Here is a 50424-nt window from a genome sequence, read left to right as displayed (position 1 = left end):
GGCTAAGGGAAACTAGTAGTAGAGCAAACTTCGATCCTACAAACTCTAGGCTTGAGTTTTGAATCGATGTTGCCTCCCATTGTCCTGGCTTCGCAATCTCCTGCCCGGCGCCAACTGCTGGAAGCTGCCCGGATTCCTTTTCGCGTTCAACCCAGCTACTTTGACGAAAGCCAAATCAAGAGCTCAGATCCGGTGGAGCTCGTCCAGAAGCTGGCTTTGGCAAAAGCGGAAGTGGTGGCAGCCCAGCAGCGGGAGCCTGTCTTGGTTATCGGAGCGGACTCTGTCCTCTACCTCAATGGGGAGATCCTGGGTAAGCCGGCCAATGCCCTGGAGGCAGAGCGGCGCCTGCGCCAAATGCGGGGCGAGGTGGGAGAACTTTACACCGGCCATGCCTTGATTGACCTGAAGCAAAACCGCCGCCTCGTCCACTACGCCGTAACGCGGGTGTTTTTTGCCAAGCCCAGCGACGAGGAGATCCGCACCTACGTAGCCACCGGCGAGCCCCTGAACTGTGCCGGCTGTTTTGCCATCGATGGCCGTGGCAGCCTGTTCGTAGAGCGGATTGAAGGGTGCCCAGGCAACGTAATTGGGCTAAGCCTTCCTCTCTTGCGGCGCATGCTGCAGGAGTTGGGCTATTCCCTTACCGAAGCCTGGAACTAGCCATCTAGATGCCGCTTGAGCAGCTCGTTGGCCAGCTTAGGATCGGCCCGTCCTTGGGTTTTTTTCATCAACTGCCCAACAAAGTAGCCAAAGAGCTTGGTTTTGCCCCCCCGATACTGCTGCAGTTGCTCGGGGTTTTCCGCCAGCACCTCGGCAACGAGCTGCTCCAGTAGGCGGCTGTCGGAGATTTGGGTTAGGCCCTTAGCCTCCACTAGGGCCCGGGCTGAGCCGCCTTTTTCCAGTAGCTCTGGCAGGATTTCCTTAGCAATTTTGCTGGAAATGACCCCCTGCTCAATGAGGCCAATGAGCTCAGCTAGGGTTTCCGGCTTGAGGGCAATGTCGGGGTAGTCCAGCTTGTGGGTGTTGAGGTAGCTGGCGATATCGCTCATCATCCAGTTGGCGGCCGCCTTCGGGCTAGCGCCAGCCGCAACCACGGCCTCAAAGTACTCGGCAGTGGTGCGCTCATCGGTGAGGTAGCGGGAGTCGTATACCGAGAGGCCGTAGACTTCTTGGTAGCGGCGCCGCTTCAGGGCGGGGAGTTCCGGCAGCTCCGCCTGCCAGCGGGCTTTTTGCGCTTCGGTAATGCGAATGGGCGGCAGATCCGGCTCGGGGAAGTAGCGGTAGTCGCTGGATCCCTCCTTCCTGCGCATGCTGATGGTGCGCTGGCTGTTTTCCTCCCAGAGGCGGGTCTCCTGGACGATAGGCTCGCCCGCTTCCAAAGCCTTAACTTGGCGGTTGAACTCGTACTCAATGGCCCGCTGGATGGCGTTGAAGGAGTTCATGTTTTTAATTTCCACCTTCGTGCCAAAGGTTTGACTTCCCAGGGGGCGCACCGAGATGTTGACGTCGCAGCGCAGGGATCCCTCCTGTAGGTTGCCATCGCACAGCCCGGCATAGCGCAGGATGCGGCGCAGCTCCTGTACGTATTCCGCTGCTTCCTCGCCACTGCGGATGTCTGGCTCGCTGACGATCTCGATGAGGGGAACCCCCGCCCGGTTGAAATCCACTAGGGAATAGCTGGATCCCGCCAGGCGATCGCTGCCGGCATGCACCAATTTGCCCGCATCTTCTTCGATGTGCAAGCGGGTGATGCCAATGCGCTTGGTGCGGCCGTCGCTGAGCTGGATCTCGACCCAGCCGTGGGTAGCAAGGGGTAGGTCGTACTGAGAGATTTGGTAGTTCTTGGGCAAGTCGGGGTAGAAGTACTGCTTGCGGTCAAACTTGCTGTAGGGGGCAATGGTGCAATTCAAAGCCAAAGCGGCTTTGACGGCGTACTCGAGTACCTTTTCGTTGAGCACTGGCAGGGTGCCGGGCAGGCCCATGCAGACAGGGTCGATTTGGGTGTTCGGGGGAGCGCCGAAGGCCGTTGCGCTGCTGGAGAAGATCTTGGAGCGGGTGCTGAGCTGGCAGTGCACCTCCAGCCCGATCACCGCCTCGTATTGCACTTTGGCAGGAGCGGCAACCGTCATGGCCAAACGAGAAAAGTGGGTTTCCCCATTCTAGTGGGATCTCGCCAGCTGCTGGGATTAGACAGTGGGGCGGATCTCGAAGGTAGATAGGCCTTCCGGCAGCTCGGGCCGTTGCTCGATGGCCTCTACAACTGAGCCAGGGCTGCCCTGCTGGCACCAGCGCAGCATTGCCTCCACCGCCGCCGGGGATCCCTCGAAAACCGCCTCCACCCGGCCATCCCGCAAATTGCGCACCCAGCCGCCAACACCGGCCTTGCGAGCCATGGCCTCCGTGTAAGCCCGAAACCCCACTCCCTGCACTTGCCCACTGATCCAGACGTGAACGCGAACGGTGTTACTCATGTCGACAGGGATCCCTCCTCCGAGGTGCTGCGGGGTTCTGGAGCTGCTGGCGGCTCGGCTGGCTGGGCTGTGGCTTCTTTGGCCTGCTGCTCTAGGCGCTGCCAGAGAAAGTTGACAAGGGCAACCAGTCCCAGGATCCCCACCGAGATCCCGCAGGCGTACCCAATGGCTTGCCACAGCACAGGAGACATGGGCCAACCTTGCCTGTGCAGAAAGCCGCTCTGAAAGACCTACGAAACGCTCACAAACACTCCTATTTGCGATAGGGCAGTGTTTGTCGCGTCTCTGCTTTCTTCCTGCTTCTGCGACCCATGACTAGTGGCAGAGTTCACCCCTACCACCCCGCCAGAGGGATCTCCACAGGCGTCACTTCCCCGCGAGCTGCAGGTAGCCAGATACCACTGGACCAGGTTGAGGGCAGCGTTGAGGTCGCGGTCTAGCTCCAGACCACACCTTTCACACCGAAACACTCGCTGGCGTAGTGGTATCTTCTGTCGGTGCCCACAGCGAGAACACAGTTGGCTTGACGGGTAAAACTTGTCCGCCACAACCAACTGACAGCCGTAGAGTTGGGCCTTGTACTCTAGCTGTCGCCGTTCGCGATAGCAGGACGGAGTCCTCTCCCCGCTGGAGCAGGTGGCCAGGCGGTTCACACCCAAGTCCACCCCCACCACGTCTCCAGTCTTCTCCACCTGCAGAAGTGGGGCCTCGTACTTGAAGGAAATGTACCACCGCCCAGCCCGCAGGCTGATTACAACGTTCTTGGGGGTGGCAGTGGGGAGAATTTCCGCACAGCGCAACCAACCAAGGATAGGTACCTTGATGCGGTTGCCGGAAATGCGGATGCTGCCCTCCAAGTAGAAGCTGTCTCGCACCCCCTTACGCTTAAAGCGGGGAAACCTACCCTGCCCGCTCCGCCAGCGTTTGAGAGCTTGCTCCAAGTTGCGGAGAGCCTGCTGTGGGGCACACTTAGAAACCTCGTAGTACCAAGGGTTGGCTTTCTTGACCTCTGCCACTAAGCGCTTATGTAGGTCGTTCGCGGCAGCGGTGCGGAGCACTTTAGCTGTAGGCAGTTTTTGCTTGGCCTCAACAGCTTGCTTGCAGATAGCCAAGCCCCAGTTGTAGGCGTGGCGAGCCACCCCAGCATGCCGGGCTGCCAGGGTTCGCTGCTTGTTGTTGAGGGCCAACTGGGTTTTAAAGCCCAGCAGCATGGGACTAGAAGTGTTGGGTAGTTTGTTTGAGCTATTGTGAGTCTTTCGGCCTGCTGTTGTCTACCCCCTTCTGGCCTTATCAGAGGAGATAGCAGAGAGGGAGGCAACGCCTCCCAAGCTGGGCAAGATTGGGCACAATGGGAAAAAGTGTTTCTAGCAAGCAGTTGAGAAGCGGCCATGGCCCATAAACTCTGGATCAATGGCCAATGGGTCGACAGCCAAGGGGGAGACCTAATAGTCATCGAAAACCCGGCCACTGGCGAGAAATTGGCAGAAGTGGTGGACGCCAGCCCTGCTGATGTGGATCGGGCCGTGCAGGCTGCCCACACCGCTTTCTCCGATGGCCGTTGGTCCAAACTCACCCCTAGCGAGCGATCCCTGGCCCTCTGGAAACTGGCCGATCTCCTCGAAGCTCACGCCGCCGAACTGGCGCGTCTGGAGTCGGAAAACACTGGCAAGCCCTACGAGGCCGTCAGTTTGGGGGCGGATCTGCCCTTTGCGGTAGATAACTTGCGTTTCTTTGCCACTGCCGCCCGCGACGCCCATGGCCTCAGCGCCGGGGACTATGCCAAGGGCTACACCTCGCTCTTTCGCAAAGAGCCGGTGGGCGTGTGCGCGCAAATTACCCCCTGGAACTACCCCCTGCTGATGGCCATCTGGAAACTTGGCCCTGCGCTGGCAGCTGGCTGTACGGTGGTGCTCAAGCCCGCCCCTGTTACTCCCTTGACCACCCTGAAGCTGGCGGAACTGATTGCCGAGGCCGGGATCCCGCCGGGCGTGGTTAACATCGTTACTGGGGGCAATGCCACGGGTCAGGCCTTGGTGGAGCATCCCCTGGTGCGCATGGTCAGCTTTACTGGCTCCACCGCCACCGGCAAGCAGGTGATGCGCACGGCTGCCCACACCCTCAAGCGGGTGCATCTGGAACTGGGGGGCAAGGCCCCGTTTTTGGTTTTCGAAGATGCCGACGTGGAAACGGTGGCCGCCAAGGCTGCTTTTGCCGCCACCTTCAACAGCGGCCAGGACTGCACAGCAGCCACCCGCGTCTATGTGCACGAGAGCAAGCTGGCGCAGCTTCAAGAGGCCATTGTCGAGGCCATGCGCAACGTCAAGCTGGGATCCCCCTTTGAGCCGGGAGTGGAGATGGGACCCTTGATCTCGGCAGCCCAGCGGGAGCGGGTGATGGGATTCGTGGAGCGGGCCAAAGCCGAGGGAGCTAAGGTGCTGACTGGCGGGAGGATCCCTTCCCTACTGGATTGGGGATACTTCTACGAGCCCACGGTGATTACCCATGTCGATCAAAAAGCGGAGATTGTGCAGAGCGAGGTTTTTGGGCCAGTCCTCACCCTCAGCTCGTTCCGCGAGGACGAGGAAGCGCTACGCCTGGGCAATGACGTCCTATACGGGCTGGCGGCTTCTGTGTGGACTCAGGACATCGGACGAGCCCTGAAACTAGCCGCTGAGCTGGAAGCGGGCACCGTCTGGATTAACGACCACCTGCCCATGGCCTCAGAGGCTCCCCACGGCGGCTTCAAGCAGTCGGGCTTTGGCAAGGATCTCTCGGCAGAGGCCGTGCGAGAGTATCAAGCGACCAAGCATGTGATGATTGCTACTGGCTGAAATCTCGTTCGAGGAAGAGGCTAGCGGCAGCCGGTCGGCCATGCCTTGGGGAACTCCTCCAAGCGATAGACTTGGGTGTATCGCACCCCCTGTTCTCCGTTGTCGATGGCCACGTCCTACTTCTCAACCCCAGGATCCGCAACCCTAGCCCCTCCCCGCACTTTCCCTCTCACTGCCGTAGTCGGCCAGCAAACCGCCAAGCTGGCTCTGTTGTTAGCGGCGGTGGATCCCAGCTTGGGAGGGGTGGTGCTGGTGGGGCCGCGCGGCACAGCTAAGTCCGTCTTGGCCCGAGGCATTCACGCCCTCCTACCCCCCATTGAGGTCATTGCCGGCTCCTACTGCAACGACGATCCGGCACGGCCCGAGACGTGGTCGGACTGGGCCAAGACCCGCTACCCCCAGGGAACGACGCCCCCTACCCAGGTGATAGCTCCTCCCTTTGTCCAGGTGCCTTTGGGGGTGACGGAGGATCGGCTGCTGGGATCGGTAGATGTGGAGGCCTCGGTAAGGCAGGGGGAAACGGTTTTTCAGCCGGGGCTCTTGGCTGCCGCCCACCGGGGCGTGCTCTACGTAGACGACATCCACCTCTTGGATGAGGCCATCGTCAACCTGCTGCTGGCGGCGGTAGGGGAGGGGGTAAACCGCCTGGAGCGGGAAGGGCTGAGCCTGCAGCACCCCTGCCGGCCTCTTCTAGTGGCCACCTACAACCCCGAGGAGGGATCCCTGCGCCCCCACCTGCTGGATCGCCTGGCGCTGGTGGTGCCGGTGGGGCAGGAGCTGAGCCTGGAAGAACGCGGGGAAATTGTCCAGCGGGCAACGCAATTTGTCGATGCTCCCGAGCCCTTCTTAGCCAAGCACCAGCCAGAACTGGAAGAGATCCGCACCCGCATCCTCCTGGCGCGGGAGTGGCTGCCCCAGGTTAAGCCGCAGCGGGAACAGATCCACTACCTGGTGCAAGAGGCCCTCCGCGGCAACGTCCAAGGGCATCGAGGGGAGCAGTTTGCCCTGCGGGCTGCCTGCGCCCTGGCGGCTCTGGAGGGGCGGGATCGCCTGGTGGCTGAGGATTTGCAACAGGCCGTGCAACTGGTGCTGCTGCCCCGGGCCCGCTATAACCCCGATCCGCCACCTCCCCCTCCACCCCAATCCCAACAGCCGGATCCCCCGCCCAGCTCCTCCGACAACAGCGACCCAGAGGAGACGGATCCCCAGCCGCAAAGCCCCAGCCTGCCGCAGGAGTTTTTCTTCGATCCCGAGCAGGTGGCCCTCGACCCACGCCTCTTGGCCTTTGCCCAGTCCCTCACCCAACAGGGGAAAACGGGCTCCCGCAGCCTGGTGTTCAGCACCGACCGGGGCCGCTACGTCAAGCCCATCCTGCCCCGGGGAGCCAACCCCCGCATTGCCGTCGACGCCACCCTGCGAGCTGCTGCTCCCCACCAAAAAAGCCGCCGCCTGCGGCAGCCAGGGCGAACCGTTATTGTGGAACCTGGCGACATCCGCGCCAAGAAACTGGTGCGCAAGGCCGGGGCCCTTGTAATCTTCGTGGTGGACGCCTCTGGCTCCATGGCCCTCAACCGCATGCAAGCGGCCAAAGGCGCTGCCCTGCGCCTGCTGACTGAGGCCTACCAAAACCGGGACAAGGTCGCCCTCATCGCCTTCCGTGGGGAAACCGCCGAAGTGTTGCTGCCCCCCACCCGCTCCATTGAGCTGGCCCGCCGCCGCCTGGAATCCCTGCCCTGTGGCGGGGGATCCCCCCTGGCCCATGCCCTCACCCAAGCGGTGCGCCTGGGGGTGAACGCCCGCGCCAGCGGCGACGTGGGAGAGGTGCTGCTGGTGGCCCTTACCGATGGCCGGGCCAACATCCCCCTCAGCCGCTCGCTGGGACGGAGGGAGGGCGAGCCTGTTGACATCAAACAAGAGTTGCGGGAGATTGCCCTGCGCATCCGCGCCTTGGGGCTAAAGTTGCTCTTAATCGACTCGCAAAGCCGCTTCGCTGCAACTGGCTTTGGCGCTGAGCTGGCGGGCCTGGCGGGCGGACGCTACTTCCACCTCCCCCGGGCCAGTGACCAGAGGATTGCAGCCGTAGCCCGCTCGGCCCTTCGAGAGGAACGTAGCTCTCCCTAGGGAAGCCGCGCTTGTAACTTTTCTTAATGGCTTGGCTATGATCCCTGTAGGCGCTCCTCACCTTGCCCTATGGCCACAGGACTCCTGCCAGAGCTCTCTCTGCCCCATTCCATGCTCACTGACTGGGTCAGCCGAGGGGTGAGCGCTGCCATTCGTGCCCTTTTTAAGCAAGCCGGGCGGCTGGAGGCACGGGTGCGAGCAGAGCCGATGGCCAAATTGCTGCAAGGGCGCATCGACAGCTTCGAGCTGGTGGGCCAGAACTTGCAGATGTACAACGGCCTGCGGCTTTCGCTTCTGGAGCTATTTTGCAATGCCGTGGCCATCGATTTCAGCCAAATCTGGCAAGGGCGGATTAGACTGCGCCAGCCGGTGCAGGCTAGGATGCGGGTGGTGCTGAGCGAGGCGGATCTGGCGCAATCCTTCAACACCCCGTTTGTGCTGAACAAGCTGGCTCAGGCGGGGCAGGAAGGCCAGCCCCTGTCGTTTCATCAGGTAGAAGTGTGCATCACCCCCGAGCAGCGGTTGCAAGTGCGGGCCAAGGTGCAGCAAGGAGAAAGCAGGGTTTTTCGGGTGGGCTTCTCCGCCCGCGTTGAGGTGATAGAGCGCCGCCGCATCTGCTTGGCCGATCCGTTCTTTGAGGGCGATACAGAAGAGGGGCGCCTCCTAAGCCGCGCTTTGGTCGACCACCTGAATGCGCTCCTGGATTTGGACCGACTGGCCTTGCAAGGGAGCAAGCTGCAGGTAGATCGGGTGTGCCTCCAGCCTCAGCAGATGATCCTCTCCGGCAGCGCCATCCTGGTGCGGTTTCCCACTCGCCAACCCCAGCGGGAAAATGCTTGACAATCCTTCAGAGGGCGGGTACGCTCAAAGGCGGTGAGGAGTGAAGAGAAGAAGCCTCTGGGGTCGAAACACGGACAGACACCCAGGGGTTTTTTCATGACCTCTGAACCCACACCTCGACCCGCGAAGCTCTAGCCTTTAAACCCCGGGGGTGTTTTTGGTTCTCTTGCCCTGCTTGGTCAAAAAGCCTGCCTAGCCAGACAGCTCTTGGCGCAACTTGAGGAGACCTGGAAAGCTTTCCCGGAGTTTGGGGATGTCTTTTGCCAGCCCTCTTGACCGGTTTGCTCGTCTCTGGCCTAATTCAAGGCAAACCTCTCTCCCCTTCTCCCTTGAGATACTTCTGGCGACGTCGCTTTCCCCACAACCTGCGCACTCAGGTGGCGCTGGTCATTGCCAGCCTTTCCTTTGTCCCCAACCTGGTTTTCATCCTGTCGGTGCCGTGGATCCTGGCCGATAGGCAGCTCAGCAGTGAGGGATCCGCCCTGCTGCTGCTGTGGATCCCTTTGCTGGCGGTGCTATCGGCGCTGGCGGGCTATGCCTTGTCTTCCATGCTCTTGCGGCCCCTGACCTTGCTGGCCCGCGAGCTAGCTCACCTAGAAACCTTGATTAACCAGCCAGACCGCTGGACTTTGCTGCTCCGCCCAGGGGATCCTCAAGAGGTTTTGATCCTGCGGCAAGCCCTTGCCCACCTACTGCGCCAGATTCAAAGCAATCAAAGACAGCGAGAGGCCTTCACCGCCACTCTGGTGCACGATCTAAAGACTCCTCTCATCGCCTTTGGGCATCTGCTAGGCGCCCTCAAGCAGGAGCTGCCCTTGAGTCGTCAGGAGCGGCTAGCCCTGCTGGATCGCATGCTGGAGGAAAACCAACGCAACCTGGCGCTGGTGCAAAAAATGGTGGAGGTCTACCGCCTGGAGCGGGGGGAGATTGCCCTGCATCCCCGGCCCTGCGATCTCGGATCCCTGGCTCGGCGGGTAGCCAACCGCATGGGATCCCTGGCGCGAGAGCGGGGGATTGACCTGGGCGTGGAGGGAGAAGGCTGGGGCAACGCCGATGAGGCCGAGCTGGAGCGGGCGCTGGTGAATCTGGTGGACAATGCCCTGCGCTATGCCCGCCGCGCGGTGGTGCTGACCGTTGGCCCCCGCCAGATCCAGGTGCGGGATGATGGACCCGGCCTGCCAGCTCCCCTAGAAGATCTGGCCCAGCCCTACATTGCCCAGACCATTTCCATTGCCGGTCAGCACTATCCAACTGGCTTGGGAGGTCTGGGACTCTACATTGCCAAGCGCATCCTGGAGGCTCACGGAGGAGACCTGCGGCTGGTGGAGACGGGATCCCAAGGCACGACTCTGGCCCTGGTGCTGCCCTGATCTCCAACCCTGCCCGAGGTAGTCCCCCGCTTTGCGTTAGCAGGGCGGAGCGCTTGCAACTACTCGACAGGGCGGCCCCGATACATCAACCGGTACTTTGCTGGCTGGGTCTCAGCCTTTTGCTCTTGGCGTTCTTCTGCTGCCTCAGGCAGAGAAGAAACGGGCTTGCCACTCCCCAGACCTGCCTGCTCGAGAGCGGTATAGAGGGCTTGCACATCGATGGGAAGAGGCCAGCCGGCGGCTTTGTACACTTGCTCAAGGGAAGGGAGGATGTCGTCCGCCTCTGCCAAGCCTGGGATCATCTCTGCTGCTCCCTGGGAGATGGCCCAACGTCGCTCAGCAGGTTCGATGGGGCGCCGAGGATGGTGGGTGAGGATCACAGGGACAGCCGGGAGCCTGCTCCGGCACTCTCGGCAGAAGGCGTAGGGGTTAAAGAGTCCCGTTGTTATATCCACTACCATCAAGTCTAGGGGCTGGCATGGCGTTGCTGCCACTTCCGCCAGATCTGGCCGCGGCGAAATGAGCACCACCCTATGCTGCTGAGACTCCAGCGCCAACTTCCAGAGCTGCGCTTGGAAGGGCTGGCCCTGAGCTACCAGGACGGTCTTAGTCACGGCAAGGGGGAATACGTAAGCAAAATGGGAAGTCAAAACCTGTACCACTTAGCTTGCTTTCCTAGCCCTGCTTGCAGTGCAGAATAGCCTTGCCAAAGGGAGAAAGTAGTAGCTGGGTATACAGGCGCCGTGCCCCTCTTCTACCTTGCGAAAGCAGCTCTAGCGCCTGTCCGGCCCAGGCCAGCTAACTTCCCCTTCGGTTTCGGATTCCAGTTCGGCCTGTAGAGCCTGCCACTCCTCCGGCGAGAAAGAGCGGAGTTTCTCTTCAATTTGCTGCCTTTCGAAACTGGCCCACTGGGCCTTCAGAGTCATCTCGCCGCTTAGAACCCGCCTCAGGTAACTCACCGTCCAGCCCAGGCACCCCAGCATAAACGCCGCACTCGACACCTGCTGTGCCGTTCCCGTGTCTAGGCCGGCCCAAAGCAACAGACCGTAAAGAACGCCTCCCCCCAGCAGCAGGGCCAGGCCAATGCTGAGGATATCTCGTCTGCGCATAGCTCGAGGGCTCTAGAGGGAACGCGGCTTAGGCCGAAACGTCATGAAGGGGGCTACCAACACCATGCCGGGGAAGAAAAACAAGACCAGGAAAAACATCAACACCTTTTCCCAGGCGCCGCTGCAGTTCCAGCGCTTGTCCACGTACACCAAAGACAAAAACGGCAGCACCAGCAGGTAAAGAGCTGCTAGAGCACCATAAGTTGCCCAAACTAGCCAGGTGGTAGAAGCCATGGTGAGCTTGCCCCAGAACCTAGTACTGCCCATTCTACTCTTGGGAGAGGTCGCCAGCTCAAGGCTGCCTACAGGCTGGCGCTAATGGCCCCAACCGGGCAGGTGGGAATGCACTGTTCGCACATGACGCAGCGGTTGCGCCGGAACTCTAGCTTCCAGTCAGGAGCTGAAATCTTCAGGGCTTCGGTAGGGCAGACTCCCGTGCACAAGCCGCAGTCTACACACAAATCCGGGTCAATCTGAATTTCCTTGGTCTGGTCAGCCACCTCGATCCCCAGCGACTGCACCCACTCCAGCCCTGCTTCCACTTGGTCGATATCTCCGGAGAGCTCCACCACGAGGGTGCCCACTTCATTGGGACTGACCCTAGCGCGCAGGATGTTGGCCGCCACGTCGAAGTCTTTGGCCAGGCGGTAGGTAACAGGCACATTCACCAAGTGCCGCGGGAAGATCAACGTTACTCGTTTGCGCACGGAATCTCAGACTGTGGGTTGAGCATTGGCCAGGAAGCCTCGCTTTTCAGTATGGCAAGGCCTCTTCCTGCAGGGGTAGAACCTCTCCGGTTGGAAGCTCCAAGAGGTACCCCGGAGCCTGCCACAATAGGAGCAGAGCGTTCTTTGAACCCCATGGACTCAGCCCGGCCCTGCCTCAACTCCGAGCACTACCGACAGATGTTGGTGCGCGATGGCGAGCGGCGCTTCCGCGAGTGGCACACCGCTTTTCTCAACTACCAGCGGCAATTTTTACGCGAGATGGAGCGACTGCGTCTTCGGTATTCTTCAAATCGCTAGGTAATGCCTACGGCTATCCCTTCGGTCTCTTCTTGCCCCGACTCTTCCCTCCGCCAGGAAACCTTGGAACTGTTGGAGTGGCCCCGCCTCTGTCAGCAGCTAGCCACTTTTGCGGCTACACCTCTGGGCCGTCGCGCCTGTCTGGAGCTGGATCCCTGGCGTAGCCGCGAGGAGAGCGAGGCCTACCTTGACCAGACCGAGGAAGCTATACGGCTGGATCGCAGCCAGCCGGGAGGGGTTTCCCTGGAGGGGATCCACAACTTGCTGCCGGCCCTGGAACGGGTCGAACGAGGGGGTGTCCTGAGCGGGGAAGAGCTGATCCAGATTGCCACAACCCTGGGAACTGCTCGCCGCCTTCGTCGCCTCATCGATGAGCAGGAGCACCTACCCCGCCTGCAGGAGTGGGTGAGCAGCCTGCGCACCTACCCTGAGCTGGAGCAGGAGATCTTCCGCTGTCTGGACGAGCACGGCGAGGTGAGAGATAGCGCCAGCCCAGCCCTTGCCGACCTGCGCCGTCAGCACCGCCTTTTTCGCAGCCAGATCCAGGAACGCCTGCAAGAGGTGATGAGCCAGTGCCCACAGGCGCTGCAGGATACCCTGATTGGCCAGCGGCAGGGACGTTTTGTGGTGATGGTGAAGGCCACCCACCGGGATCTCATCCGCGGCCTTGTCCACGACAGCTCTGCCAGTGGGGCTACCCTCTATGTAGAGCCTTATGCGGTGGTGGAGCTGGGCAACCGCTTGCGAGAAACCGAGGCTCGCCTCCGGGCGGAGGAGGAGCGAATCTTGGCGGCGCTCTCGGCCCAGGTGGGAGCCGTGGCTGCCGACTTGGAGCACCTGCAAGCGGTGATGGTGAGGCTGGAGGTAGCCCTGGCTCGCGCCCGCTATAGCCTTTGGTTGGAGGGCAACCGTCCGCAGTTTGTTGCCGGTGGATTGCGCCTGCGCCGGGTTAGACACCCTTTGCTGTGGTGGCAGGCCCGTCAAGAGGGCAAGGGCCTAGAAGTGGTGCCCATCGATTTCACCCTCCCCGAGTCTATTCGTGCTGTGGTCATCACTGGCCCTAACACCGGTGGCAAAACCGTTGCCTTGAAGACGCTGGGCCTGTTGGTGCTGATGGCCAAAGCAGGGATCTTCCTGCCAGCTCAAGATCCGCCCCAACTGCCTTGGTTTGACGGGGTCTATGCCGACATCGGTGACGAGCAATCGTTGGAGCAAAACCTCTCCACTTTTTCCGGCCACATCCATCGGATTAGCCGCATTGTGCAAGCTCTGCAATCCAGTCCAGCGCCGGCCCTTGTTCTGCTGGACGAGGTGGGGGCGGGCACGGATCCCACCGAAGGCGCTGCCCTAGCGGCTGGGCTATTGGAGTATCTCTCGGAAAAGGCCCTGCTGACTCTGGCCACCACCCACTACGGCGAGCTGAAGGCCCTCAAGTACCAGCACCCCGGCTTTGAAAATGCCGCGGTGGAGTTTGACGAGGCCACCCTGGCCCCTACCTATCGCCTGTTGTGGGGGATCCCGGGCCGCTCCAACGCCTTGACCATTGCCCAGCGGCTGCAGTTGGATCCGGAGATCCTGCGGCGGGCCCAGCGGCGTCTGCAGGGAGAAAGCCAAGTGGATAAGGTCATCGCTGGGTTGGAAGCGCAGCGGGCTCAATTGGAAGAGCGGGCGGCCCAGGTGGGATCCCTGCACCAAGAGCTAGAGACCCTCTACCGCCAAATGCAAGAGCGCAGCCGGCGGCTGGCCGAGCGAGAGGCCCAACTGGAGTACCAGCAGCGCCAGGGGCTGGAAACTCTGCTGGCTGCTGCCCGCCAAGAAGTGGCTGCCGCCATTCGCAAGCTGCAACAGGGGGACGCTCCTCACCAAGTAACCGCCCATCTCGAGCAAATCCGCAAGCGCTACTTGCCGGCACCTCAACCTGTGGACACGGAGTTTGTGCCGGAGGTGGGGGATCGGGTGCGGCTGCGGGGGCTGGGACAAACGGGAGAGGTCATTGCCGTCGAAGGAGAGGTGTATGTGGTGCGCAGCGGCCTCCTCAAGTTCACCGTGCCAAGGGCCCAGTTGGATCCCCTCGATGAACACCAGGCTAAGCAGCGCCAACGCCCCAAGGCCCCACCTCCCCCGCCACCAGCCACCGCCCCCCTTAACCTGCGCACCAGCCACAACACCCTTGATCTAAGGGGGAAAACCGTGGCTGAGGCCGAGGCTATTCTCGAAGCGCACTTGGCCCAGGCACCTCCTGGTCCCGTTTGGATCATCCACGGCCACGGCACAGGTCGCCTCAGGGCGGGTATCCGGGCCTATCTCCAAAATCACCCGCGCGTTCAGAGTTTTGCCGCGGCGGCTCCCCAGGAGGGAGGAAGCGGCGTAACCGTGGCCCAGTTGCGCTAGCAAGGAGCAGGCGGATCTCTCAAGCCGCTAGCGGAGCTCGATACTCTCAGGCCTTTGCTTATCAACGGAATCTTCCCCTGCCCCCCAAAACGGCTACCCTCAGAGCAGCTAGGCGAACTCTCAGCTCCTGGAGCAACCTCAGAACAAAAGGTTACAAAGGGGATAAAGGTAAGCCCTGTTGCCCCAGAAGTAGCAGCTCTGGGGAAAGCTTAGGGCGAACCCAACGCCTCTGTCGGTATTTTGCAGCTTTCCTTGCCAGGCAGTCCACCCCAGCGAGGTTAATTAAATTGTCAAAAAGTCAAAAATTATCAATTCACCAATACGAAGCGTTAGGTAGACTAAAGGTTCATTTAGATTGGTATCTCAGTCCTCAACGGGAATCTACCGGTTGCTTGGCAGTCTGCTTTGAGATACGGGTTAACCAGATTCTTTTGAGCGGCCATGAAACTTGAACTGACTCCCCGCCAGCGGAAGATCCTCTGGGCGACAGTGCGCAGCTACATTGCAACGGCTGAACCTGTCGGCTCCAAGACTTTGGCTCAGTCGTATAACTTTGGGGTAAGCACAGCCACCATTCGCAACGACTTAGCCACCCTTGAGCAGGCGGGGTTGCTGTTCCAGCCCCACACCTCTGCCGGTCGGATCCCTTCTGACTTTGGCTATCGGGTTTATGTCAACGATTTGTTGACCTCCGTCGGCATGGAGGGGATCCCCGACGACGCTCCCCAGCCGGAGCCCCACCCTGCGCTGCAGCGGCTGTTGGATCAGGTTAGTCGCGAGCTGGGAGACGACCTCGACAGTTTCCTCCAGAGGGTGGCGCAGCTTCTGGCCCACGTGAGCGGCTGCATTGCCCTCATCACCCCCCCTCAGGGGCCCCTTGTAGCCATTCACCACGTGCAGCTGCTGTCGGTAGGGCCGGGACGGGTGATGGTGGTGGTGGTTACCGATTCCTACCAAGCCCATTCAGCCCTGGTCAGCCCACCGGCATGGCCCGACAGCCGCTATGAGGATTTGGAAGACGAGCTGCAGCTACTGAGCAACTTTCTCACCCTCAAGCTGCGGGGCAAGACTTTTGCCGAGCTGCAGGATCTGAGCTGGCTAAAGCTAGACGAAGAGTTTCGCGCCTACAGCCAGTGGCTGCAGCAACTGCTGCGCTCAGTGGTCCAGCGCTACCTGCGGCCCTCTTTGGGGCCTGTGTTTAGCGCAGGCATGACAGAGCTGATGCGGCAGCCAGAGTTTTCTCAGACCCAACGGGTGCAAGCGGTGGCCCAGTTGATTGAGGCGGGATCCGAGCAACTGCAAGGGATGATTGGGCTCTATACTGCCAGCCCCCCAGATTGCCAGATCTCTAGCGAGGCTACTCCTTCTGCCCCGCCCTCCTCTAGCGATCCCTTCCACACCATCCCCGTGGTCATCTACATTGGCAGCGAGAATCCGCTGGAGTCTCTGCGCCACTGCACGGTTATCACCTCAGTCTACCGCCGTCGCTCGGCGCCGCTGGGGACGGTTACCGTGCTGGGGCCAACGCGGATGGCCTACGAGCGGAGCATTGCAGCGGTGCAGACGGTGGCCTCCCATCTCACGCGGGCTCTGGCCTAGGAAGTCTAGGTGCAAGTTCCCAAGAGCAATCGCCCACCGTGGCCAGACTCTCCCCTCTTCACCTACGCGTTCAGTGTGCCATCCGCGAGCGGCAACTGCTGCGCCCCGGCCAGCGGCTGTTGGTGGCCCTTTCCGGCGGGCAAGATTCTTTCTGTCTGCTCCAGATCCTGCGCGATCTGCAGAGGCGCTGGAACTGGCAGATCTTTGTCCTGCACTGTAACCACCGCTGGTCGGAGGATGAAACGGCGTGTGCTTGCTTTTTGCAAGAGTGGCTGCAGCAGCAGGGCCTGCCTCATGCCATTGAAACTGCCGATCCCATCCGCTGGGATGAGGCGGGGGCCCGAGTTTGGCGCTACCAACAGCTGGACAAATGGGCGCGCACCTGGAATTGCGAGGCAGTGGTTACGGGACACACCGCCAGTGACCGCGCGGAGACGTTCTTGTGGAACCTGCTGCGGGGCACAGGGGCAGCTGGGCTAGCTAGCCTGGATTGGCGGCGGCGTTTGGACGAGCGGGATCCCTTCTCGGCCTGGCTGGTGCGGCCTCTCCTAGGCCTTTTCCGGTGGGAAACAGAGGAGTTTTGCCGGCAGTACCAGCTGCCGGTCTGGCCGGATCGCAGCAATCAAGATTTGGCGCACGGACGCAACCGGCTCCGCCTGGAGGTGATACCCTATCTCAAGCAGCACCTCAATCCCCAGGTGGAAAAAGCTCTGAACCGGGCCGCCATCTTGTTACAAGCAGAACATGAACTGGTGGTGGCCCAAGCCGCCCAGCTATGGCCGCAGGTGTATGAGCCGGCCCTGCCGGGGTTGCGGCGGGATCCCTTGCGAGCTGCTCCCCTTGCGCTGCAGCGGCAAGTCCTGTTTCAGTTCTTGTCCTTGCTGCTCCCCCATCACCCCACCTTTGAGCAGGTGGAAGCCGGGGTCCGGCTCCTCAAAGCAGGTCGCCGCAGCCGCAGCCCCGACTACCCCGGCGGTGGCTGGCTGGAGGTGAAGGAAGAGTACTTGGCTTGGGTTTCTCGCCCTTGCGCTTAACAGCAGCGCTAAAGCGCCCCGGAGCCACCCTGGCTTTCCTGCAAGCTGGCTACAGCCATGAGCATGCCCCGCGCTTTGTTCAAACATTCTTGGTACTCCCGCTCCGGCTCCGAGTCGGCCACAATGCCCGCCCCCGCCTGCACACTCACCTGGCCGCGGTGAACCAGGAGGGTGCGGATGGTGATGGCGGTGTTCAGTTGGCCGGCAAAGTCGTAGTAGCCGTAGGCGCCAGCGTAGGGGCCGCGGCGGCACCCTTCCAGTTCGTGGATAATCTGCATGGCGCGGATCTTAGGAGCGCCGGTAACTGTGCCCGCAGGAAAGGTGGCCCGCAGCAGATCCCAGGCGCTGTAGCGAGGATCCAACTGCCCTACCACGTTGCTGACAATGTGCATCACATGGCTGTAGCGCTCAATCTGCATCAGGTCGTCCACCTGCACGGATCCCAGGCGGCAGACCCGGCCTAGGTCGTTGCGGGCCAAGTCCACCAGCATCACATGTTCCGCCCGCTCCTTGGGATCCGCCAACAGCTCCTGCTCCAACTGGCAGTCTTCGGCAGGGGTAGCGCCGCGAGGGCGGGTGCCAGCAATGGGGCGAACGGTGGCAAGGCGCTCTTCCCCAACGCGGCTGAGCTTGACCATCACCTCTGGGCTGGAGCCGACAAGGCAAAGATCGCCAAACTGCAGAAATGCCATGTAGGGAGAGGGGTTAATGAGCCGCAGGGAGCGATAAAGCCGGAAGGGATCGCCGGCAAAGGGAGTGGTGAAGCGCTGCGAGAGCACAACCTGAAAGATCTCGCCGGCGCGGATGTATTCTTTGGCCCGCTCCACGGCCTGGCAGTAGGCGTCGCGGCTGAGCGTGCTGGGAGGGATCTGATCCGGCAGGTGGGGCTTCCAGTTGAGGCTGAGGTGGGATAGGGCCAGGGGGGCGCTGAGCTGGTGCACCAACTTTTCCACCCGCTGGCAGGCTTGGGCGTAGGCCTGCTCCGCCGGCTGCTGGCGCGTGTCGGCAAAGGCCACCACCCAGATCTTGCGCTTGACCTGGTCGAAGATGAGGATGCTGTCCACCTGCATCAGGATGGCGTCGGGAGGGTCCTCTGGTTGCAGGGGATAGATGGGCACCTTGGGCTCAATCCAGCGGATGAGCTCATAGCCCCAGTAGCCAAAGAGCCCGCCAATGCTGCTGGGCAACTCCGGCAGGTGCACCGGCTCATAGGGCTCTAGGCAGCGGGCCAAGATGGCGAAGGGATCCCCCCGATGCTGCTCCCGATGCCCATCGCGGTGGATTTGCCAAGCCTGATCCCCGCGCACCTCCAGCACCCACTGGGGATCGCAGCCGAGGAAGCTGTAGCGGGCCACCTGTTCCCCTCCCTCCACTGATTCCAGCAGAAAGTTGTAGGGCTGCCCGGCGCAGACGCGGTACCAGGCAGAGACAGGCGTTTCCAAATCCGCCACCCATTCCTGGTACACCGGGATGAAGTTGCCCTGACCCGTGAGGGCAAGAAACTCTTTCAGGGGAGGGTAAATCATGGCTTGCCAGGTGGGATCCCTGCTTTCCCCGACTGTATCCCACAGTGGATCCCTGGCAACAGGGCCGGAAACCACTAAGCTAGGAGCGGCTCTACTCTTGGGAAATCTTGGCCATGCAAATCCCATCGCAAGTCCTCCGCGAGCGCCTGCGCTTTCAGGGCCACAAGTACACCTTCGTCAGCCAGCGTCTGCGCTTTCCCAACGGCACAGAGGGGGAGCGGGAGTACCTCATCCACCCCGGGGGCGTGGTGGCTGTGCCAGTGACTGCCGAGGGCAAGTTTGTCTGCATTCGCCAGTATCGCTTTGCCGTCGCCTCCTACCTTTATGAATTTCCAGCGGGTACGGTCGAGCCGGGAGAACATCCAGACGAAACCATTCGCCGCGAGCTGGAGGAAGAAACCGGTCTGCGGGCCCACCGCTGGGATTCACTTGGCCAGTTTTATCTCTGCCCCGGCTATTCCAGCGAGATTATGTACGCCTATCTGGCGCGGGATCTGGAAGTGCTGGACTCTCCTCCGGCAAGGGATGAAGACGAAGACATTACTGTTGTCGAGTTTTCCCCGGCTGAACTTACAGAGAAAGCTCGTTTTGGCCTCGATTTGGACAGCAAATCCATTGCCTGCTTTTGGCGGGCTCAGCTGTTTTTGGCCTCGGAAAAGGGGGTCAGTGCCGCTGGGAGCTAATCCCCCGCAGCGAAAGAGGAGGACTACAGCAAGGTGGCAGCATGGCGGGCGGCCCCCCTCAAACCCACCTGCTCGTTAAGCACCACCTGCACCGACAGCTGTTCCAACAGCGGCCGCATTCGCCCTTTGTCCAAAAACGCCGCTAGAAACTCCCCCTGGCGCAACAGGGGCAAGAGCTTGGGGGCAATCCCACCGGCAAGGAACAGCCCACCCCGGGGCAATAGGTGCAGGGCAAAATTGCCAACAGCCGCTCCGTAGAGGCTAACGAACAGCCGCAAACACTCCATAGCTAGAGGATCCCGTCCCTCGAGGGCGGCATTAGCAATGTGGGCGGCTGGATCAATTTCCCTAGCTCCCCCTTCCCAGGCAGCAACCTGGGCTAACCCTTGCTCCTCTCCCTGGGCCCGGCGACTATCCCGCAAAAACTGGTAGATGGCTACGATCCCCTGGCCGGAGACCACCCGCTCGGTGGAGACACGCCCGTATCGCTGTTGCAAATACTGCAGCAGCTCCCATTCCAGAGGAGTGCGCGGGGGAAAATCCACGTGGCCTCCCTCGCTGGGATAGACCTGGTAGCCGCCCTCTCCCCAGGTGAGGTAAGCCTGCCCCAGCCCCGTGCCCGCCCCTATGACGCCAATGGGTGCCCGCGGCTGCCGCTCCCCCGCTTGCAGAGTCTCCAGCTCCGCATCGTGCAGGGCTAGCACGCCATAGCCTACGGCGCTGAAGTCGTTGATCAAGGCCAGGCGCGGGATCCCCAGTTCTGCCGTCAACTGGCTTGAGTGCAAGCTCCAGGACAGGTTGGTGATTTTGGCCCTTTGTCCGCCGCTTTTCTCCTCCACCACTGGGCCGGCCACGGCAAAACAAGCAGCAGCCGGCTGTGGATCCCGCCCCAGCTCCTGCCGAGCTTGGGCCAGAAACTCCTCCACCAGGGGGGTAAGGCTGGAGTAATTTTGGCTGGCGTAGCGGCGGCTGTAGAGGCTGTGCTCGGGATCCTCGGCCTTGACCAGACTGAGGCTGGTCTTGGTGCCCCCAACATCTCCGGCCAGCAGCAACTCCATGGGGCCTTCTCCGAGCAGCGCGCCCATTCCACCCTGCCATTTTCGGCAGGGCTCTGGCAATGGACGTCGGAATCCAGAGGTGGGAAGGTCTCTTGCCCATGCCAGGGTTACCCCGAGCTGGCTGGCGGAACCGGGGCTGGCTGCGTTGGGAGCCGCTCTGGCTCATGCTGAAGTGGCGGCAACGCTTTGCCCGCCTTGGCACCTAGTTTGGCTCCCTCTGAGGCACGGCAGGAGTGGCAGCAGGCGACGCCGTTTGACTGGCTGGAGATGCAGCTGACGCAGGGGAGGGTGCCTCTGCTTGCCCAGGGGGCAAGAAGTCGACGACTTCCCACCCCTTGCCCTCGGGGGAGCTAGAGGCCAACAGCCATCGCTCAGTTAGGCCTTGAGACCCCGCCGATTGGACTTGTTGGCGGGCCAAGGTGAGCTGAAAGGGATCGCCTTTGCGGCGGTAGGGGCGGCGGGATCCCGGTGGCTTCACCCTTAGAGTATAGGTGCCGCTGAGGTGGTGGATCTCTAGTTTTTCCCCGGTTGCTACCCGCAGCCCCGTCTCCCGGCGATCCCGGCGAATGCAAACATCCTGCACTTCCAGATGGGCTGCCAAGCGGTCACTGCCCACCAGCGAGGCAACCGGCCCCGACAGGTGAGCAATCTGGTAGGTCAGGGCCTGTTGGACAACAGACTGGGGTGGCTGGGGAGCACAGCCTGCTAGGAGCCCCAACAAGGCAAGGGCCAGGAGGCTGAGTAGACAACGCCTGCCACGGTTGCCTGCTGCTTTTGCCGTGGCCCTCTCCCTAGGCATCTCCTCTTCCCGGCAGCTTGGCCAAGTCCGTTAGACCATAGCAGCGTTGGGATGCTGCTTTAGGTATTCGGTATTAACTCCCGACTCGCGGGTGAGCGCCACTAGACCCGTGCGGGCGATCTCCCGAATGCCAAAGCTAGTCAACATTTTGATGATGGCCGCCATTTTGCCCGGATCCCCGGTGACTTCCAAAGTTAAAGACTCTTCCGCCACATCGACAATGCGGGCCCGGAACATCTGCGCCACGTCCATGATGGCAGAGCGAGTTTCGATGCTGGCATTGACCTTGACCAGCATCAGCTCCCGTTCTACACAGGGGACGTGGGTAATATCCGTTACTTTCAGAACCTCGATGAGCTTGTAGAGCTGCTTGGTTAGCTGCTCCACATCGTGCTCGTCTCCCTGCACCACCATGGTGATGCGGGAGATCCCAGGCCGTTCAGTAGGGCCAACGGTGAGGCTGTCGATATTGAAGCCCCGGCGGGCAAACATGCCGGCAATGCGGGTTAAGACGCCGGGCTGATCCTGCACAAGAGCGCTGAGGGTATGTCTCACGGCAACCGCAGAGGAGAGTGGCGGGAAGTAGGCGATGGCCTTGTACAAATCCTACCCCAATTCCACAGCTGCCAGGAGGGATCCTCGAGCCTTGCCGAATTGAACTCAGCCGTGCTAAGGATCTCCCTCTTCATCCTGGAGTTGGCGCAAAGCGCGCTGCACCTGCTCTTGCAGAACCCGGTTGTGGCGCTGGCGGCCAAGGTGCAAGGCGGCTTGCCAGCTGGCAATGGCGGTCTTGAGGTCTCCCATATTCCGGTAGGCCAGTCCCCTCGCGTAGAGGCCGTACTCGTCGGCAAGGTCAAGGGGAATGCCGCTGGCCTCTAGGCGAAAGGCCTGGTCGTAGTCGTCGAGGGCTGCCCCAAGCTCCCCCAGCTCGTAGAGCAGATTGCCCCTGAGGTAGAGAGCGCAGGGCTGGCCGGGCTCTGCCTCTAGGCTACGGCTGAGGTCGGCAATTGCTTCGAGGTAGCGATCGGCCCAGGCGTAGGCGATCCCCCGCCGGTAGTAATGGGCTGGGCGGGGATCCCAGCGGATGGCCTGGGACCAGTCGGCTACAGCCGCCTCCCACTCCCCCAGGTAGCCGTACACCTGAGCACGGCAGGCATAGGCGAGCGCCCAGGTGGGATCCCGCGCAATTGCCTCATCCAAGGGAGCCAGCGCTGAAGGTAGGGATCCCTGCTGCAGGTACAGCTCAGCTAGGCGGAGATGGTAAGTAGGGCTGGGATGCAGCTGTACTAGCTTGGTCAACTCGGCGGTTGCCCCTTGCAGATCCCCTTGCGCTTGGTAAATGAGGCTGCGGTAGAAACAGGGTTCTGGGCGACGGGGGATCAACTGGGCAGCCTGGTCGAAGTCTTCCAGGGCCTGGGCAAGCTGACCCAGTTCGAGGCGGATCTGTCCCCGCAGGAGGTAGGCGTTGGCTAGACGGGGATCCCGTTGCAGCGCCAGGGTAAGCTGCTGCAGGGCCCCTAGCAGATCCCGGTTGAGCCACCGTTCGCGAGCGCGGTTGTAGGCCAAGATGGCCGGGCGAGTAAAGGCAGAAATCGCCGCTGCGCTGGCCAGGCCCATCACCGCCAAGAGGCGATCCTGGTGCCAACTGGCCAGGCTCCCCAGCAGCAAGGCAGCGGCAACCCCAAGGCGCAGGCCAGCAGAGGTGTAGGCTTTGAGCATGGTATTCCGCCGCCCTGAAAGACCTGCGAAACGATTATGGCAGGGCATTGCTTGCCGCGTTTCTGCCTTCTTCCTGCTTCCACGACCTGTAGCTGGTAGTAGACTCTGCACCTACCAGCCGGCTAGGGGGGTCTCCACAGACGTCACTTCCTGTCGAGCTGACGGGAGTTGCCCCTTGCTCTGGATGCCAACCTTAGCTTAGGCAAAATACCTACCGAAGAGAGGTAGCTGCCGGCCCACTAGCTCAGCTACTCCACGTTAAGTCAGAAGATTTGTTGGCAACGCTGTCCAGTGTGCCACAAAAGTAGCAAAGTGCTCCGCACCCGTGTTGCAAACGAGAGCCCCCTGGCCTAATCCCGACACCCGCCCGGTAAAACGCTGGCCAGAGGAGGAGATGGGCGTCAAACTGACGGTGGTATCTACCCAAAGGCAGCAGTGGAAGACAAGTCGAGGACTGGCTTGGGCCGGCAGCCTTTACAGAATAGCCAGAGCAGCCGGCAGCTTGCCCGCTGGCGCCGCCACCGAGCTAAGGAACAGCAGCTGGCGTGGCTTTGGGAGGATCGGATCCCGACGGCCCGACAACTGAACTTTCGCCTTGCGGCGGTGGGCTTGGCTTTGGCCGCCGCTTTCTTGGGAGCGGGGGCGCGTTTGGTTTACTTGCAACACTACCAAGGGCCAACCCTACAGCAGCGGGCCGAGGCTCAGCAGCGGGCCCACCTCCGACCCTTCCTCCCTCGCCGCTCGATCGTGGATCGCCACTCCGTAGCTCGGCAGCAGGCGGAGCTGTTGGCCGTAGATCGCCCTGCCTATACCCTTTGGGCCCATCCCCGCCTTTTTGGCAGGCGCACTCCGCAGGAGATTGCCACGGCTCTAGCCCCTCTGCTGCGGCGGCCAGTTGAGCAATTGACCCAGCAGTTGTCGGCTAACCATGCGGTGCGGCTGGAGCGCTGGCTGGCGCCAGAAGTGGCGGAGCAAATTCAGGCTCTGTACCTGGACGGCCTGGAGCTGGTGAGCGAGCGGCAGCGGGTTTATCCCCAAAAGGAGATGGCTGCCGAGGTGGTGGGCTATGTGGATTTAGACCACCGCGGCCAGGCAGGAGTGGAATATTCTCAACAGGCACTGCTGGAGCGGACAGTTCAGCCAGTTACCATTCCCCGAGATGGCTACGGCCAGTTGTTGGCTGCCGAGGTGCCGGAAAGGCTGCTGCAATCCGGCGAGACGGTGCTGCAACTGACCTTAGACATGCGCCTGCAGCGGGCTGCCCGCGCTGCTTTGAAAGCCCAGATGGAACGGTTTCAGGCGCTGCGGGGCACGGTGATTGTTTTGCAGCCCCACACTGGCGAGATCCTCGCCTTGGTGAGCGAGCCCACCTACGATCCCAACCGCTACTTCGAGTACGACCCTGCCCTTTTTCGCAACTGGGCCGTTACAGACTTGTACGAGCCGGGATCCACCTTCAAGCCTATCAACATCGCCATTGGGCTCGATGCCGGGGCCTTCACCGCCAACGAGCGGGTTTACGACGCAGGGCGGATCTGGATTGGCCGCTGGCCCATCCAAAACCACGACTACCGCCAGCGGGGTGCCCATGGCTGGCTAAGCGTTACCGAGATTCTGCGCCTGTCCAGCAACGTGGGCATGGTGCACCTGATGCAAAAGCTGGATCCCCGCCAGTACCACCATGCCCTCCTACGGCTGGGATTGAACGACCGCAGCGGTGTCGATCTGCCCTTCGAGCCGCCCAGCCGCCTGAAGCCCCTGCGGCAATTTGTAACCGTGCCAGTGGAGCGGGCTACCGTCGCCTTTGGCCAGGGATTGGCCCTCACTCCTCTGCAGTTAGCCGCCTTGCACTGCATCATCGCCAACGGCGGGTTAAAGGTGCGGCCCCATGTGGTGCGCGGCCTAGTGGAGAAGGATACCGACACCCTGGTTTGGGGCCCCCCCCGGCCAGCGCCAGTGCGGGTGCTCTCGGAAGAGGCCACGCTGGCAGTGCGCATCCAGATGCGGGATGTGGTGGACTTTGGCACTGGGCAGTCGGCCAAGGTCGAGGGGTATGAGATCGGCGGTAAAACGGGCACAGCGCAGAAAGTTGGGCCGCAGGGGGGCTACTTGCCCGGCAAGCGCATCACCAGTTTTGTGGCCTATTTCCCAGCCCTTCGTCCTCAGTATGTGATTTTGGCTGTGATCGACGAGCCAAAGGGGGAAGATGCCTTTGGATCGACGACAGCAGCTCCCGTGGTTCGCTCGGTGATCCAGGAGATCATTGCCCTAGAAGGGATCCGCCCCAATTCCCCATAGGAAAAGGCTGGGATCAGGACTGGCTGCCATGGGCATCTGACCTTGGTGCTGCCACCCGCCAGCTCAGTTTAGCGTTGAGATAAAAGTTCCAAAATACAACAATACCAATTGCGATCAAGTTAGCGAGCAAATAGTGAATGCCCAGGCGCTCGCTCAGCAAGATCAACAACAAAGAGTTGAGCAGCAAGCCAATCAAGCAAATGACATTAAACTTGACCAGTCGCTGCAGACGATTCCAAAGGCCTGGCTGTAGCCGAGTGACATGGCGAAAAGTCCACAGGTCGTTCCAGAGGAAGTTATTGAGGATGGCCACCTCAGAGGCGATGAGTTTGCTGATAGCCAGATCCCACCCTAAGTTGCGGGGATCGTGGAACAGATACAGCAACGTCATATCCACAAACGTGCCGGACAGTCCAACCATGCTGAAGCGCAAAAAGGATCCCACTTGACCTAGCGAAAAGCGCAGCGCAATGAGGTGGTGGAGATACTGGAGGCAGGTTTGCAGTTGGATTTTGCTCTCGCCGTTTTGGCGCTCCTGAAAGATGTAGCCAACTTCAGCAATGGTCCTCACCCGGCCCCGCGCCAGCACCTCAACTAGCAGCTTGTAGCCTTTGGGACTGAGCGGGATCCCGGCAATAGCCTGGCGTCTGACTAGAAACAACCCGCTGAGAGGATCCGACACCCGCCTAAAAACCCCAGGAAGTAGCATCAGCCCAATCCACTGGGCCCCCCGGGAGACGAGGCGCCGGCCCAGGTTCCAGTGGCTCACTCCCCCCGACTCCGCGTAGCGGCTGCCCACCACCAGGTCTACTCCCTCTTGGATGGCAGGCCACAGCTTGAGAACAATCTCCGGCGGGTGCTGCAAGTCCCCATCCATCACCCCCAGGACCTCGCCGCGGGCCGCTTGCCATCCCCGCAACACCGCCGTGGCCAGCCCCCGTTCGTGGTCTCGGCAGATAACCTGCAGTTGGGGAAATTCCTCTTGCAGTTCCTGGGCCACTTTGGCGGTGTAATCGGGGCTATTGTCATCCACCACGATCAGCTCGTAGGCCCCAGGTAGGATTTTGTCCAGATGGGCACACAACTGCCGGATCAGGCTGCAGATGCTGGAGGCCTCGTTGTAGGTGGGAACAACCAGCGATAGCTGGACAGAGGTGGGCTGAGAGAGCGGCGGGATTTGAATAGGGACTGTCGAAGCTTGCGGATGGTCGGACGAAGTAAGAGTTCCCTGAGGCATTCAGCAGGCCATCCAAAAAACATCGAGGAGAATCCTAAGCAGGAGCGCGGAAACACCGCTCCGCGCCACCAAAGCGCTAATCCCCTATCCTATCGGGGGATAACCCCCAGAGCTAGACAGTTCCCCACATGCCCAGCTTGCCTAGGAAGATCCCGTCGAAGGGAGCGGGATCTAGGCCGCGGCAGAGTTGGGCTCTCGCAAGCCTCGATGAGCGTTTGTTTGGCCTGCCAGTCGAGGAGGAGCTGCGCCATGGCTAAGCCGCCAAGGGGTTGCAGAGGGCCCTCTGGCCCGTTGCTATCTGTGGGCGGTAGTTGGCGCAGGTAGAGCTGGGTGGGCAGAGAGAGCAACTGAACCGAAACGTAGGGCAAGGGGCCGGCCTCTTGCCAACCGCCTCCACTGCAGGGGCGATAAACGTCTGCGGCGAGCGGCTGCCAACCGTCAACTGTGGCTCGTTGTAGCAGCAGATCCCGTGGACAGCTGTGAAGGGGAGCTGCTCAGAAAGAGAGGGCTAGGCTTTGCGAGCAGACGCCGCCTGCGGCTGTTGCATCCAGCGTCGCACCCTAGGCAGGAGAGGATGGTTCATCATTTGCTCGGCAACGTCTTTCTCTCCTTTAACCGGCCAGCCCAGGGAGCCGCCTAGTCGCCAATGGTGATCTGGCCAATCATGCCGGCTTCTGCGTGACCAGGGATGGTGCAAGCCAGAGAGTAGACCCCAGATTTGAGGGGGATAAACTGCCACTCCACCGACGCGCCCGGCTTGAGCTCAATTTCTCGGACCTGCCCTTTAATTTCCACGCCAGCCACTTCCAGTTTGCGTGTCCAAACAGCATCGGCAAAGTCCTTGGCGCTGAAGTAGTGCTTCAATTGGCTGGGGTTGCTCAAGCGCAATCGGTAGAGGTTGCCATTGCGAAAAAAGAGCTCCTTAGGCGCAAATACCAACTGGTTGTCAACCGTGCCCAGCTCGACTGCCCTGTCCTGGGGCGTTTGCCGCGACAGATCCCGTCCCCACGCCGGCCAGGAGATCCCGCTGCTCAACATCCATAGACAAAAGCTCACTAGTAGGAGATAGCGCAGCCCACGCAGCATACCCACCAGGAAAACTCGGCCTGGAACCTAAGATAGCAATCAGCTTTAGCCAGAGAGTACTTGACCAAGCCGCACAGTTGGGGGCACCTCCTCGGCTGTTCCCCTCTCCCATTCCACCGCTACCGCTGCAACGTAGCCATCGGCAACCCCCAGAGGCAAGGTTAGCCAGCCGGGATCCCTGGCCAACCTTTTGGCACCAGCCAGGCCCACACCCACGGCTTTTAGGAGGGCCTCTTTTTGGGTCCACATCTGCAAAAAAGCCGCATCTCGCTCTGGCGGTGGGCAGGCCAGGAGGTAAGCTTGCTCGGCAGCAGAAAAGTAGCGGCGGGCAATGCGCTGCCAGCGGGGCACGGGTCGGATCCGCTCCAAGTCCACGCCAATTCGACGGTGCAGCGCCAAGCCAACCAGGATCCACTGGTGGGAGTGGCTGAGGTTAAACTGCAGCGGCAGAGGTGGATCCCGCCAGTAGGGCTTGCCGGTAACCGTGCGGTCGAGGGAGATGGCTTGAGGCGGAATGCCGCTATAGTGGCTAAGCAAAGTTCGCAGCAACAAGCGGCCAGCCAGAAAACGGCGCCGATCCTCCACCAGTTGCAATTGCCCCGCCCGCTGCCGTTCCTCGAGGGAGAGCAGGTCAAGCTGAGGAAGCAACACCTCCAGAGGGGGCACTGCCTGTAGCCACAGGTGGATCTCCGGCTTTTCCAGCTCCAGCAGCGGCTGCCGCAATCTTACCCTTCCACCCTCTTGAGACCTAGACAGCTCGAGAGGTTGCGAATGGGGTAACATGGCCTTGAGCTGGCGTGGTTGGCAACACCACCTAGACAGTACTTCCTTTAGACGTGTTCCCAAGGCCCGGCTCGAGCTAATGTCTTCCTTTCACTACCCACCCCGCCCCGGCCCTGTCCGCGCCGCTCGACAACAGGCCATTTGCCAAGGGATCCTCTGGCTGTTGCTGGGCTTTACGGCTATTTTGTCCGGCTCTGCTGGGGCCTTCCTGGCGGCCATACTGCCCCGCCCGATCCTTCCCCCTTCTCTAAGTGCTGAGGAACAGGCAGCCTTTCGACCGGATGCCCTGCGCGCTGCTGCTCTAGATCGATCCTTGCACATCCTCATTCTGGGCCTCGACAGGCCAGATCCCGCCCTCTTGGGAACAGGGGATCAGGACCGCTTCAACACCCGCTCTGACACCATTCTTCTAGCCCGCTTTGACCCCCAGGCGCGGCGGATTACCGTGTTGTCGATCCCCCGCGACACCCGTGTGCGCCTGCCCGGCTTCGGCGTGGCCAAGATCAACGCCGCCAACGTGGTGGGAGGCCCCGCCCTAACAGCTCAGGTGGTAAGCCAGTTGCTGGGCGGGATCCCGATTGACCGCTACGTCCGCCTCAATACCGAAGCCCTGGAAGCGCTGATTGACGCGGTGGGTGGCGTAGAGGTCTACGTGCCGGAGCCCATGCACTACGTGGATCGTACGCAGCAGTTGTTCATTACCCTACAACCCGGCTGGCACCGCCTCAACGGCAAACAGGCCCACCACTTTGCCCGCTTTCGCCACGACCAGCTGGGGTTAGGAGATATTGGCCGGGTGCAACGGCAACAGGAGCTGCTGCGGGCCCTCAGCCGGGAACTGCTCTCCCCCGCCGTCTGGCCGCGCATCCCAAAGGTTTTGCAGGTTGTCCGCGCCCACTTGGATACCAACCTCACCTGGGAAGAAGTCTTGAGCTTGGCCAAATTCCTTCTCACCTACGGCGGGGATCGCATGGATCTGGTGCTGTTGCCGGGCCGCTTCAGCCAGGCGGGAGAATTTGCCACCAGCTACTGGCTGCCGGATCTGGCCGGGATCCGCCGTGTGGCCGCCGCCCATTTTGGCCTAGAGGCGGAAGTAACCCCCATCCCGCCGCAACACCTGCGCATAGCCGTGCAAAACGCTACCGGCAAGCCGGGGATGGCCCGCCGCATGGTGCAAGAACTGGTTAGACAGGGCTATGCCCAAGCTTTTGCCGTCGAGGATAGCCCCCAGGTGTTGCCGCGCACCGAGATCCTTGCCCAAAGTGGGGATCGGGAGGGGGCTAAGCAGGTTCGCGCTGCCATTGGGCTAGGGGAGCTGCGGGTGGAGTCCACGGGAGTTCTCAACTCCGACGTCACCATTCGCCTAGGTCAAGATTGGGTGGAGCAGCTTACCCTCGGTAGGAACCAAGCTCAGAGCCTCTAGGGCCAGCTGGTTTGAGTGCAGATTTATTGCCCTGCTGCCCTAAACGGCAGAGCACAAGGCCGCTCTACTGGGGCCTACGAAGGTCATGCATAGTAGTGGGCAAGGCTTGAGGCTCAGTCTTCTTGGTAAATTGGAACTAAGCTGGTTCGAGTGACAAGCTGCCTATGGCCGTCTTGGAACAAGGAGCCATCACTGTCCACACGGAGAACATTTTTCCCATCATCAAGCAGTTTCTCTACTCGGATCGCGAGATCTTTTTGCGGGAGCTGATCTCCAACGCTGCTGATGCTATTGCCAAGCTGAAAATGGCCAAGCTGGCCGGCGAAGTGACGGAGCCTCCAGAACCAGAGATTGTTATTGCGCTCAACAAAGAGGCAAAGACTCTCTCCGTAAGCGACACTGGCATCGGCATGACTGCCGAAGAGGTGAAAAAATATATCAACCAAGTGGCCTTTTCCAGCGCTGAAGAGTTTATTCAAAAGTACAAAGACAAGGGTGCTGACCAGGTGATCATCGGCCACTTTGGCCTAGGTTTTTATTCTTCCTTTATGGTGGCGCAGCGGGTGGAGATCGACACCCTTTCCTACCAGCCCGGCAGCACCCCTGTGAAATGGTCCTGTGACGGCAGCCCCAATTTTACCCTCTCGGATTCCCAGCGCTCTGCTATCGGCACCACCGTCACCCTGTACCTAACCCCCGATAGCGAGGAGTACCTGGATCCAAGTCGCATCCGCGAATTGGTGCGCAAGTACTGCGATTTTATTCCCGTTCCCATCAAGCTCAATGGAGAAGTCATCAACCGGCAAAAGCCCCTCTGGAAGATTTCTCCCTCAGAGCTCAAAGACGAGGACTACCTGGAGTTTTACCGCTACCTGTATCCCTTCCAGGAAGATCCCCACTTCTGGGTTCACATCAACACGGACTATCCTTTCATTGTGCAAGGGATCCTTTACTTCCCCAAGCTGCGCCCGGACATCGATCCCACCAAGGGCCAAGTTAAACTGTTTTGCAACCAAGTTTTTGTGCAGGATAACTGCGAGGAAGTTATCCCTAAGTTCCTCCTGCCCCTTCGCGGCGCCATCGACAGTCCCGATATTCCTCTCAACGTCTCCCGCAGTTTTTTGCAGAATGACCGCACTGTCAGGCGCATTGGGGATCACATAGCCAAAAAGGTGGCGGATCGCCTCAACGAGCTCTACCGAGAAGACTACGAAAAGTACGTCAGGGTCTGGCCCGATATCAGTCTATTTATGAAATTTGGGGCAATGAATAGCGACAAATTCTTTGCCCAGATTAAGGACATTCTCATCTTCCGAGTTGCCGGATCCCCTGCCGACAAACCCGAGTACGTGACCCTCAAGGAATACCTAGAGCGCACGCGAGAGAAACAGAACAAGCGGGTTTACTACGCCACGGACGAGGCAGCCCAGAGCGCCTACATTGACCTGCACCGCTCCCAGGGCCTAGAAGTCATCATGCTAGATAGCTGGATCGACAGCCATTTCAGCAGCTTCCTGGAGCGAGAGTATCGCGAAGAGGGGATCCAATTTAAGCGGGTGGACTCGGAGTTGGATGAAGCCCTGATCAACAAAGACAAAGCTGCTGAGCTTGTCGATCCCCTAACTCAGAAAACCCGTAGTGAAAAGCTAGTAGATCTTTTCCGTCAGGCGCTGGGGAAAGAAAAGCTGCAGATCAAGGCTGAGGCCCTTAAGTCCGAGTCTGTGCCGGCCATGATCCTGCTGCCGGAAACCCTGCGGCGCTTGCAGGAGCTCAATGCCATCCTGCAACAGAAGCCGATGGAGTTTTTGGAAGAACACACCTTAGTGGTCAACACTGCCCATCCCCTCATTCAGAACCTGCAAGCTTTAGCCGAGGAGGGCCGGGATCCGGAGCTGGTCAATCTTATCTGCAACCACATCTATGACCTGGCGCTGATTACCCAGAAAAGCTTCGACCCAGCAGCGGCGCGGGCTTTCGTGCAGCGCTCTAACGAGGTGCTGACGCGGCTTACCCGCCGTCAGTAGGCAGCACTCTCCCAGCTTGCCCCTGCTTGCAGGGCTTCTGCTGCCCCAGGCAAGGGGGGACGAGGGCCAGCGCCGTTTCTACTTTCTTGGAGAAGGGGAGCCACTTGACGCATGAGCGTAGCCATCTCCAGGGCGCTCATGGCGTACTCCCAGCCTTTGTTGTTTTTGATCCCGGCTCGCTCCAGCGCCTGCTGCAGGGTGTCCGCCGTGAGGATCCCGAAAATGACCGGCACGCCAGTGCGAAAGCCTGCTGCCGCGATCCCCTTGGCCACCTCTGCCGACACATAGTCAAAGTGGGGGGTCTGCCCTCGGATCACCGCCCCCAGGCAGATGATGGCATCGTAGCGGCGGGACTGGGCCAGTTGGTGGGCCACCAGAGGCACCTCAAAGCTGCCAGGCACCCAGTAGTAGTCCACCTGGCGACTCTCGGGGCTGACATCCAGGCCATGCCGCCTCAGAGCATCCCGGCACCCCTCCAACAACTTGCCCACAATCAAATCGTTAAACCGACTGATGACGATAGCTAGACGCAGATCGCCTGTCTGCGTAAAATTCCCCTCGTAAACTGCCATCTTGCTGCTCCAAAAGCGGCCTCCTCTAGGCTACAAAGCTGCACTCTTCCATCCTGACATACTTCTTGCCATCCCACTTTCAGGAGGATAGTTCTGCAGCTGCCCATCGAGCAGCAAGATTGACATCCTCCCCCAGTGATCTAGCTAGGCCAGGAAGGGATCCCTGGCCGGACGGCGCGGCAGTCTGGTACATGTCTCCAGGCTGGCGGCCCACTCGCCGATGAGGGTGTTGACCCAGTGAGGCAGCTCGTCGTGGGCGCAGTGACCCACCCCCGGTAGCTTCACCAACGTAAGAGCTGGCTGCCAGCGCTTGAACTGATCCGCCAAAAAGCTGGGTACCGCCGGATCTTCTTGACCCCAGAGGAGGAGAATGGGCATTTTGAGGGTGGGCAGCAGCCGCTTGGGGCTATCGAAGGGGCGGCAGAGGATGGCCCTGAGGCTGTCCAAGAACACGTGGGCTGCTCCTGGCTCAAAAGCTGGCGTTTGGAAGATCCGCACTAGCTCATCGTCCACTTGCTCATCGCGCTTGTAGACGTTCTTGATCCAAGCCCGCAGCACCTTAGTCTGTCGCAGCCAATTAAAGAGGTGAGGGCCCAGCAGCGCCAGGATCCCCTCGCAGAAAGCTCGCACTAGGGCGTCCCAGGGAGGGGGCAGTTCTTCTGGATGGGGCCCGTCGGCGCAGCTAATCAAGCATAGGCCCCTCACCATCTGGGGATAGCGGGCAGCCGCAATCACCCCCACCAACCCGCCAAGGGAGTGGCCAACCAGGATCATAGGCTGGCGGATGTGGACGCGCCAAAACTCGTACACCTGCTCCACCCAGAGATCGACGCTGTAGGCGATCTCCGGCTTGGCGCTCTTGCCAAATCCCAGCAAGTCAAGGGCGTAGACAGGGCGCTGGGATCCTAGAGGGACGATGTTGTGGCGCCAGTGGCCGACGGAGGCGCCAAAGCCGTGGATTAAAAGAGCCGGCGCTGCCACCAAGTTTACCTGGCCTGCAGGAGTTTGGGCGCGACTAGGAGTGTAGGTGAAGTGAACCGGCCAGCCGCGCCAAAGCCAGGTTTGAGAGTGGCCGTAGCGAGGCAGGCCCGAGAGGGGATCTCTGCTGTCGACTGCCTGGGACGGGGAAGGTAGGGATCCCGGCGCGGAGGGAATAGAAAGGGAGTTGGGTGTGTGCAAGGAAGGAGCGAACAAGCCACCTCCACCAGAATAGACCAATCATGGCCGCTTCTTCGGAGCGTCTAGAGTGGACTAACGGGGCGTTTTGGGGACTAGAGGTTCCGCCCAGCTTCCGCCCGCCAGCAGTCTTCGCTTGAGCTCTACTTGCAGATTCGATGAGCGAGAAAACCGACGAGACGGCCTGGATAGACCCGATTACAGCAGCCAGCTTTCGCCAGATTGACCAAGAGATCGGCCCCCACCCCTGGCAGGGGATCCCCTATGAGATCGTGCGCCGCGCTATCCACGCCACTGCTGACTTCGAGCTGCGGGATCGCTTTGTGTTCAGCCCCACGGCGGTTGAGGCGGGGCTAGCGGCCCTGCGGCAAAAACGACCAGTGGTGGTGGATGTGAGGATGGTAGCCGCCGGGATCCAGTCTGGCCTCCAAGCCCAGGGGATTCCGCTCCACTGCGCCTTGGACTGGGTGGAAGAGCCCCTCGAGGTGGGGCAAACCCGCACCGCTCAAGGGATGATCAAGGTGGCCCGCTGCTACCCAGAGGCAATCTTTGTTGTCGGCAACGCGCCCACAGCCCTGCTAGCGCTAGTGAGAGAGATTCGGGCGCAGCGGGTCCGGCCCAGCCTGGTGATTGGGGTGCCGGTGGGCTTTGTGGCAGTAGAAGAGGCAAAACAAGCCTTGGCCCAGACAGAGGTTCCCCAGATTCGGGTGGAGGGCCGTAAAGGGGGATCCCCGGTGGCTGCCGCCATTGTCAATGCCCTGCTGCTGGCTGCCCGCCGGGACTAGAATTGGGGACGAGCTGGGAAGGCCATCCAGGAATCTCGCCGCGATAGAAATGCAGGAAACCCCATACGCCAGTACACCCGCCTGTCGAACGCTAGATGGCGAGCCAGTTGCCTCAGCTTGCAGTTGTAGGGGTAGCCGGAGATGGCTCGGTGGCTTCCTGGGGGATCCCACCCCTTTCGCAGGCCAAAGTCCTGGCCGGGCCTCCTAGCCTACTCCAGCACTTTGCTGACCATCCAGCCCGCAAGATCCCCCTGACCGGGTCAGTGGAAAGTTGGATCCCGCTTCTGCAGCAGGAGCTAGCGCAGGGATCTCTGGTCTTGTTGGCCAGCGGGGATCCGCTGTTTTTTGGGATTGGGCGCCTGCTGACCCAGTATTTCCCGAGGGAGCAGTTGGCTTTTTATCCCCAGGTGAGCTCGGTACAGTTGGCCCTCAACCGCCTACAGATCCCCTGGCAGGAGGCCACTATCCTCAGCCTACATGGGCGGGGAATGGAGCAGTTGGAACCCGTTCTCAAACAGGGATCCCCTGTAATTGTAGTGCTCACCGATCCAGAGCACACACCAGCCAGCTTGGCCCAGTTCATTGCCGACCTGCGGCTGCCAGTGCGCTACCAGGCCTGGGTGTGCAGCCAACTGGGATCCCTCCAGGAGCAGATCATGCCCCTGCAGGAAGGGGAGAACTCTGCCTTCCCCAGCCCTAACCTGGTGGTGCTGCGGCGCGTTGAGCCGGAACCGGATCCCAGCCGCTGGCCTTTGGTTGGGATCCCGGACGACCAGTTCCACACCTTTCCCGACCAGCCCGGCCTAATCACCAAGCAGCCCATCCGCCTCCTCACCCTGGGAGCCTTGCAATTGCCGCGACAGGGGGTGGTGTGGGATATCGGGGCTGGCACGGGCTCAGTGGCTGTGGAGATCGCCCGCCTCTCTTCCCAGCTCCAGGTCTATGCCATCGAGCGCAACGCCATGGGCATTTGTCTCATCCAGCGCAACCGCCAACGCTTTGGTCTGGAAAACCTGCAGGTAATCCCAGGGGCAGCGCCTCAGGTGCTGGCTGACCTGCCGGATCCGGATCGGGTGTTGCTGGGAGGAGGTGGAAAGGGGATCCCCCAGCTCCTGCCCACAGTGGCGCCCCGCCTACGGCCTGGAGGGATCCTGGTGGCCAACTTCGCCACCCTAGAAACCTGCAGCGAAACCCTGCAGTGGCTGCGCTCACAGGGCTGGCAGGTGCGAGTGGAACATGTCCAGATCTCCCGCTCCACGGCCTTGGCTGAGGGCACTCGCTTTTCCCCCCTTAACCCCGTTTACCTGCTGCAAGCAATCCCTTCCACCTCGAAGTTCCACTAAGCCCTCAACTGAATGGGAGAGAGTTCAGGGAAGGCTTAGGCACGGCCTAGGATCCAGGCGATAAGGGGGGGATCCCTATGCTCAAGATAGTACCGAACGGCTGAGGTCAGGTCTAGCTCCAAGTCGCGGTTTTGGATGTCGGTGATCATTCTGTACATCAGCTCCAGGTGAATGCGATCCTCTTTGGTGAGCAGCTCATACTTGCCATTAGGGCTGTTGTTGAGGGCAGCCAAGGCCGCTTGGGTGGCAGTAGCTGTTGGAGAAGGAGGCTTGAGGCGGGCGTCCCGCAGCAAGAGAAACTGAAGCCCAGGGTGAGCAATCACCAATTGGTTGAAGTTATTGACCTGCCAATACATGCTGCCAGCAGCCACTTGGATAAAGGCAATCACCCGCTTTTGGCTGGGGAAATAGAGGTGATCTGGAAGCTTGCGTTTGCCCAGTCTCAGGGTGCTCATGGGGAGGGGATGGATCCCTTGCAGGGCATTGACGATGGTGCGCAATTTGCCGATATCAGCTGTGCTGTCGATGATCGCCTCTTGGGGATAGGCGGCGCGGAGCTGAGCCTCAGTGGTGCGGAGATAGGGATCCAGCGTCTCAACAAGATCGGCAGATGGGCTGGGATCCCGAAGGGGTGGAGATAGAACGATGGAGGGGCCGTGGGCAGGCAGAAGGGGGATGAGCAGTTGTTTGAGGGTTTGCAGCTCAGTTTCGAGCCGCTGGACACGGGCGGCTAGATTGCTGGCAGTGGGTACAACTTGCACCTGGGGAGGGAGAGGGATCCCGTTGATGTAGTGGCGATAGTAGGCTGAGGCCCGGTTGAGAATGGCCCGGATGGAGGGTTGGCCAAGAATATCGCTCAGGTCATCGGCGGTAAAGAGAGCTTGGAGGTGGATCCCTGAAGGCAGGCGGCTCTGGAGAAGGGCTTGAAGCTGGGGAAGAGAGGGGAGATCTAGGGAGAGGACGGTTTGGGAGAGGCGATCGACGGTAGCCCGGTCAAATTGGGTTTGGAAATGTTGCCAACGATCAGGAAACAAATTAAGGACAAACAGACTGTTGGGAATACGGGTAAAAAGCTCTTTTAGAGCATCGCCAAAGTTGAGAAGGATATCTCGATTTTCCTCTCGGCCCAGAGCCTCCAATTGGTCGAAGACAATGATCAGGGGCTGGTCGAGCAGCGAAAGCCTGCCGATGACTTTCATCCCTTCTAGGGCAAAGGTGTTGCGATCCAGATCTGCACTCCAAGGGGGCAACCCAATCAAGTTGGTTTCTTCAGGATCCAGGTCGGTACCGCTGAGCCAGCGGATGATCTGGTGACGGCGGTTGGGATCCCTGTAGCTGCAGTATTTGATGATGCCCTTGAGAATGTTTTCGGTGGAACCGGTAAGGAAGTTTTGCTCTGCCCACCAGCGCAGAACCAGTTTTTCAATGGCTTGCCATTGCTGACGACGACGCTCGCTGCCTTCTGCTCCCAGGCAATGAAAGAGGTTGAGGGGATCCGCCGTGAGAAGGGAGAGAAGCTCTTCAGTTTTTGAGGTTTGGGGGAAGGTTTTCAAGATTTCCACAAAGCTCTTGGCAATCAAGTAGTCGAGCTGGGTGTGGTGATGGGCATCTACCCGTTCGCGCAGGGATTCCAGGGTGTGGCTGTAGATGTGGTGGTAGATGTTGTCGGGATGGGTGGGCTGAGGGATAAACAGGAGACGGTTGTGGCGCAGGAGGTTTTGGGCCACCCGCATGATCAGGTGGGTCTTGCCGGATCCAGGTTCACCCAGTAAGACAACCCCTCGGCTCTGGTGGTTGGGATCCCGTTGGATGTCCTGTAGGGTGGCAGTGAGCTGCTGGTACTGAGGCTGATAGATGGTGGTCTCGTCGGGATAATGCTGAAAGGGATTGTCAACTCTGCTGTTGGCGAAAGGATTGGGAACATTCTGGGCTTTGAGCTGAGCGTGGGTGAGGTGGCGATAGAGGTGATAGGTAAAAAGAGCATCGTAGCTGGCGTCGTGGGCCAGTTTGGAGTTGAAATAGCCGCTCTCCAGTTGGATACCAAGATGTTTGCTAAGATACTCTAGACTGTAGCTGGGGAGGTTGGGGAAACATTCCTTGGCAGCTAGCCAAGTGCAAAAAACGGGGTTAGAAAGCCACTCTTGGTTAGCTTGCTCAAAGGCTTGTTTAAGGATTTTTAGGTCGTGCTCTGCGTGGTGGAAAACGAGGGTTTTACCTTGGGCCAAACGCCGTAGGTCCGCAACAATCTGGGCTAAAGGCTTGGGCTGGGGGTGGCCAGGCGAGTATTCCTGGGTATGGGCGTGGTAAACAAGCTTACCGCTGCTGTCGACAATGGCAATCTCTTCAAGGTTAGGGTTGCCCTCGGTGTCAATAACCAAGTAGCTCATGGAAAGAGAGATCCTGGAACACTAATGAGCTAGATGCCCCATTGTAATTTCTGAATGGACAGGGGGGCTAGGAGGTGAGTAACCCATACGGAAAACACCTAGCTTCCCAGCAGAGGGGCTAGGAAGCCAGGTGGGCATTTGCCTAGAATGGCAGGAGGGCTGGGGAGTGGTGGGCCTCCTAGGGCTCTAGCCCTCGTCCTCTTCGTCGTTGCTAACTCCCCCTCGGTAGAGATAGGAAGAACGGTTGGTTTTCTTGATGTAGTCCTTGATGGATTCCAGGTCGATGTAGCGATCCGCCAAGTTGATGAGCTGATCGCTGGTCATAGAGCGCAGGCTAACCACCTCTACCCGTGCTCCCTGGTAGCTGACGGCATTGACAGCATAGGCCAAGTCCCCGTCGCCGCTTACCAGCACCGCCGTCTCGTACCAGCGCACCAGCGACAACATGTCCACAGCGATTTCCACATCTAGATTGGCCCGCTTGGAGCCATCGGGCAGTTGGGTCAGCTCTTTGGTAACCACACGGTAGCCGTTGCGGCGCATCCAGAGCAAAAACCCCTGCTGCTTTTCGTTGTTGCGGTCGACGCCGGTGTAGAAAAAGGAGCGCAGAAGGGGAGAACGGCCGGTGAGCGTCTTCAGGAGGCGGGTGTAGTCAATCTCAATGCCCATCTGCAGGGCAGCGTAGAAGAGGTTGGCCCCGTCAATAAAGATGGCTACGCGCCCGCGGTTGTCCTGAAAAGGCTCCGGAAGCTGAAAGCCAGGGTCAGGGTCAAGACGCAACATTCGAGTTGTCTTCTCCAAGTTTTGGCCAAGGGATAGAGAAGGTAGGATATTAAAATCAGGGGAGCAAGGCATCGGCCCATGAGAGCCCTAGCTTACGCCATTACCCTAGCGTAGAAGATCGCTCCCCCCTGGAAGACTTCCAAAATCCTAAAGAAAAAATACTTAGCTGGAGGGCACTTGCAGATGCCTGGGCAGGAGGGCCCGCCACCCTATCGTTTCCCCATTCCCCTACTCAAAGGCGTGTTGCGCGGCCGCTGCAAGCGCTTCTTTGCCGAGGTGGAGCTGGAAAATGGGCAACAGGTAACTGCCCACTGCCCCAACACCGGCCCGATGACGGGAGTTTGCCAGGTGGGGGCACCCGTTTGCCTCTCCTATCACCCCGATCCCAGGCGCAAGCTGGCCTACACCTGGGAGATGATCCAAGTGGGGGAGGTGTGGGTAGGGATCAACACTGGCCTACCCAATCGCCTAGTGGAATGGGGGCTGCAGCAGGGCTGGTTCCCCCAACTGGCTCAGTTTTCCCGCTGGCGGCGGGAAGTGGTCTGGGGCAAAAGCAGGATGGACTTTCTTTTGGAGGGGCCGGGCGGCTGTGCCTACCTGGAGGTTAAAAATACAACCTGGGCTGTTGGCTCCTGTGCCCTTTTTCCCGATACCGTGACGACTCGCGGTCAAAAACACCTGGAAGACTTGATGGAGATCCGCCGACAGGGTCAGCGGGCTCTGCTGCTGTATTGGATTAACCGCGCCGACTGCACCGAGTTTGCCCCCGGAGCAGAACGGGATCCTCGCTATGCCCGTCTGTTTCACCAGGCCCTGCAGGCGGGAGTTGAGGTGCTGCCCTACCGGGTCGAGGTTTCGCCGCAAGGGATCCGCCCCCTGGGCCTAGCTAAGCTTGTGGCTTGAGAGAACCTTCTGGGATGCAAGTAGCCACCTGGAATGTCAACTCCATCCGCAGCCGCCTGCCCCAGGTTTTGGCCTGGCTGGACAAGCAGGGATCCCTGGATGTGCTCTGCCTGCAGGAGACCAAGGTGGCGGATGCGGAGTTTCCCCGTGCCCCCTTCGAGGAGCGGGGCTTTCATGTGGAGGTGTACGGGCAGAAAGCCTACAACGGCGTTGCCCTCGTCAGCCGGGAGGTGCCGGAAAAGGTGGAGCGGGGCTTTGCTGCCCTGCTGCCGGCAGCCGCAGAGCTGGATGAGCAAAAGCGGCTTATCGGCGGCCTCTACCGCGGCATCCGCATCCTCAACCTCTACGTGCCTAACGGCGAGGCGGTGGGATCTGACAAGTACGCCTACAAGTTGCGCTGGCTGGCCTGCCTGAAAGACTACCTCCAGGTGGCCCTCGACCAAGGGCAGCCTATTCTTCTCTGTGGCGACTTCAACATCGCCCTGGAAGATCGGGATATCTATGATCCCGGCAAAGCCGGAGAAATCATGGCCTCTGAGCCGGAGCGGCAGGCCCTGCAGAAGATCCTGGCTTTGGGCTTTGAGGATGCCTTTCGCAAGTTTAACCCGGACCCTGGGCATTTTAGCTGGTGGGACTACCGGGCCGGGGGGTTCCAGAAGAATCGGGGCTGGCGCATTGACCACCTCTACCTTTCCCCCTTGCTTCAGGACAAAGCTACGGCTTGCTGGATCGACGTCGAGCCGCGGCGGGCAGAAAAGCCCAGCGACCATGCCCCTGTGGTTGTGGAGCTGGCAGTCTAAAGTCCCTAAGCCGCTCCCTTGAGACAACAGCGGCTATCTACGCTAGGCTGGTAGACGTTAACGAATGTATCGGGCTGCCGCCATGGCGCTCTTTGGTTTCGGCAAACTGAGCAAGAAACTGACCCTGCCTACCCCGGAGGAGGCTTTGCCGGGCCGCTCCGAGCCAATGGCAATCGTTAACCGGCACTACGTCAAGGGCACGCCCCTGAAGCCCCCTTTTCCCGAGGGGATGGAGCTAGCCATGTTTGGCATGGGCTGCTTCTGGGGAGCGGAGCGCAGGTTTTGGCAGTTGCCTGGGGTGTATACCACTGCAGTGGGCTATGCGGGCGGGTATACTCCCAACCCCACCTATGAAGAGGTCTGCACCGGCTTGACTGGCCACAACGAGGTGGTGCGGGTGGTTTACGATCCCAGCCAGATTAGCTACCTCCAGCTCTTGAAAGTGTTTTGGGAAAACCACGATCCCACCCAGGGGATGCGCCAGGGCAATGATGTGGGCACTCAGTATCGCTCCGGCATCTACGTCTATTCCCAGACCCAGCGGGAGCTGGCGGAAAAAACCCGCGACCTCTACCAGCAAGTCCTGAGCGCCCACGGCTACGGCCCCATCACCACTGAGATCCTGGAGGCTCCAGAGTTCTACTACGCCGAAGACTACCACCAGCAGTACCTCGCCAAAAACCCGCGCGGCTACTGCGGCCTGGGGGGAACTGGGGTACCGCTGCCGGAGCTCCTCACCCCCGACCTTTCTCCCTAGAGAGAGAGGGAACCTAAAAGATGCGGCGGGAAGGGGATCCCCGCTCCAGCAGCTCCCTGGCCACTAGGGTCACCACCGCCAGCAAAGAAAGCACCACCGCGGCTGCATAGGCTGATCCTGTGGCATAGCTGCGATAGGCATCTTCCACAAACAGAGGCAGGGTTTGGGTGCGCCCAACGATGTTGCCCGAGACCACCGCCACAGCGCCAAACTCCCCCATGGCGCGGGCATTGGTGAGGATGACTCCATACAAGAGGCCCCAGCGGATGTTGGGCAGGGTAATCCGCCAGAAGATCTGCCAGGAATTGGCCCCCAGAGTTTTGGCGGCTTCTTCTTCCTCGGTGCCGGCCTCTTCCAGCACCGGCAATACTTCCCGCACCACAAAGGGCAAGGTGATGAAAGCCGTGGCCAGCACAATGCCTGGAAACGCAAAAATGACCCGCAGGTTCCAGGATCCCAGCCAACCTTGACGGCCAAAGATCAGCACCAGCATCAGGCCGGCTACTACCGGCGAAATGGAAAAGGGCAGGTCAATGAGGCTAAGCAGCAAGGCCCGCCCTGGAAAGCGGCGGCGTGCTAGCGCTATGGCAGCGCAGAGGCCAAAAAGAGTATTGAGAGGCACGACAACCAGGGCAGTTAGCAAAGTCAAGCGGGCTGCGCTGAGAAACTCTCGCTCCCCCAGGTGCTGAAAAAAACTGGGGATCCCTTCCCGCAACGCCTGGTAGAAGACATTCACCAGGGGGATCCCGATGAGCAGCCCCACATAGAGCAAGACGATCCCAATCAGCAGGCCAGCCAGCCAAGGGTTGGCGGGTGGCTTCCCTTGAACCTCGGCAACTCCCTTAGGTCTCATGGCGACTTGCCCAGCCTTGCAGAAGGTTAATCACCGCCAGCGACAGGAAGGAGATCACCAGCATCACCGTCCCAATCACCGTGGCGCCGGCGTAGTCGTACTGTTCCAGTCTTTGGATGACCAGCACCGCCGCAATCAAATCCTGGAAGGGAATGCTGGCGGCAATAATGACGATGGAGCCATACTCACCGACAGCGCGAGAAAACCCCAGAGCCACCCCTGTTAGGATAGACGGCAGAATTTGCGGTAGTACCACTCGGCAAAAGGTCTGCCAGCGGGAGGCGCCCAAGCTCCAGGCAGCTTCCTCCACATCCGGCTCCAGTTCCTGCAGCACCGGCTGCACGGTCCGCACCACAAAGGGAAAAGAGATAAACAGCATTGCTACCCCCACCCCCCAGCGGGTAAAGGCAATGCGGATTCCCAAGGGAGCCAGCAGGGATCCTATCCAGCCGTTGCTGCTGTAGACGGTCGCCAGCGTGAGGCCGGCCACAGCCGTGGGCAGGGCAAAGGGCAGATCAATCAACCCCTCGAGGAGCTTTTTCCCAGGGAAGGCGTAGCGCACCAACACCCAGGCGGTCAGAGTGCCCATCACACCGTTCACTAAGGCCGCCAGCAAGGCGGTTACAAAAGTAACCTCATAGGCAGAGAGGGCCAGGGGATCGGTGGCAATCCGCCAAAACTCTGCCCAGCCCAAGGTGCTGGCCTTGGCAACCAAGGCAGCTAGTGGCAAGACCAGCATCAGGAAGAGATAGCCTAGGGTCAGCCACCAGGGCCAAGACACTGGAAACACCGCCTGCAGCAAGGTTCCCTAAGCTCCCACCGCCATGGCTGTCATTTCCGTTTTCTTGATGGGGAAGGCTTTGATTACCCTGGGGCGCACGTAAACCTGCTGCCCTATGTGCAGGGGCTGGCTGGCGTATTGCTCGCGGCTAAGGTGGGCCCAAAGGGATCCGCCATCGCTCAAGACCAGCTCCGCCTGGATCTCCCGCCCTAGGTGGATGATCTCTTTGACCCAAGCCGAGACACCGCTGCTGGTGGGGCTGAGCTCGATTTGGACATCATGGGGGCGCAAGAAAAGCCGATGCGGGCCGGCCTGCGCTTCAGGGAGCTGGCAGGATAATACGGAGCGGGGCGAGAGCTCGTTGACCGGGCCAATAAAGCTCATGACAAAGGGGGTGGCCGGATGGTCGTAGATCTCGGCAGGGGATCCCACCTGTTCGATCCGCCCCTGGTTCATGACCACAATTTGGTCGGCCACCTCCATAGCCTCTTCTTGGTCGTGGGTAACCAGGACGGTGGTGACATGCACCTCGTCGTGTAGGCGCCGCAGCCACTGGCGCAGCTCCTTGCGCACCCTGGCATCCAGGGCTCCGAAGGGCTCATCCAAAAGCAACACCTGCGGCTCCACCGCCAGAGCACGGGCCAGGGCCACCCGCTGCCGCTGGCCGCCCGAAAGCTGGGAGGGGTAGTGATCCCCAAACCCCGACAGTTGCACCAGCTCCAGCAGCTCGTCCACCCGTGCCCGAATTTCAGCTCTTGGCAGCCTGCGGATCTCCAGGCCAAAGGCAATGTTCTGCCGCACCGTCATGTGCTTAAACAGGGCGTAGTGCTGGAAGACAAAGCCGACGTTGCGCTCCTGGACGCTGGCGTGGGTGGCATCCCGCCCGGTGAGGAAAATCCGCCCCGTGTCTGGCTTCTCCAGGCCGGCAATCAGGCGCAGCAGGGTAGATTTGCCAGAACCCGACGGCCCCAACAAAGCCACTAGGGATCCCGTGGGGATGGTGAGATCGGTAGGGTAGAGCGCCTGAAACTCGCCGAAACGCTTCGATACCCCTGCAATGGTGATGCCCATAGGCTCTGCCTAGCTAGTGGTTTGCCTGAGCAGTTGCTGGATTGGTTGCCGGCTGAGTCTTCTCAAAAGGTTGAGGGAAGTTAAACGCCCACCTAATCTACGGTAAACCTGTCAACAAACCGTTGATACAGCTCCCAGAATAACTTGAATGGGAATCCAAAACAAGGGAGCCTCCCTACAACTCGGCTTGAATGCGGTCAAACAAAGCTCCATCGGCAAAGAAGCGGTTTTGGATTGTCTCCCAGCCGCCTAGGTCGGCAACGGTTACCAGTTTCTCAACAGGAGGGTAACGCCAGGCAAACTCTTGCGCCACCGTGGGCTCCACCGGCCGAAAACCCGCCTCGGCAAAGGCCCGCTGCGCCTCGGGCGTAAAGAGATAGTCCACAAAGGCTTCGGCCACGGCGCGGGTGCCCTTGCGGTCTACGTTGGCATCCACCACCGCCACCGGGTTGTCGATGGAAATGTTGGGATCCGGCACCACGTAGGGCAAGGGCTGGCCGCGCAAGCCCGCCAGGATCACCTCATGTTCGTAGGTGAGCAGGGCATCCCCCTGCCCTTTTTGGAAAAAGACATCCGTAGCCTCCCGCGAGTCCCGCGGCAGGACGCGGACGTTTTTGTAGACCTGAGTAGTGAAGGCTAGGGCCTGCGGCTCAGGGACAGCGCTCCAGAGGGCCAAAAAGTTCCAGCGGGCACCCCCTGAGGTTTTGGGGTTGGCAGTAACCACCTGCAAGCCGGGCCGAGCCAGATCCGTCCAGGAGCGGATATCGTGGGGGTTGCCCTCCCGCGTTACCATCACCACCACTGAACGGGTGACGATCCCTTGGTTGGGTGTGCGACTTTCCCAACCCGGCCGAATCAGGCCGGCAGCCACAATGCGCTCCACATCCAGGCCCAGGGCCAGGGCCACTACGTCGGCATCCAGCCCCTCGATGACCGCCCGCGCTTGCGTTGCCGAGCCAGCGTAGCTGCTTTCTACACGCACCCGTTGTCCAGTCTGGGCCAGCCAGTGGGCCTCAAAGGCAGGGATGATCTGCCGGTAGGCATCGCGGGTCACTGCAAAAGAAGCTAGCAGAATCCTCACTTCCCCCTGGGATCCCGCCCCGCCGCCGCAGCCACCCAGCCCCAGCAGAAGTCCCAGGAGCAGGGATCCCAGCCCCAGCCACCGCCCCACTCTCGCCGACCAGCCCACCGCGATGGGTAATCTGTTCACAGCCATCCCCAAAAGCTTCTCACCCCCAACCCCTCTCCCCAAAGGCGCGGGAAGGTTGGGCGTCAGGGATCTATTCTACGGTAAGCCGGTCGGTAAACCGTTTTTAGAGCCAGGGCTCCCTAGGCAGGGCGTGGGGAGGGCTGCATCGGCAGCAAGATCCAACGTGGCCCTGAGGAGGCCGGGATCCTCTGGGGAGGGGAGCAACTGGAACCCCAAGCGCCTACACAGGCGGCGCATGCCCTCGTTTTCGCTGAGCACCTCGCCGGCCAGGCGCTGGATCCCTTCGCAGCGGGCCACCTGAATGAGGCGGGTCAAGAGCTCCGTGCCGATCCCCTGTCTTTGGTAGGGATCCGCCACCAAGAGGGCAAACTCTGCTTCTTGGGGAAAGCCATGTTTTCTGGAGAGGCGGCTGATGCCGAGGATTAAGGACTTCGTCCCGCTGACGCGATTGGCCTCTGGCTCCTGTTTTTCTGCTACTAAGGCAATCTCGCGGTCGTAATCGTTAAAGCAAATGCGGGTAAGGCGCTCGTGGGCGATGCGGGCGCTGTATTTGATCGGGTGGAAGTAGCGCAGATAGACGCTGTAATCGGAGACGTGGCGGTGAAAATCGATCACCAAAGGCTCGTCTTCAGGGCGAATGGGGCGAATGGTGATGCCGTCCCGGAAGCTCCAGATGTACTGGGTGGGATAGGGGCGGATGGCCAAGGGCACCTGGGGATCCTGCTCGGTTCGCAAAATGACGCGGGCATCCAAAGCCAGCAGTTTCTCGCCAGAGACCAGCAGCGGGTTGATGTCGATCTCTTTGATCTCCCGCTGCTCGGCCACCAGTTGGCTAAAGCGCACCAAGAGCTGCTCCAGGGCCTCCAGATCCACGGCTCGGCGTCCCCGCACCCCTTTGAGGGCCTTGTAGATGAGGGTATTCTCCATCAAGCGCCGCGCCAAGGTGGTGTTGAGGGGGGGAAGGCCAATGGCGCGATCCCGGAACACCTCCACCAGTTGGCCACCGCTGCCAAACAGCAACACCGGCCCAAACTGGGGATCCTCGCTGCTGCCCAGGATCAGCTCGTAGCCGTTGGTGGGAACCATGGGCTGCACCGTCACCCCTTGAAAGTGCTGGGATCCGGCTTTTTCGGCAACATTAGTCTGGATCTGCTGGTAGGCCCGCCGCACGGCTTCGGCATCGGGCAGGTTGAGCTGCACGCCGCCTACGTCGCTTTTGTGGGTGAGGGTGTGGGAGTAAAGCTTCAGCACCACCGGGTAGCCTATGGCCTCAGCAGCTTCCACCGCCGCTTCCGAACTTGCTGCCACCCGCGTGGGCACCACCGGGATCCCGTAGGCGGCTAGGATCTCCTTGGACTCGACCTCGGTTAAGAGCGTGCGACCTTGCTGCCGGGCTTGGCTGAGGATTTGGTGCACCCTATCCCGCTCGACCGCTCTTGCAGGGGGCAAAGTGGGAGTTTCGTAGAGGGCCTTGAGGTTGTCGCTAAAGCGCCACAAGTAGCTAAACACCCGCGCCGCCTGGTCGGGGTAGCGGTAGGTGGGGATCCCGGCCTGGTTGAGGATCTGCTCGCCGGCATCCACCAGGGCTCCCCCCATCCAACTGGCCAGGATGGGTTGGCGGGATCCGCTGCGCCGCCAGGTCTCCACCACTTTCTCAGCCGTGGCCGTGGGATCCGTCATGGCTTGGGGGGTGAGGATTACCAAACAGCCCTGGCTAGCGGGATCCCGCAGCACCACTTCCAGCGCCTGGGCAAAGCGCTCCGGGCCGGCATCGCCCAGGATATCGATGGGGTTGCCGTGGCTCCAGTGGGGCGGCAGGATCTGGTTGAGCTGCTCCAGGGTTTGGGGAGAAAGCTGGGCCAGGGATCCGCCGGCGCGGATGAGGGCGTCAGTGGCCAGCACCCCCGGCCCGCCGGCATTGGTGAGGATGGTGAGGTGGGGCCCTTGGGGACGAGGCTGTTTGGCCAGCACCTCCGCCATGTCGAAGAGATCTTCAATGCGATCCACCCGCAGCACACCACAACGGCGAAAGGCCGCATCCAAAACCGCGTCGCTGCCGGTGAGGGATCCCGTGTGGGAGGCTGCTGCCTGGGCTGCTGCCTGGGTGCGCCCTGCCTTGATGACGATGATGGGCTTGCTCAGCGCCACCTCGCGGGCTGCCGATAGGAAGGAGCGGGCATCTCCAATGGATTCCATGTAGAGGACAATGCTGTGGGTATGGGGATCCTCGCCCAGGTAGTCGATCAGATCCCCCCAGCCCACATCCAGCATGGATCCCAGGGAGATGAAGGCGCTAAAGCCCACATTTTCCCGCAGGCTCCAGTCCAGGATTGAAGTGCAGAGGGCCCCGCTTTGGCTGATAAACCCCACGTTGCCGGGTCGGGCCATCTGGGCGGCAAAGGTGGCATTCAAGCCAGTGTGGGGGTTTTGGATCCCCAGGCAGTTGGGGCCAATTAGGCGCAACTTGCCGCGGGCGGCCTGTTGGATGGTCTTTTCCAGGGCCAACCCCTCCGGGCCGATTTCCTTAAAGCCTGCCGAGAGGACAATGGCCCCCTTGACTCCGGCCTCGACGCATTCTTGGATAACCGCCGGCACCCCGGCTGCCGGGATGGCGATGATGGCCAGATCCACCGGCTCGGGCAAGGCGGAAAGCCGCTCGTAGGCCCGGATGCCCAACACCTGGTGCCGCTTGGGGTTGACCGGGTAGACCGTGCCGCCAAAGGGATGGCTAATGAGGTTCCACAGCACCGTGCGCCCAACACTGCCCTCGCGCTCTGTCGCCCCCACCACGGCCACCGAGCGGGGCAGAAAAATGGGAGCTAAGGGGTGGGATCTGGCCTTCCAGATGTCGAGGCTGGGATCGGGGCGGTGCAGCGTAGCCATAGCCGTTGCCAGGGTGGGGGTCACGTTTTGGCTGGGAGCAGAAAGGCGGCTCTTAGGCCAGAGCCGGCTCCGGCTGGTGGTAGAGGGCAGCCTCTACCCGGCAGCCCCGATAGGCCAAGATGTACAGCTCCTTCATGTCCTGGATGAGGGGGTAGCGGGGGTTGGCGCCGGTGCATTGGTCGTCAAAAGCCTGCTCCGCCATCGCTTCCAGACGGTCGTAGAACGCCTGCTCGCTCTCGCTGAGGGCCTCGCGAATGCTGGCCGGGATCCCCAGCTTCCGCTTGAGCTCCTCGATAGCCTCAATGAGGCGCATGACCTTTTCATCGTCATTGGCCCCGCCCAACTGCAGGTAATCGGCAATCTCGGCATAGCGGTGCTTGGCGTTGGGGTAGCGGTATTGGGGAAAGATGGCCTGCTTGAAGGGAGCGTCGGTGGCGTTGTAGCGGATGACGTGGGTAATCATCAAAGCGTTGGCCAGGCCGTGGGGCAGGTGGAAGGTGGATCCCAGCTTGTGGGCCAAGGAGTGGCACACCCCCAAAAAGGCGTTGGCAAAGGCCATGCCGGCAATGGTGGCAGCGTAGTGGACTTTTTCCCGCGCTTCGGGATCCTCGGCGCCCTTCTCGTAGGCCCGCGGCAGGTAGGTCATCAGGAGCTTGATGGCCTGCAGCGCCAGCCCGTCGGTAAACTCGCTGGCCATCACCGAGACATAGGCTTCCAGGGCATGGGTAAGGGCATCGAGGCCGCCGTAGGCGGTTAGCTTCTTGGGCATCTTCAAAGTGAGATCCGGATCCACGATGGCCATGCTGGGGGTGAGGGCGTAGTCGGCCAGTGGGTACTTGATCCCCACCCGGTCGTCGGTGACTACGGCAAAGGGCGTCACCTCGGATCCCGTCCCGGAAGTGGTGGGGATGCAGACCAGTTGGGCTTTTTGCCCCAGCGGCGGCAGCTCGTAGACCCGCTTGCGGATGTCCATAAAGCGCGTGGCCAGGCCTTCAAACTCCACCTGCGGCTGCTCGTACATCAGCCACATCACCTTGGCCGCGTCCATCGGGGATCCGCCCCCCACGGCGATGATCACATCCGGCTGGAATTGGCGCAACTGCTCCAGGCCGCGGTTGACGTTGCTGAGGGTGGGATCCGGCTCCACGTCGTGGTAGACATCCCACTTGATCTGCAGTTCGTCCAAAACCCGGGTAACCGCCTGCAGCACGCCCAGCTCGAAGAGGGGCCTATCGGTAACCAAAAAAGCCCGTTTTTTGCCGGCCAACTCCCGCAGCGCCACCGGTAGACATCCCGGCTTGAAGTAGATCTTGGGCGGCACCCGAAACCAGAGCATATTTTCCCGCCGGTAGGCCACCGTTTTAATGTTGAGCAGGTGGCGCGGCCCCACATTGTCCGAGACCGAATTGCCCCCCCAAGTGCCACAGCCCAACGTTAACGAGGGATCCAGCCTGAAGTTGTAGAGATCCCCAATTGCTCCCTGGGAAGAGGGGGTGTTGATCAGCACCCGCGCTGTTTGTAGGGCATTTTCAAAGTAGGCAATATCGTCCCGATTGGCGGGATCGGTATACAAAACAGAGGTGTGACCCCGCCCACCGAAATTGACCACTTGGACGGCAATATCGACAGCGCTGTGGAAATCCTTGGCGCGGTAGAGGGCCAAAACAGGGGCCAATTTTTCGTAGGAGAACGGCTCCTCAGGCCCCACCTTGTCCACTTCTCCAATCAGGAGCTTCGTGCCTTCGGGTACTTGGATCCCGGCCAGAGCGGCAATGGTCTGCACCGATTGGCCGACAATAGCCGGATTGAGGCGGCCGTCTTTGAGGAGGAGGCAGCGCACCGCTTGCGTTTGTTCCGGATCCAAAAAGTAGGCCCCCCGCTGGCGGAATTCGGCCTTGACCTGCTCGTAAACAGCATCCACCACGATCACCGCCTGTTCTGAGGCGCAGATCATGCCGTTGTCGAAGGTCTTGCTCAAGATAATCGAGCTGACGGCTGTGGGGATGTCGGCGCTGGCATCGATCACTGCCGGGGTATTGCCTGCCCCCACACCCAGCGAGGGGTGGCCGGAGGAATAGGCCGCCTTGACTAGGGCGGGGCCGCCGGTGGCCAGGATCAGCTTCACCTCAGGATGCTGCATCAAAGCCTGGGAGAGCTCAATCGTGGGCTCGTCAATCCAGCCAATCAACCCCACCGGCGCGCCTGCCGCCTCAGCCGCCTCTTTGACCACTTTGGCTGCAGCAGCCGTGCATCGCTTGGCACGGGGGTGAGGCGCAAAGATGATGGCGTTGCGGGTTTTTAGAGTGATGAGGGCTTTGAAAATTGTTGTCGACGTGGGGTTGGTTACTGGCACAATACCTGCCAAAAGCCCCACCGGCTCAGCAATGCGCTCGTAGCCAAAGCTCTCGTCCCGCTCGATGACGCCGCAGGTTTTCTCGTGTTTGTATTTGTTGTAAATGTATTCAGAGGCAAAGTGATTTTTGATTACCTTGTCTTCCACAATCCCCATGCCGGTCTCTTCCACGGCCAGCTTGGCCAGCGGGATCCGTTCGTTGTTGGCGGCCAGGGCAGCTTTGTGAAAGATCCGATCCACCTGTTCCTGGGTGAAGGTGGCATACTCAGCCTGGGCAGCTTTTACCTGTTGGATCAGAGCTTCCAGTTCCTCGAGGTTGGTGACAGGCATAGGTGGATCC

Annotated in this window: 45 protein-coding genes; 18 read left to right on the top strand and 27 right to left on the bottom strand. The window is 60.6% G+C overall.

Annotated elements, in window-relative coordinates:
• Positions 1-66: 66 nt before the first annotated feature.
• Positions 67-660, top strand: a complete 594-nt coding sequence (locus NW814_RS05810; protein ID WP_414405548.1) for a Maf family protein — start codon at positions 67-69, stop codon at positions 658-660.
• On the opposite strand, the gene gatB is transcribed toward NW814_RS05810, so the two are convergent.
• Genes gatB through NW814_RS05790 form a run of 4 tightly spaced genes read right to left on the bottom strand, consistent with a single transcriptional unit; the run spans position 657 to position 3682 of the window.
• Positions 657-2129 carry an Asp-tRNA(Asn)/Glu-tRNA(Gln) amidotransferase subunit GatB gene (gatB, locus tag NW814_RS05805; RefSeq protein WP_414405581.1) on the bottom strand — a complete coding sequence of 491 codons (1473 nt, stop codon included), beginning with the start codon at positions 2127-2129 and terminating at the stop codon, positions 657-659. The genes NW814_RS05810 and gatB overlap by 4 nt on opposite strands.
• Before the next feature lie 57 nt (positions 2130-2186).
• A complete protein-coding gene (locus NW814_RS05800) occupies positions 2187-2471 on the bottom strand; it encodes an acylphosphatase (protein ID WP_414393525.1) in 285 nt (94 codons plus the stop codon).
• Complete coding sequence (locus NW814_RS05795) at positions 2468-2662, bottom strand: hypothetical protein (protein WP_414393524.1); 195 nt, start codon at positions 2660-2662, stop codon at positions 2468-2470. The genes NW814_RS05800 and NW814_RS05795 overlap by 4 nt, the downstream gene beginning before the upstream one ends.
• 39 nt (positions 2663-2701) lie before the next feature.
• Positions 2702-3682 (bottom strand): RNA-guided endonuclease InsQ/TnpB family protein, encoded by a 981-nt coding sequence (locus tag NW814_RS05790; RefSeq protein ID WP_414405547.1) that lies wholly within the window; start codon positions 3680-3682, stop codon positions 2702-2704.
• Positions 3683-3859: 177 nt separating this feature from the next.
• On the opposite strand from NW814_RS05790, the gene NW814_RS05785 reads away from it, so the two are divergent.
• From NW814_RS05785 to NW814_RS05770, 4 genes are all read left to right on the top strand, one after another.
• Entirely contained in the window at positions 3860-5302 is a 1443-nt protein-coding gene (locus NW814_RS05785) for a gamma-aminobutyraldehyde dehydrogenase (protein WP_414405546.1), read from the top strand.
• A gap of 105 nt (positions 5303-5407) precedes the next feature.
• Positions 5408-7423: a magnesium chelatase ATPase subunit D gene (gene bchD / locus NW814_RS05780; RefSeq protein ID WP_414405545.1), complete on the top strand. Its 2016-nt coding sequence runs from the start codon at positions 5408-5410 to the stop codon at positions 7421-7423.
• 69 nt (positions 7424-7492) lie between these two features.
• Entirely contained in the window at positions 7493-8263 is a 771-nt protein-coding gene (locus tag NW814_RS05775; protein ID WP_414405544.1) for a DUF2993 domain-containing protein, read from the top strand.
• Between the two features lie 260 nt (positions 8264-8523).
• A complete protein-coding gene (locus NW814_RS05770; RefSeq protein WP_414393516.1) occupies positions 8524-9633 on the top strand; it encodes a sensor histidine kinase in 1110 nt (369 codons plus the stop codon).
• A gap of 59 nt (positions 9634-9692) precedes the next feature.
• Here the strand turns inward: NW814_RS05770 and NW814_RS05765 are convergent, their stop codons facing one another.
• From NW814_RS05765 to NW814_RS05750, 4 genes are all read right to left on the bottom strand, one after another.
• The gene (locus NW814_RS05765) at positions 9693-10295 is read right to left on the bottom strand and encodes a response regulator (protein WP_414405543.1); all 603 of its coding nucleotides are present in this window, start codon (positions 10293-10295) and stop codon (positions 9693-9695) included.
• Between the two features lie 111 nt (positions 10296-10406).
• Positions 10407-10742, bottom strand: a complete 336-nt coding sequence (locus NW814_RS05760; protein WP_414393513.1) for a DUF3007 family protein — start codon at positions 10740-10742, stop codon at positions 10407-10409.
• Positions 10743-10754: 12 nt separating this feature from the next.
• On the bottom strand, positions 10755-10976 hold the full coding sequence (gene ndhL / locus NW814_RS05755) for an NAD(P)H-quinone oxidoreductase subunit L (protein ID WP_414393511.1): 222 nt from the start codon (positions 10974-10976) through the stop codon (positions 10755-10757).
• Between the two features lie 68 nt (positions 10977-11044).
• Positions 11045-11449 carry an NIL domain-containing protein gene (locus tag NW814_RS05750; RefSeq protein ID WP_414393509.1) on the bottom strand — a complete coding sequence of 135 codons (405 nt, stop codon included), beginning with the start codon at positions 11447-11449 and terminating at the stop codon, positions 11045-11047.
• Positions 11450-11593: 144 nt separating this feature from the next.
• On the opposite strand from NW814_RS05750, the gene NW814_RS05745 reads away from it, so the two are divergent.
• The 4 genes from NW814_RS05745 (at position 11594) to tilS (ending at position 16791) form a co-directional block, all read left to right on the top strand.
• On the top strand, positions 11594-11767 hold the full coding sequence (locus NW814_RS05745) for a hypothetical protein (RefSeq protein ID WP_414405582.1): 174 nt from the start codon (positions 11594-11596) through the stop codon (positions 11765-11767).
• 63 nt (positions 11768-11830) lie between these two features.
• Positions 11831-14158, top strand: a complete 2328-nt coding sequence (locus NW814_RS05740) for an endonuclease MutS2 (protein ID WP_414405542.1) — start codon at positions 11831-11833, stop codon at positions 14156-14158.
• 441 nt (positions 14159-14599) lie between these two features.
• Positions 14600-15757 (top strand): heat-inducible transcriptional repressor HrcA, encoded by a 1158-nt coding sequence (hrcA, locus tag NW814_RS05735; protein ID WP_414405541.1) that lies wholly within the window; start codon positions 14600-14602, stop codon positions 15755-15757.
• Positions 15758-15795: 38 nt separating this feature from the next.
• Complete coding sequence (tilS, locus tag NW814_RS05730; RefSeq protein ID WP_414405540.1) at positions 15796-16791, top strand: tRNA lysidine(34) synthetase TilS; 996 nt, start codon at positions 15796-15798, stop codon at positions 16789-16791.
• Between the two features lie 8 nt (positions 16792-16799).
• Here the strand turns inward: tilS and trpE are convergent, their stop codons facing one another.
• Entirely contained in the window at positions 16800-18317 is a 1518-nt protein-coding gene (gene trpE / locus NW814_RS05725; protein ID WP_414405539.1) for an anthranilate synthase component I, read from the bottom strand.
• A gap of 113 nt (positions 18318-18430) precedes the next feature.
• On the opposite strand from trpE, the gene NW814_RS05720 reads away from it, so the two are divergent.
• Positions 18431-19000 carry an NUDIX hydrolase gene (locus NW814_RS05720; RefSeq protein ID WP_414405538.1) on the top strand — a complete coding sequence of 190 codons (570 nt, stop codon included), beginning with the start codon at positions 18431-18433 and terminating at the stop codon, positions 18998-19000.
• 23 nt (positions 19001-19023) lie between these two features.
• Here the strand turns inward: NW814_RS05720 and NW814_RS05715 are convergent, their stop codons facing one another.
• The 4 genes from NW814_RS05715 to NW814_RS05700 form a co-directional block, all read right to left on the bottom strand.
• Positions 19024-20058, bottom strand: a complete 1035-nt coding sequence (locus NW814_RS05715; protein ID WP_414405580.1) for a glucokinase — start codon at positions 20056-20058, stop codon at positions 19024-19026.
• A 202-nt stretch (positions 20059-20260) separates the two neighbouring features.
• Entirely contained in the window at positions 20261-20857 is a 597-nt protein-coding gene (locus tag NW814_RS05710; protein WP_414405537.1) for a hypothetical protein, read from the bottom strand.
• A gap of 30 nt (positions 20858-20887) precedes the next feature.
• On the bottom strand, positions 20888-21412 hold the full coding sequence (ilvN, locus tag NW814_RS05705; RefSeq protein ID WP_414405579.1) for an acetolactate synthase small subunit: 525 nt from the start codon (positions 21410-21412) through the stop codon (positions 20888-20890).
• A 114-nt stretch (positions 21413-21526) separates the two neighbouring features.
• Positions 21527-22576 (bottom strand): tetratricopeptide repeat protein, encoded by a 1050-nt coding sequence (locus NW814_RS05700; RefSeq protein ID WP_414405536.1) that lies wholly within the window; start codon positions 22574-22576, stop codon positions 21527-21529.
• 435 nt (positions 22577-23011) lie between these two features.
• Here NW814_RS05700 and NW814_RS05695 point away from each other — a divergent pair, with 435 nt between their 5' ends.
• Positions 23012-24874 carry a peptidoglycan D,D-transpeptidase FtsI family protein gene (locus tag NW814_RS05695; RefSeq protein ID WP_414405535.1) on the top strand — a complete coding sequence of 621 codons (1863 nt, stop codon included), beginning with the start codon at positions 23012-23014 and terminating at the stop codon, positions 24872-24874.
• 13 nt (positions 24875-24887) lie between these two features.
• Here NW814_RS05695 and NW814_RS05690 read toward each other — a convergent pair whose 3' ends face one another.
• The 4 genes from NW814_RS05690 to NW814_RS05675 all read right to left on the bottom strand — a co-directional run bounded on the left by NW814_RS05690 (position 24888) and on the right by NW814_RS05675 (position 27920).
• Positions 24888-26111, bottom strand: a complete 1224-nt coding sequence (locus NW814_RS05690; RefSeq protein WP_414405534.1) for a glycosyltransferase — start codon at positions 26109-26111, stop codon at positions 24888-24890.
• 89 nt (positions 26112-26200) lie between these two features.
• Positions 26201-26479: a hypothetical protein gene (locus NW814_RS05685; RefSeq protein ID WP_414405533.1), complete on the bottom strand. Its 279-nt coding sequence runs from the start codon at positions 26477-26479 to the stop codon at positions 26201-26203.
• 268 nt (positions 26480-26747) lie between these two features.
• A complete protein-coding gene (locus NW814_RS05680) occupies positions 26748-27197 on the bottom strand; it encodes a sulfocyanin-like copper-binding protein (protein WP_414405532.1) in 450 nt (149 codons plus the stop codon).
• Positions 27198-27242: 45 nt separating this feature from the next.
• Positions 27243-27920 carry a 4'-phosphopantetheinyl transferase family protein gene (locus tag NW814_RS05675; RefSeq protein ID WP_414405531.1) on the bottom strand — a complete coding sequence of 226 codons (678 nt, stop codon included), beginning with the start codon at positions 27918-27920 and terminating at the stop codon, positions 27243-27245.
• 139 nt (positions 27921-28059) lie between these two features.
• On the opposite strand from NW814_RS05675, the gene NW814_RS05670 reads away from it, so the two are divergent.
• Both NW814_RS05670 and htpG read left to right on the top strand, forming a co-directional pair.
• Positions 28060-29403, top strand: a complete 1344-nt coding sequence (locus NW814_RS05670) for an LCP family protein (protein WP_414405530.1) — start codon at positions 28060-28062, stop codon at positions 29401-29403.
• A 164-nt stretch (positions 29404-29567) separates the two neighbouring features.
• The gene (gene htpG, locus NW814_RS05665; RefSeq protein ID WP_414405529.1) at positions 29568-31427 is read left to right on the top strand and encodes a molecular chaperone HtpG; all 1860 of its coding nucleotides are present in this window, start codon (positions 29568-29570) and stop codon (positions 31425-31427) included.
• Here the strand turns inward: htpG and ribH are convergent.
• On the bottom strand, positions 31421-31999 hold the full coding sequence (ribH, locus tag NW814_RS05660) for a 6,7-dimethyl-8-ribityllumazine synthase (RefSeq protein WP_414405528.1): 579 nt from the start codon (positions 31997-31999) through the stop codon (positions 31421-31423). The two genes, htpG and ribH, sit on opposite strands and share 7 nt — an antisense overlap.
• Positions 32000-32143: 144 nt before the next feature.
• Positions 32144-33193 (bottom strand): alpha/beta fold hydrolase, encoded by a 1050-nt coding sequence (locus NW814_RS05655; RefSeq protein ID WP_414405527.1) that lies wholly within the window; start codon positions 33191-33193, stop codon positions 32144-32146.
• 140 nt (positions 33194-33333) lie between these two features.
• Between NW814_RS05655 and NW814_RS05650 the strand changes: the two genes are divergently transcribed.
• Positions 33334-33960 carry a cobalt-precorrin-8X methylmutase gene (locus NW814_RS05650; protein WP_414405526.1) on the top strand — a complete coding sequence of 209 codons (627 nt, stop codon included), beginning with the start codon at positions 33334-33336 and terminating at the stop codon, positions 33958-33960.
• 107 nt (positions 33961-34067) lie between these two features.
• The gene (cbiE, locus tag NW814_RS05645; protein WP_414405525.1) at positions 34068-35303 is read left to right on the top strand and encodes a precorrin-6y C5,15-methyltransferase (decarboxylating) subunit CbiE; all 1236 of its coding nucleotides are present in this window, start codon (positions 34068-34070) and stop codon (positions 35301-35303) included.
• Positions 35304-35338: 35 nt separating this feature from the next.
• Here cbiE and NW814_RS05640 read toward each other — a convergent pair whose 3' ends face one another.
• A complete protein-coding gene (locus NW814_RS05640) occupies positions 35339-37690 on the bottom strand; it encodes an AAA family ATPase (RefSeq protein ID WP_414405524.1) in 2352 nt (783 codons plus the stop codon).
• A 186-nt stretch (positions 37691-37876) separates the two neighbouring features.
• Positions 37877-38473 carry an NYN domain-containing protein gene (locus NW814_RS05635; protein ID WP_414405523.1) on the bottom strand — a complete coding sequence of 199 codons (597 nt, stop codon included), beginning with the start codon at positions 38471-38473 and terminating at the stop codon, positions 37877-37879.
• A gap of 183 nt (positions 38474-38656) precedes the next feature.
• On the opposite strand from NW814_RS05635, the gene sfsA reads away from it, so the two are divergent.
• The 3 genes from sfsA to msrA all read left to right on the top strand — a co-directional run bounded on the left by sfsA (position 38657) and on the right by msrA (position 40933).
• The gene (sfsA, locus tag NW814_RS05630) at positions 38657-39376 is read left to right on the top strand and encodes a DNA/RNA nuclease SfsA (protein WP_414405522.1); all 720 of its coding nucleotides are present in this window, start codon (positions 38657-38659) and stop codon (positions 39374-39376) included.
• Between the two features lie 14 nt (positions 39377-39390).
• On the top strand, positions 39391-40176 hold the full coding sequence (gene xth / locus NW814_RS05625; protein WP_414405521.1) for an exodeoxyribonuclease III: 786 nt from the start codon (positions 39391-39393) through the stop codon (positions 40174-40176).
• 82 nt (positions 40177-40258) lie between these two features.
• Complete coding sequence (gene msrA / locus NW814_RS05620) at positions 40259-40933, top strand: peptide-methionine (S)-S-oxide reductase MsrA (protein WP_414393463.1); 675 nt, start codon at positions 40259-40261, stop codon at positions 40931-40933.
• 13 nt (positions 40934-40946) lie between these two features.
• On the opposite strand, the gene cysW is transcribed toward msrA, so the two are convergent.
• The 6 genes from cysW to adhE all read right to left on the bottom strand — a co-directional run bounded on the left by cysW (position 40947) and on the right by adhE (position 50414).
• Positions 40947-41786 (bottom strand): sulfate ABC transporter permease subunit CysW, encoded by an 840-nt coding sequence (gene cysW, locus NW814_RS05615; protein WP_414405520.1) that lies wholly within the window; start codon positions 41784-41786, stop codon positions 40947-40949.
• On the bottom strand, positions 41776-42588 hold the full coding sequence (gene cysT, locus NW814_RS05610) for a sulfate ABC transporter permease subunit CysT (protein ID WP_414405519.1): 813 nt from the start codon (positions 42586-42588) through the stop codon (positions 41776-41778). The genes cysW and cysT overlap by 11 nt, the downstream gene beginning before the upstream one ends.
• Before the next feature lie 6 nt (positions 42589-42594).
• Positions 42595-43638, bottom strand: a complete 1044-nt coding sequence (locus NW814_RS05605) for a sulfate/molybdate ABC transporter ATP-binding protein (protein ID WP_011429377.1) — start codon at positions 43636-43638, stop codon at positions 42595-42597.
• Positions 43639-43813: 175 nt separating this feature from the next.
• Positions 43814-44848, bottom strand: coding sequence for a sulfate ABC transporter substrate-binding protein (locus tag NW814_RS05600; RefSeq protein ID WP_414405518.1), 1035 nt, complete (start codon positions 44846-44848; stop codon positions 43814-43816).
• A 75-nt stretch (positions 44849-44923) separates the two neighbouring features.
• Entirely contained in the window at positions 44924-47755 is a 2832-nt protein-coding gene (locus tag NW814_RS05595) for a GNAT family N-acetyltransferase (RefSeq protein WP_414405517.1), read from the bottom strand.
• A gap of 28 nt (positions 47756-47783) precedes the next feature.
• Positions 47784-50414: a bifunctional acetaldehyde-CoA/alcohol dehydrogenase gene (adhE, locus tag NW814_RS05590; protein ID WP_414405578.1), complete on the bottom strand. Its 2631-nt coding sequence runs from the start codon at positions 50412-50414 to the stop codon at positions 47784-47786.
• Positions 50415-50424 lie beyond the last annotated feature (10 nt).

The organism is Synechococcus sp. R65.1 (genome assembly GCF_047461755.1).
In the GTDB taxonomy this organism is placed as follows: Bacteria; Cyanobacteriota; Cyanobacteriia; order Thermostichales; family Thermostichaceae; genus Thermostichus.
This window is presented reverse-complemented; position numbering and strand designations above follow the sequence as displayed.

What these genes read in the sequence shown, in the direction of transcription:
- xth (WP_414405521.1), top strand. Translation starts at nt 39,391, where the DNA reads ATGCAAGTAGCCACCTGGAATGTCAACTCCATCCGCAGCCGCCTGCCC.
- NW814_RS05775 (WP_414405544.1), top strand. Translation starts at nt 7,493, where the DNA reads ATGGCCACAGGACTCCTGCCAGAGCTCTCTCTGCCCCATTCCATGCTC.
- NW814_RS05605 (WP_011429377.1), bottom strand. Translation starts at nt 43,638, where the DNA reads ATGGGCATCACCATTGCAGGGGTATCGAAGCGTTTCGGCGAGTTTCAG.
- NW814_RS05680 (WP_414405532.1), bottom strand. Translation starts at nt 27,197, where the DNA reads ATGCTGCGTGGGCTGCGCTATCTCCTACTAGTGAGCTTTTGTCTATGG.
- NW814_RS05635 (WP_414405523.1), bottom strand. Translation starts at nt 38,473, where the DNA reads ATGTTGCGTCTTGACCCTGACCCTGGCTTTCAGCTTCCGGAGCCTTTT.
- NW814_RS05810 (WP_414405548.1), top strand. Translation starts at nt 67, where the DNA reads ATGTTGCCTCCCATTGTCCTGGCTTCGCAATCTCCTGCCCGGCGCCAA.
- msrA (WP_414393463.1), top strand. Translation starts at nt 40,259, where the DNA reads ATGGCGCTCTTTGGTTTCGGCAAACTGAGCAAGAAACTGACCCTGCCT.
- NW814_RS05715 (WP_414405580.1), bottom strand. Translation starts at nt 20,058, where the DNA reads ATGGAGTTGCTGCTGGCCGGAGATGTTGGGGGCACCAAGACCAGCCTC.
- NW814_RS05700 (WP_414405536.1), bottom strand. Translation starts at nt 22,576, where the DNA reads ATGCTCAAAGCCTACACCTCTGCTGGCCTGCGCCTTGGGGTTGCCGCT.
- trpE (WP_414405539.1), bottom strand. Translation starts at nt 18,317, where the DNA reads ATGATTTACCCTCCCCTGAAAGAGTTTCTTGCCCTCACGGGTCAGGGC.
- NW814_RS05800 (WP_414393525.1), bottom strand. Translation starts at nt 2,471, where the DNA reads ATGAGTAACACCGTTCGCGTTCACGTCTGGATCAGTGGGCAAGTGCAG.
- NW814_RS05760 (WP_414393513.1), bottom strand. Translation starts at nt 10,742, where the DNA reads ATGCGCAGACGAGATATCCTCAGCATTGGCCTGGCCCTGCTGCTGGGG.
- NW814_RS05690 (WP_414405534.1), bottom strand. Translation starts at nt 26,111, where the DNA reads ATGCCTCAGGGAACTCTTACTTCGTCCGACCATCCGCAAGCTTCGACA.
- NW814_RS05720 (WP_414405538.1), top strand. Translation starts at nt 18,431, where the DNA reads ATGCAAATCCCATCGCAAGTCCTCCGCGAGCGCCTGCGCTTTCAGGGC.
- adhE (WP_414405578.1), bottom strand. Translation starts at nt 50,414, where the DNA reads ATGCCTGTCACCAACCTCGAGGAACTGGAAGCTCTGATCCAACAGGTA.
- hrcA (WP_414405541.1), top strand. Translation starts at nt 14,600, where the DNA reads ATGAAACTTGAACTGACTCCCCGCCAGCGGAAGATCCTCTGGGCGACA.
- NW814_RS05795 (WP_414393524.1), bottom strand. Translation starts at nt 2,662, where the DNA reads ATGTCTCCTGTGCTGTGGCAAGCCATTGGGTACGCCTGCGGGATCTCG.
- NW814_RS05670 (WP_414405530.1), top strand. Translation starts at nt 28,060, where the DNA reads ATGTCTTCCTTTCACTACCCACCCCGCCCCGGCCCTGTCCGCGCCGCT.
- NW814_RS05790 (WP_414405547.1), bottom strand. Translation starts at nt 3,682, where the DNA reads ATGCTGCTGGGCTTTAAAACCCAGTTGGCCCTCAACAACAAGCAGCGA.
- ribH (WP_414405528.1), bottom strand. Translation starts at nt 31,999, where the DNA reads ATGGCAGTTTACGAGGGGAATTTTACGCAGACAGGCGATCTGCGTCTA.
- sfsA (WP_414405522.1), top strand. Translation starts at nt 38,657, where the DNA reads ATGCCTGGGCAGGAGGGCCCGCCACCCTATCGTTTCCCCATTCCCCTA.
- NW814_RS05785 (WP_414405546.1), top strand. Translation starts at nt 3,860, where the DNA reads ATGGCCCATAAACTCTGGATCAATGGCCAATGGGTCGACAGCCAAGGG.
- NW814_RS05650 (WP_414405526.1), top strand. Translation starts at nt 33,334, where the DNA reads ATGAGCGAGAAAACCGACGAGACGGCCTGGATAGACCCGATTACAGCA.
- ndhL (WP_414393511.1), bottom strand. Translation starts at nt 10,976, where the DNA reads ATGGCTTCTACCACCTGGCTAGTTTGGGCAACTTATGGTGCTCTAGCA.
- gatB (WP_414405581.1), bottom strand. Translation starts at nt 2,129, where the DNA reads ATGACGGTTGCCGCTCCTGCCAAAGTGCAATACGAGGCGGTGATCGGG.
- NW814_RS05640 (WP_414405524.1), bottom strand. Translation starts at nt 37,690, where the DNA reads ATGAGCTACTTGGTTATTGACACCGAGGGCAACCCTAACCTTGAAGAG.
- bchD (WP_414405545.1), top strand. Translation starts at nt 5,408, where the DNA reads ATGGCCACGTCCTACTTCTCAACCCCAGGATCCGCAACCCTAGCCCCT.
- cysW (WP_414405520.1), bottom strand. Translation starts at nt 41,786, where the DNA reads ATGAGACCTAAGGGAGTTGCCGAGGTTCAAGGGAAGCCACCCGCCAAC.
- htpG (WP_414405529.1), top strand. Translation starts at nt 29,568, where the DNA reads ATGGCCGTCTTGGAACAAGGAGCCATCACTGTCCACACGGAGAACATT.
- NW814_RS05710 (WP_414405537.1), bottom strand. Translation starts at nt 20,857, where the DNA reads ATGCCTAGGGAGAGGGCCACGGCAAAAGCAGCAGGCAACCGTGGCAGG.